General features: G+C 61.8%; 51 protein-coding genes (2 of these 51 cut by a window edge). 45 read left to right on the top strand and 6 right to left on the bottom strand.

Features of this window, described 5'->3' with window-relative positions; genetic code table 11:
- Positions 1-92, top strand: the 3' end of a protein-coding gene (locus FG13_RS10855; RefSeq protein ID WP_035820776.1) for a M14 family metallopeptidase. Its footprint begins 1,030 nt before the window's first position; the window shows 92 of its 1,122 coding nt (coding positions 1,031-1,122); the start codon falls outside the window, past its left edge; the stop codon is at positions 90-92.
- Between the two features lie 12 nt (positions 93-104).
- Positions 105-569 (top strand): CYTH domain-containing protein, encoded by a 465-nt coding sequence (locus FG13_RS10850; protein WP_035827883.1) that lies wholly within the window; start codon positions 105-107, stop codon positions 567-569.
- A gap of 165 nt (positions 570-734) precedes the next feature.
- On the opposite strand, the gene FG13_RS10845 is transcribed toward FG13_RS10850, so the two are convergent.
- The 5 genes from FG13_RS10845 to FG13_RS10825 all read right to left on the bottom strand — a co-directional run bounded on the left by FG13_RS10845 (position 735) and on the right by FG13_RS10825 (position 7,691).
- Positions 735-1,988 (bottom strand): DUF2863 family protein, encoded by a 1,254-nt coding sequence (locus tag FG13_RS10845; protein WP_035820774.1) that lies wholly within the window; start codon positions 1,986-1,988, stop codon positions 735-737.
- 213 nt (positions 1,989-2,201) lie between these two features.
- Positions 2,202-4,922 (bottom strand): aconitate hydratase AcnA, encoded by a 2,721-nt coding sequence (gene acnA, locus FG13_RS10840; RefSeq protein ID WP_035820771.1) that lies wholly within the window; start codon positions 4,920-4,922, stop codon positions 2,202-2,204.
- Positions 4,923-5,010: 88 nt separating this feature from the next.
- Positions 5,011-5,565, bottom strand: coding sequence for a hypothetical protein (locus tag FG13_RS10835; protein WP_035820768.1), 555 nt, complete (start codon positions 5,563-5,565; stop codon positions 5,011-5,013).
- A 13-nt stretch (positions 5,566-5,578) separates the two neighbouring features.
- The gene (locus tag FG13_RS10830; protein WP_035820766.1) at positions 5,579-6,577 is read right to left on the bottom strand and encodes an HpcH/HpaI aldolase/citrate lyase family protein; all 999 of its coding nucleotides are present in this window, start codon (positions 6,575-6,577) and stop codon (positions 5,579-5,581) included.
- 124 nt (positions 6,578-6,701) lie between these two features.
- Positions 6,702-7,691 (bottom strand): malate dehydrogenase, encoded by a 990-nt coding sequence (locus tag FG13_RS10825; protein WP_034789110.1) that lies wholly within the window; start codon positions 7,689-7,691, stop codon positions 6,702-6,704.
- Positions 7,692-7,996: 305 nt separating this feature from the next.
- Here FG13_RS10825 and FG13_RS10820 point away from each other — a divergent pair, with 305 nt between their 5' ends.
- From FG13_RS10820 to FG13_RS10680, 29 genes are all read left to right on the top strand, one after another.
- Positions 7,997-8,890: a GntR family transcriptional regulator gene (locus FG13_RS10820; protein WP_035820763.1), complete on the top strand. Its 894-nt coding sequence runs from the start codon at positions 7,997-7,999 to the stop codon at positions 8,888-8,890.
- Between the two features lie 306 nt (positions 8,891-9,196).
- On the top strand, positions 9,197-9,619 hold the full coding sequence (gene sdhC, locus FG13_RS10815) for a succinate dehydrogenase, cytochrome b556 subunit (protein ID WP_034752080.1): 423 nt from the start codon (positions 9,197-9,199) through the stop codon (positions 9,617-9,619).
- 2 nt (positions 9,620-9,621) lie between these two features.
- Complete coding sequence (gene sdhD, locus FG13_RS10810; protein ID WP_034752078.1) at positions 9,622-9,987, top strand: succinate dehydrogenase, hydrophobic membrane anchor protein; 366 nt, start codon at positions 9,622-9,624, stop codon at positions 9,985-9,987.
- 2 nt (positions 9,988-9,989) lie between these two features.
- Positions 9,990-11,771: a succinate dehydrogenase flavoprotein subunit gene (gene sdhA, locus FG13_RS10805; protein ID WP_035820761.1), complete on the top strand. Its 1,782-nt coding sequence runs from the start codon at positions 9,990-9,992 to the stop codon at positions 11,769-11,771.
- A gap of 9 nt (positions 11,772-11,780) precedes the next feature.
- The gene (locus tag FG13_RS10800; RefSeq protein WP_034752075.1) at positions 11,781-12,491 is read left to right on the top strand and encodes a succinate dehydrogenase iron-sulfur subunit; all 711 of its coding nucleotides are present in this window, start codon (positions 11,781-11,783) and stop codon (positions 12,489-12,491) included.
- A gap of 117 nt (positions 12,492-12,608) precedes the next feature.
- The gene (locus tag FG13_RS10795; RefSeq protein WP_034752073.1) at positions 12,609-12,890 is read left to right on the top strand and encodes an FAD assembly factor SdhE; all 282 of its coding nucleotides are present in this window, start codon (positions 12,609-12,611) and stop codon (positions 12,888-12,890) included.
- 121 nt (positions 12,891-13,011) lie between these two features.
- Positions 13,012-14,313 carry a citrate synthase gene (gene gltA / locus FG13_RS10790; RefSeq protein ID WP_035820759.1) on the top strand — a complete coding sequence of 434 codons (1,302 nt, stop codon included), beginning with the start codon at positions 13,012-13,014 and terminating at the stop codon, positions 14,311-14,313.
- Between the two features lie 97 nt (positions 14,314-14,410).
- Positions 14,411-14,752, top strand: coding sequence for a winged helix-turn-helix transcriptional regulator (locus FG13_RS10785; protein WP_035820757.1), 342 nt, complete (start codon positions 14,411-14,413; stop codon positions 14,750-14,752).
- A 224-nt stretch (positions 14,753-14,976) separates the two neighbouring features.
- Positions 14,977-15,519 carry an NAD(P)H-dependent oxidoreductase gene (locus tag FG13_RS10780; RefSeq protein ID WP_035820755.1) on the top strand — a complete coding sequence of 181 codons (543 nt, stop codon included), beginning with the start codon at positions 14,977-14,979 and terminating at the stop codon, positions 15,517-15,519.
- Between the two features lie 201 nt (positions 15,520-15,720).
- The gene (locus FG13_RS10775; RefSeq protein WP_035820753.1) at positions 15,721-16,695 is read left to right on the top strand and encodes a LysR family transcriptional regulator; all 975 of its coding nucleotides are present in this window, start codon (positions 15,721-15,723) and stop codon (positions 16,693-16,695) included.
- A gap of 257 nt (positions 16,696-16,952) precedes the next feature.
- The gene (locus tag FG13_RS10770) at positions 16,953-19,805 is read left to right on the top strand and encodes a 2-oxoglutarate dehydrogenase E1 component (protein WP_034752063.1); all 2,853 of its coding nucleotides are present in this window, start codon (positions 16,953-16,955) and stop codon (positions 19,803-19,805) included.
- A 116-nt stretch (positions 19,806-19,921) separates the two neighbouring features.
- Positions 19,922-21,178, top strand: a complete 1,257-nt coding sequence (odhB, locus tag FG13_RS10765) for a 2-oxoglutarate dehydrogenase complex dihydrolipoyllysine-residue succinyltransferase (RefSeq protein ID WP_035820752.1) — start codon at positions 19,922-19,924, stop codon at positions 21,176-21,178.
- 94 nt (positions 21,179-21,272) lie between these two features.
- The gene (locus tag FG13_RS10760) at positions 21,273-21,644 is read left to right on the top strand and encodes a PspC domain-containing protein (RefSeq protein WP_035820750.1); all 372 of its coding nucleotides are present in this window, start codon (positions 21,273-21,275) and stop codon (positions 21,642-21,644) included.
- Positions 21,634-23,064 carry a dihydrolipoyl dehydrogenase gene (lpdA, locus tag FG13_RS10755; protein WP_035820749.1) on the top strand — a complete coding sequence of 477 codons (1,431 nt, stop codon included), beginning with the start codon at positions 21,634-21,636 and terminating at the stop codon, positions 23,062-23,064. The genes FG13_RS10760 and lpdA overlap by 11 nt, the downstream gene beginning before the upstream one ends.
- A gap of 70 nt (positions 23,065-23,134) precedes the next feature.
- Positions 23,135-24,232 carry a cell division protein ZapE gene (gene zapE / locus FG13_RS10750; protein ID WP_035820745.1) on the top strand — a complete coding sequence of 366 codons (1,098 nt, stop codon included), beginning with the start codon at positions 23,135-23,137 and terminating at the stop codon, positions 24,230-24,232.
- A 16-nt stretch (positions 24,233-24,248) separates the two neighbouring features.
- Complete coding sequence (locus tag FG13_RS10745) at positions 24,249-24,974, top strand: hypothetical protein (protein WP_035820743.1); 726 nt, start codon at positions 24,249-24,251, stop codon at positions 24,972-24,974.
- Between the two features lie 138 nt (positions 24,975-25,112).
- A complete protein-coding gene (locus tag FG13_RS10740; RefSeq protein ID WP_034752051.1) occupies positions 25,113-25,313 on the top strand; it encodes a YdcH family protein in 201 nt (66 codons plus the stop codon).
- A 43-nt stretch (positions 25,314-25,356) separates the two neighbouring features.
- Positions 25,357-27,411 carry an ATP-dependent DNA helicase gene (locus FG13_RS10735; RefSeq protein WP_035820740.1) on the top strand — a complete coding sequence of 685 codons (2,055 nt, stop codon included), beginning with the start codon at positions 25,357-25,359 and terminating at the stop codon, positions 27,409-27,411.
- A gap of 270 nt (positions 27,412-27,681) precedes the next feature.
- Positions 27,682-28,287: a toll/interleukin-1 receptor domain-containing protein gene (locus FG13_RS10730; protein WP_035820738.1), complete on the top strand. Its 606-nt coding sequence runs from the start codon at positions 27,682-27,684 to the stop codon at positions 28,285-28,287.
- 19 nt (positions 28,288-28,306) lie between these two features.
- On the top strand, positions 28,307-30,760 hold the full coding sequence (locus FG13_RS10725) for a tetratricopeptide repeat protein (protein ID WP_081922527.1): 2,454 nt from the start codon (positions 28,307-28,309) through the stop codon (positions 30,758-30,760).
- 94 nt (positions 30,761-30,854) lie between these two features.
- Positions 30,855-31,592 (top strand): 5'/3'-nucleotidase SurE, encoded by a 738-nt coding sequence (surE, locus tag FG13_RS10720; RefSeq protein WP_034789072.1) that lies wholly within the window; start codon positions 30,855-30,857, stop codon positions 31,590-31,592.
- 9 nt (positions 31,593-31,601) lie between these two features.
- A complete protein-coding gene (locus tag FG13_RS10715; RefSeq protein ID WP_035820736.1) occupies positions 31,602-32,492 on the top strand; it encodes a protein-L-isoaspartate(D-aspartate) O-methyltransferase in 891 nt (296 codons plus the stop codon).
- Between the two features lie 42 nt (positions 32,493-32,534).
- The gene (locus tag FG13_RS10710) at positions 32,535-33,452 is read left to right on the top strand and encodes a peptidoglycan DD-metalloendopeptidase family protein (RefSeq protein ID WP_035820732.1); all 918 of its coding nucleotides are present in this window, start codon (positions 32,535-32,537) and stop codon (positions 33,450-33,452) included.
- 8 nt (positions 33,453-33,460) lie between these two features.
- A complete protein-coding gene (rpoS, locus tag FG13_RS10705; protein ID WP_035820730.1) occupies positions 33,461-34,492 on the top strand; it encodes an RNA polymerase sigma factor RpoS in 1,032 nt (343 codons plus the stop codon).
- A gap of 242 nt (positions 34,493-34,734) precedes the next feature.
- Positions 34,735-36,078 carry a 23S rRNA (uracil(1939)-C(5))-methyltransferase RlmD gene (rlmD, locus tag FG13_RS10700; protein WP_035820728.1) on the top strand — a complete coding sequence of 448 codons (1,344 nt, stop codon included), beginning with the start codon at positions 34,735-34,737 and terminating at the stop codon, positions 36,076-36,078.
- A gap of 396 nt (positions 36,079-36,474) precedes the next feature.
- Complete coding sequence (locus FG13_RS10695; RefSeq protein ID WP_268747013.1) at positions 36,475-38,400, top strand: glycosyl hydrolase family 18 protein; 1,926 nt, start codon at positions 36,475-36,477, stop codon at positions 38,398-38,400.
- 77 nt (positions 38,401-38,477) lie between these two features.
- The gene (locus FG13_RS10690) at positions 38,478-39,512 is read left to right on the top strand and encodes a cupin-like domain-containing protein (RefSeq protein ID WP_051958890.1); all 1,035 of its coding nucleotides are present in this window, start codon (positions 38,478-38,480) and stop codon (positions 39,510-39,512) included.
- 243 nt (positions 39,513-39,755) lie between these two features.
- Positions 39,756-40,916, top strand: a complete 1,161-nt coding sequence (gene cfa / locus FG13_RS10685; protein ID WP_035827873.1) for a cyclopropane fatty acyl phospholipid synthase — start codon at positions 39,756-39,758, stop codon at positions 40,914-40,916.
- 28 nt (positions 40,917-40,944) lie between these two features.
- The gene (locus FG13_RS10680; protein WP_035820725.1) at positions 40,945-41,790 is read left to right on the top strand and encodes a LysR family transcriptional regulator; all 846 of its coding nucleotides are present in this window, start codon (positions 40,945-40,947) and stop codon (positions 41,788-41,790) included.
- Between the two features lie 59 nt (positions 41,791-41,849).
- Here the strand turns inward: FG13_RS10680 and FG13_RS10675 are convergent, their stop codons facing one another.
- The gene (locus tag FG13_RS10675; protein ID WP_035820723.1) at positions 41,850-42,536 is read right to left on the bottom strand and encodes a Bax inhibitor-1/YccA family protein; all 687 of its coding nucleotides are present in this window, start codon (positions 42,534-42,536) and stop codon (positions 41,850-41,852) included.
- Positions 42,537-42,757: 221 nt separating this feature from the next.
- Here FG13_RS10675 and ndk point away from each other — a divergent pair, with 221 nt between their 5' ends.
- The 14 genes from ndk to FG13_RS10605 all read left to right on the top strand — a co-directional run.
- Positions 42,758-43,174: a nucleoside-diphosphate kinase gene (gene ndk / locus FG13_RS10670; protein ID WP_034752036.1), complete on the top strand. Its 417-nt coding sequence runs from the start codon at positions 42,758-42,760 to the stop codon at positions 43,172-43,174.
- Positions 43,175-43,299: 125 nt separating this feature from the next.
- On the top strand, positions 43,300-44,475 hold the full coding sequence (gene rlmN / locus FG13_RS10665; RefSeq protein ID WP_034752035.1) for a 23S rRNA (adenine(2503)-C(2))-methyltransferase RlmN: 1,176 nt from the start codon (positions 43,300-43,302) through the stop codon (positions 44,473-44,475).
- A gap of 11 nt (positions 44,476-44,486) precedes the next feature.
- Positions 44,487-45,263, top strand: coding sequence for a type IV pilus biogenesis/stability protein PilW (gene pilW, locus FG13_RS10660; RefSeq protein WP_051958888.1), 777 nt, complete (start codon positions 44,487-44,489; stop codon positions 45,261-45,263).
- A gap of 67 nt (positions 45,264-45,330) precedes the next feature.
- Entirely contained in the window at positions 45,331-46,266 is a 936-nt protein-coding gene (locus FG13_RS10655; RefSeq protein ID WP_327062293.1) for a helix-turn-helix domain-containing protein, read from the top strand.
- A 38-nt stretch (positions 46,267-46,304) separates the two neighbouring features.
- Entirely contained in the window at positions 46,305-47,573 is a 1,269-nt protein-coding gene (gene ispG, locus FG13_RS10650) for a flavodoxin-dependent (E)-4-hydroxy-3-methylbut-2-enyl-diphosphate synthase (RefSeq protein WP_035820717.1), read from the top strand.
- Between the two features lie 33 nt (positions 47,574-47,606).
- Positions 47,607-48,968, top strand: a complete 1,362-nt coding sequence (gene hisS / locus FG13_RS10645) for a histidine--tRNA ligase (RefSeq protein WP_035820715.1) — start codon at positions 47,607-47,609, stop codon at positions 48,966-48,968.
- 54 nt (positions 48,969-49,022) lie between these two features.
- Positions 49,023-49,691, top strand: coding sequence for a tetratricopeptide repeat protein (locus FG13_RS10640; protein ID WP_035820713.1), 669 nt, complete (start codon positions 49,023-49,025; stop codon positions 49,689-49,691).
- An 85-nt stretch (positions 49,692-49,776) separates the two neighbouring features.
- A complete protein-coding gene (gene bamB, locus FG13_RS10635; protein WP_035820711.1) occupies positions 49,777-50,922 on the top strand; it encodes an outer membrane protein assembly factor BamB in 1,146 nt (381 codons plus the stop codon).
- Between the two features lie 4 nt (positions 50,923-50,926).
- Positions 50,927-52,273, top strand: a complete 1,347-nt coding sequence (gene der / locus FG13_RS10630; RefSeq protein WP_034752028.1) for a ribosome biogenesis GTPase Der — start codon at positions 50,927-50,929, stop codon at positions 52,271-52,273.
- A 241-nt stretch (positions 52,274-52,514) separates the two neighbouring features.
- Positions 52,515-52,751, top strand: coding sequence for an RNA chaperone Hfq (hfq, locus tag FG13_RS10625; RefSeq protein ID WP_008450615.1), 237 nt, complete (start codon positions 52,515-52,517; stop codon positions 52,749-52,751).
- A 114-nt stretch (positions 52,752-52,865) separates the two neighbouring features.
- Positions 52,866-54,089 carry a GTPase HflX gene (hflX, locus tag FG13_RS10620; protein WP_035820708.1) on the top strand — a complete coding sequence of 408 codons (1,224 nt, stop codon included), beginning with the start codon at positions 52,866-52,868 and terminating at the stop codon, positions 54,087-54,089.
- Between the two features lie 2 nt (positions 54,090-54,091).
- Positions 54,092-55,387: an FtsH protease activity modulator HflK gene (hflK, locus tag FG13_RS10615; RefSeq protein WP_035820706.1), complete on the top strand. Its 1,296-nt coding sequence runs from the start codon at positions 54,092-54,094 to the stop codon at positions 55,385-55,387.
- Positions 55,387-56,274, top strand: coding sequence for a protease modulator HflC (hflC, locus tag FG13_RS10610; RefSeq protein WP_035820704.1), 888 nt, complete (start codon positions 55,387-55,389; stop codon positions 56,272-56,274). The genes hflK and hflC overlap by 1 nt, the downstream gene beginning before the upstream one ends.
- Before the next feature lie 267 nt (positions 56,275-56,541).
- Positions 56,542-57,671, top strand: partial view of an ATP phosphoribosyltransferase regulatory subunit gene (locus tag FG13_RS10605; RefSeq protein WP_035820702.1) — the 5' portion only. Its footprint extends 31 nt past the window's final position; only the first 1,130 of its 1,161 coding nucleotides appear in the window; the start codon lies at positions 56,542-56,544; the stop codon falls past the right edge of the window.

Raw genomic sequence — 57,671 nt, 5'->3', positions numbered from 1 at the left:
ACTTGCCGGATCCAGCCGTCGGCTGGAACGGCGCGCGCAGCGCGGCCCTGGGCGCGGCCATGCTGCAGCCTATCCTGCTGTCGCTGGATTGAACGGCGTTGTTCATGGGTATCGAGATCGAGCGTAAATTTTTGCTGGCCGGCGACGCCTGGCGCGGCCTGGGCCAGCCGGTCCTGCTGCGCCAGGGTTATCTGTCGTCCGCGCGCGAGCGCGTGGTGCGCGTGCGCATCGAGGGCGGGCAAGCGATGCTGACCATCAAGGGCGCGAACGTGGGTGCAACACGCGGCGAGTGGGAGTATCCGATTCCGCTGGCCGACGCGGCCGAACTGCTCGACGGCCTGTGCGAACAGCCGCTGATCGAAAAGTATCGCCACCGCATCGAACACGCGGGCATGGTGTGGGAAGTCGACGAGTTCCTGGGCGCCAATGCGGGCCTGGTGGTGGCCGAGATCGAACTGGCCTCGGAAGACCAGGCCTTCGAGAAACCGGAGTGGATCGGCGCGGAAGTGTCGGGCGATGTCCGCTATTACAACGCGAATCTGATTCGCCATCCGTTTTCACAGTGGTGATGGTGTTGTAAATGACGTTGCAATGAAAAAGGCGGAACCGAGGTTCCGCCTTTTTTATGCGCCAACGCTGTTGTCGGATTACGCCGTGCCGGCTAATCCGACCTACGGCTTATGACAGCAGCGTAGGTCGGGTTAGCGCGCAGCGCGTAATCCGACAAGCCTGCATTAATGGAAGTGTTCCGTACCTTGTGGCGTATCTTCGGGCATCTCCGCATGCGCCAGCTCGCCGACAGGATCGGCAAACAGGGGCGCGCCGCAATCGTCGCAGTATTCGCCGACAAAACGTTCCGCGTGGCGCTTGATCTGCGTCACGCCGGCCGCGTTCAGGTGCTCGATGATTTCATCGACGGGCGTCTTTTGCTTGTCCAGCGCGGCGATGCCGACCTGGATCAGGCCTTCGATCGGCGTGCCATCCTCGTCTTCCTGGCCGTACAAAGGCCAGACGATGCCGTAGATGACGTCCGGCGCCTGGCGCAGGGTGAAGGCGATGCGGTACTCGTCCACCTGGCCATCGGCTGCTTCCTCGCCGAAGCCGGCGATGACGGCGCGCAGTTCCGTCGGCTCGATGGCCAAGGTATGCGTCAGATAGTGCACGGCGGCGCGCACGGAGACGGGGCGTATCAGCTTGTCCGCTTCGCGGCAGGCCACGTAATACGCTTCCGGCAGCAGCAATTCCAGGCCGCAGCCGGGCAGCAGGCGGGCGAACGTCGGCGTCGCCTGCGTGCGCCATTGTTCCAGGGCGGCGCTGCGCTCGGCGATGAAGTCGAGCTGGCTCGAAGGCGTCTGCCAGCGGAACAGCGGCGCGCCCGCAGGGGCCACCACGGCCACCAGCAGGTAGCGCGTGTCGGCCAGGAAGGGCGCCGTTTCCGCTTCTTTGCCTGACGGCTTGACGGCCGTACCTTTCAGCGCGGCCAGGGCCAGCTTCTGCGTCTTGGCATAGGTCTCGACGTGGCTGCGCGGCAGCTGGTCGATCGAGTAGAGCGTTGGCGCCATGGCCATCTTCGTGCCATCGGCCAGCAGGTGGGCGGCGAAATGCGCCGACAGCACACCGTGTGCGTCGCCGGCCATGGGGCCGGAGGCGATGGAAAAGCGCGTCCACGCGAGGATGGGCACGGCGACGAGCAGGGCGTCGTAGCGCACGTCTTCATGCGTGACGACGGTCGATTCGCTGACGGCTTCAACGCAGTCCATCAGCACGTCATAGGCGTTCAAGTCATCCTTGAACAGGCTGCCCAGGGTGTTGTCGATGGTGTCCTGGTGGCCGGTTTTGAGTAATTTCTGGAGCTGCGTATCCAGGCTGTGTTCCCAGGACCGCTCTTCGAGACGGCTGGCTGCCTGTACGATCGCCTGGGCAAAGGTGACCAGGCGCTGGCTGTCGGCAGTCAGTTTATGGGATGAATCTTTGGAAGGACGACGCATAGCGGGATAAGAGTCTCGGAAAGTGAAAAAAATGGATCAGTCAAACAATGATAAACCCTTATAACCGTATTGTAGAGGATTCAGCCGCACGCAATACGTAAGCTGTCCTTAGATCATGCCAATAGTCGAAATTTCAAGTCGGAACGGGATGCAGGGACGAAAAAAAGCGCCGGTCGGAACCGGCGCTTTGATCTTGCCTCACAGCTGGGCTGATTACTCGGCCAGCAGTTGACGCAGCACGAATGGCAGGATACCGCCATGCTTGTAGTAATCGACTTCGATCGGCGTATCGATGCGCAGCAGGACTTTGACTTCCTGGCTGCTGCCGTCGGCGCGGTGGATCACCAGGGTAGCCAGTTGCTGTGGCTTGATTTCGCCTTCGAGGCCTTTCAGGTCGAAGGTTTCCTTGCCGGTGATGCCCAGGGTTTGCACGCTGTCGTCGCCGATGAATTGCAGCGGCAACACGCCCATGCCCACCAGATTCGAGCGGTGAATACGCTCGAACGAACGGGTGATCACGGCTTTCACGCCCAGCAGTTGCGTACCTTTTGCTGCCCAGTCGCGCGACGAGCCCGTACCGTACTCTTCGCCGCCGAAGACCATGGTTGGCGTGCCTTCAGCAACATATTTCATTGCTGCGTCGTAGATCGACATTTCTTCGCCGGAAGGCTGGTGGATCGTGATGCCGCCTTCGACCGCCGAACCGTCTGCCTTGGCAGGGATCATGCGGTTTTTGATACGCACGTTGGCGAACGTGCCGCGCATCATGATTTCATGGTTGCCGCGACGCGAGCCGTAGGAGTTGAAGTCCGCTTTCAGGACGCCGTTTTCCTTCAGCCATTTGCCTGCAGGACCGTTTTCCTGGATCGAGCCGGCTGGCGAGATGTGGTCGGTGGTGATGGAATCGCCGAACACGCCCAGTGCGCGCGCGCCTTCGATGCCGGTGGCCACTGCCGCTGGCGTCATCGAGAAGTTGTCGAAGAACGGTGGTTCCGCGATGTAGGTCGATTTTGGCCAGTTGTAGACTTGACCGGACACGGTCGTGACTTTTTCCCACAGCTTGCCTGGCGCGCCCTTGACGTCGGCGTAGTTGTCCTTGAACACCTTGGCGTTCATGGCGAACTTCATCATGGCCGACACTTCAGCCGAGGTTGGCCAGATGTCGCCCAGGTAGATGTCCTTGCCGCCCTTGCCCTTGCCGACTGGTTCCGTCATCAGGTCGCGCGTCATGTTGCCGGCGATGGCGTAAGCGACGACCAGCGGTGGCGAAGCGAGGAAGTTCGAGCGGATGTTCGGGTGAATACGCGCTTCGAAGTTACGGTTACCCGACAGCACGGCCGACGCGACGATGTCGTGCGTGGCAATGGCTGCGTTCAGCTCGGGCGTCAGGTCGCCCGCATTGCCGATACAGGTGGTGCAACCGTAGGCGGTCACGCCGAAGCCCAGTTTTTCCAGGTAAGGCAGCAGGCCGGCAGCGGTCAGGTACTCGGTCACGACGCGCGAGCCAGGGGCCAGCGAGGTCTTGATGTGCGGCGCGACTTTCAGGCCGGCTTCCACGGCTTTCTTGGCCAGCAGGCCGGCAGCCAGCATCACGCTCGGGTTCGAGGTGTTGGTGCACGAGGTGATCGCGGCGATCAGCACGTCGCCGTTCGACACTTTCACGTTGTTGGTGGTCTCGTACACGGCGTTCAGATCGGCCGGGTTCTTGTTGAAGCCGTTTTCCGACGTTGGCTTGGCGAACAGTTCGGCGAAGTTCGCTTTCACATTGCCGATTTCGATACGGTCTTGCGGGCGTTTCGGGCCGGCCAGCGACGGAGCGACCGATGCCAGGTCCAGTTCCACCACGCGGGTGTAGTCGATGTCGCCGGCTTTTGGCACGCCGAACAGGTTTTGCGCCTTGAAGTAGCCTTCGAACGCGGCGATTTCAGCCTTGCTGCGGCCGGTGCCCTTGAAGTAATCGATGGTCGCTTCGTCGACCGGGAAGAAGCCCATGGTCGCGCCGTATTCCGGTGCCATGTTGGCGATCGTCGCGCGGTCGGTCAGGGTCAGGGACTCGGTGCCTTCGCCGAAGAATTCGACGAACTTGCCGACGACTTTTTCTTTGCGCAGCAGTTCGGTGATGGTCAGTACCAGATCGGTGGCGGTGCAGCCTTCGCGCAATGCGCCCGACAGGTTGACGCCGATGACGTCTGGCGTCAGGAAGTAGACCGGTTGGCCCAGCATGCCGGCTTCCGCCTCGATGCCGCCCACGCCCCAGCCGACCACGCCGATGCCGTTGATCATGGTGGTGTGCGAGTCGGTGCCGACCAGGGTGTCAGGGTAGTACACGTCGCCGGCTTTCTTGCCTGCGTGGTGCACGCCGCGCGCCAGGTATTCCAGGTTGACCTGGTGGACGATGCCGAAGCCTGGTGGCACGACGCCGAAGGTGTCGAATGCCTGCATGCCCCATTTCATGAACTGGTAACGCTCGTTGTTACGCGAGAATTCCAGTTTCATGTTCAGGTCCAGCGCTTTCTTTTCGCGGTAGTGATCGATGGTCACCGAGTGGTCGACCACCAGGTCGACCGGTACCAGCGGTTCGATCTTCTTGGCGTTGATGCCCATCTTGGCGGCCACGTTGCGCATCGCTGCCAGGTCGGCCAGCAATGGTACGCCGGTGAAGTCCTGCAGCACGACGCGCGCCACTACGAACGGGATCTCGTCGGTGCGCTCGGCGGTCGGGCCCCAGCTCGCCAATTGCTTGACGTGTTCTTCGGTGACTTTTTTGCCGTCGCAGTTGCGCAATACCGATTCGAGCACGATACGAATCGACACTGGCAGGCGGGAGACATTGATGCCCAGGCTTTTTTCCAGCGCAGGCAGGGAGTACAGCTTGCCCTTCTTGCTATCCGAAATATTAAAGTCCTTGAGCGTGTTCAGAGTGTTGCGGGACATGACCTCTCCTTGTTGGGTATCGTCTATTTATTGATTATTCAAATTACAAAACATGACTGAGCCCCCGAAGAGGCCCTTGCTGCTCACATCAGCCGCCGGTCGCCGGCAGCACGCCCAGCGATGGCGCGGCTTCCACCACTGCCGCCGGCTTGGCTTGCTCCGCATCCTTGCATTCATTGGCCAGCTGGCGGCCCTGCTTGGAATCGAGCAGCATGCCTTTGGCCGGGATGCCGATCCACACGAGACCGTACAGACGGTTCTCGAAGCGGTTGGCGCCGGTGGTGGTGCCAACGCGGCTCAGGCGGTGCAGGCGCTTCTTCCAGCGCAGGGCGATGTGTTTGTCGTCGGTCGCATTGGTGTAGATGGTAATTTTATTACCAAGTTCACAATTGAAATCGGTGGAGGCCGAGCCTGCGGTGTCCGGTTCGTCGGATTCTTCCTTGTCGGCGACTGACATGGCGAGCGGATGGGCTTCCTTGGCGGCTGCCTTGGCCTTGGTGGTCTTGGCTTTTGGCTTGGCCTTGGCAGCCTTCACGGCCTTGGGATTTGCCTCTGCCGTGGCGGCGAAGCTGGCTGGCGCCAGCGTGAGGGTCATGGCGCCCAGCGCGACGCTGCAGGCAATGGCTAATTTGGAGAGGGACATCGTGTAATTCCTGTCAGTTTTCAGTGGTGCTGGAAGAGGGGGTGTTGAGTAATGCAGCGGCCGCCTCGGGCAGGCCGAGGCCCGCCAGTTTGGCGCGTTGCAAAACGGTCCAATAATATCGGTAGCTGGCGCGGTCGTGCAAGCGGCCATTTTGCGCAATCGGTCCCCAGTTGGCGCGCAGCGCTTCATTGAGGATGTTGCTGGCCTCGTTGACTTCGGACAGGCGCGGCGTGAAGGCCTTGATGATGGGCTTGATCTGGTCCGGGTGGATGCTCCACATGCGCGTGTAGCCGAACTCGGCCGTCGCGCGCTGGGCGTCATTCGCCACCACGGCCGAATCGCGCACGTCCGTCGTCACGTTATGCGACGGCACCTTGCCGTGCGCATGGCAGGCGGCCGCCACTTCCAGCTTGGCGCGCACCACCAGCGGGTGCGTGAACTGGCCCGGCGTGCGCATGGCGGCGGCGGGAATGGCGCCGTAGTGGGCTGAAACGAAATCCATGATGCCGAAGGACAGGCATTCGACCTGGGGCAGGGCGGCGATTGCATAGGCGTCGCGCAGCGCGCCATGCGTCTCGATCAGGATGTGCACGGGCAGGTTGTCGCGGCCGGCGCGGCGCGCGTGCAGGTTGATCAGGTCGATGGCCAGCATGGCATCCTGCACGCCGCCCACCTTGGGCACGGCGATGTAGGCCAGGCGGGATGCGGCGGTGCAGATGATTTCCACGTCGCGCGCGAAAAACGGGCTGTCGACGTCGTGCACGCGCACGCCGATGCGGTTGAACTGGTTCTCGTCGCTGGCCAGCAGGCCGGCGATCATCAGGGCGTGGGCTTCTTCATTGCCGGCGCTGGCGCCGTCTTCGCAGTCGAACGTGATGTCGAACAGGGGGCCAAGCTCTTGTTGCAAAGCAATCGATTTACGCATCAGCTTTTCGGAGCCGGCGTAGTGGTCGCAAGCGGCGAGCAACAGCGGCTGGCGTTTGCCTTGGAATAAAACCTCGGAAGGGTGCATGCTTAAGGCATTTCTGCAGGTAAAAACTACTTGATAAACAGTCGGGCCGCGCAGGCCGCACCGCGACATGCGCGGGGCGGCCTTCTTTGGCGGGCGGCGCATTGCCGCGCCGCCAAAACTGGACTTAGGCCAGCAGGTGTTTCACGCCTTCGCGTTCTTCGGTCAGTTCTTTCAGGGTCAGGTTGATGCGCTCTTGCGAGAATGCATCGATTTCCAGACCTTGAACGATGGTGTACTCACCGTTGTCGGTGGTGACCGGGAAGCCGAACACGGTGCCTTCAGGAATGCCATACGAGCCATCCGAAGGAACGCCCATGGTGGTCCACTTGCCAGCCGTGCCCAGCATCCAGTCATGGATGTGGTCGATGGCGGCGTTCGCTGCCGACGCTGCCGACGACAGGCCGCGCGCTTCGATGATGGCCGCGCCGCGCTTGCCGACGGTTGGCAGGAAGGTGTTGGCGTTCCATTCCTGGTCGTTGATCAGGTCTTTCACAGCCTTGCCGTTGACGGTGGCGAAGCGGTAGTCGGCGTACATCGTTGGCGAGTGGTTGCCCCACACGGTCAGCTTCTCGATATCCTTGACGGCGGTGCCGGTCTTGGCAGCGACTTGCGACAGCGCGCGGTTGTGGTCCAGGCGCAGCATGGCGGTGAAGTTTTTCGCTGGCAGCGATGGCGCCGATTTCATGGCGATGTAGGCGTTGGTGTTGGCAGGGTTGCCGACCACCAGGACTTTGACATTGCGCGAAGCGACGGCGTCGAGCGCCTTGCCTTGCACCGTGAAGATCTGGGCGTTCGCTTCCAGCAGGTCCTTGCGTTCCATGCCTGGGCCGCGTGGACGCGCGCCAACCAGGACGGCCACGTCGACATCCTTGAATGCGGTCAGCGGATCGGAGTGGGCGGTCATTTCCGTCAGCAGCGGGAAGGCGCAGTCGTCGATTTCCATCATCACGCCCTTGAGCGCCTTCTGGGCTTTTTCGTCCGGGATTTCAAGCAGTTGCAAGATGACAGGCTGGTCTTTGCCGAGCATGTCGCCATTGGCGATGCGGAACAACAGGGCGTAGCCGATCTGGCCGGCGGCGCCGGTCACTGCAACACGCATTGGGGTTTTAGCCATGATGAATCTCCAAAAATGGGAAAGAAAACGGGCTTGAAGCTGGGCTTACGCTTATCCGGAAAAACTATAATGATACCAAAACCGGCCCGCGCCACCGAAATGCTGGTGTACGCTGCCGTCACGCTTGTGCTGCACGAGGCCAGAGTGGCTGGCCAACAACATAAAACGCTGGCTCACAAGTTTTATCGAGGGCAGTTTAGGCCTCCGATCCCTATCTGTCAATCATATCTTATGTCTTATATAAGACAGATAACTACGAGTCTTTTACTGGACGCGGGCAGTGATTTGTGTTGAAATGTCGGACTATGAATTCCGCCTCGTCCAATCTGACCAACAATGCCACTGCTGCAAGCGGGGCGGTCAGTCCGACCGCAGGCACCCCGGCCACGCCCGTTGCCGCAGCGGCCAGTCCCGCCGCCACCCCTGTTGCCAGCGTCAATACCACTGCCTCCACCGCCGTGGCCGCGCCTGCCGCAACTGCCTCGCCCACCTTCAGTCCCCTGTACCAGCAGATCAAGGCGCTCATCACGCAGAGCCTGCAATCGGGCGAATGGAAACCGGGCGAGCTGATTCCCAGCGAAGTCGAACTGGCAGGGCGCTTCAAGGTCAGCCAGGGCACGGTGCGCAAGGCCATCGATGAGCTGGCCGCCGAGAATCTCGTCATGCGCCGCCAGGGCAAGGGCACCTTCGTTTCCACCCACCATGAGGCGCGCGCGCATTTCCGCTTCCTGCGCCTGGTGCCGGACGAAGGCGTGCCGCATTATCCTGAAAGCAAGTTTATCGAAGTCAAGCGCGTGCGCGCGCCAGCCGATGTGGCGCGCCTGATGGACCTGAAGTCCGGCGACGCCGTCATCTTCATCAAGCGCGTGCAGTATTTTGACGGCGTGCCGACCATCGTCGAGGAACTGTGGCTGCCCGGCCTGATCTTCAAGGGCCTGACGGCCGAGCGCCTGGTGGAGTACAAGGGCCCCATGTACGGCCTGTTCGAAACGGAATTTGGCACGCGCATGATACGCGCGTCCGAGCAGATCCGCGCCGTGTGCGCCGACGCGGGCGCCGCGCAATTGTTAAATATCGACCTCGGCACGCCCTTGCTCAGTTCCGAGCGCGTGTCGTTTACCTACGGCGACAAGCCGGTTGAACTGCGCCGGGGCCTGTACCTGACCAGTCGCCATCATTATCAGAATGAACTCAGCTGAAGCGGCGGGGCACCCTTGGGTGCCCGAACAAGCAGCAAGGCTGAAGTGCATCGCTTGCAAGATGCCTGCCGCAAGGCGGGCAACGGAGACAACGGAAAGCGCAGCGACAGCATGGCCCGCCCCGGCGGGCCGTGTTTTGCCGGCGATTCTGTAATTAAATTACGTGAACTACGGAAAGTAGCGCGGTATTTTGTAGTAAAAAACCATTTTGGTTATATGTAACAATAGATATTGGTATGGGTTGCGAAAATCGGCGAAAATCGCGGCTTCAATATTTAGTTGAAATTCAAAGGGGAGGTTTTTGTTATGTCTGAAGCCGTAAGAGAAGTACCAAAAAAAGAACGGCCGCAATTCCGTAACATTCATGTTACCGAATTGTCGAACTACCGCATGGCTGTCGGCGCCATCGTCTCGATCCTGCATCGCATCAGCGGTTTCATCATTTTCGCCTTGCTGCCATGCATACTGTACATGCTGGAACTGAGCCTGCGTTCCGAAATGTCCTACGCCTACTTCCAGGGCATCGCCTCGCACTGGTTCGTCAAGCTGATCACCCTGGGCCTGGTCTGGGCCTTCCTGCACCACTTCTGCGCCGGTATCCGTCACTTGTTCATGGACGTGCACGTTGCCATCGAAAAAGATTCGGCACGCAAGACCGCCTCGTCCGTGCTGGTCGTGAGCCTGGTGTTAACGGCTCTGGTCGCTTTGAAACTGTTTGGAGTATTTTAAACATGGCAGACAATAATATCGGACCGAAACGCCTCGTCGTCGGTGCCCATTACGGCTTGCGCGATTGGCTGGCGCAACGCGTTACCGCCATCGTCATGGTGGCCTATGTGGCCATCCTGCTTATTTCTTTCCTGACCGGCAGCAACTTCAGCTATGAAGGCTGGGCTGGTCTGTTCGCACAGCAGTGGTTTAAATTGTTCAGCCTGGTGACCTTCGTCGCCCTGTTCTACCACGCATGGGTCGGCGTACGCGACATCTGGATGGACTACGTGAAAAGCGCTGGCCTCCGTCTGACCCTGCAAATTGCCACCATGCTGTGGTTGATCGCTTGTGCCGGCTGGACGGTACAGATACTCTGGAGTGTGTAATCGTGGCAGCATATAAATCTGCAATCCCTACCCGCCGCTTTGATGCGGTCATCGTTGGCGCCGGCGGTTCCGGCATGCGTGCGTCGTTGCAGCTGGCTGAAGCCGGCCTGAACGTCGCTGTTCTGTCGAAAGTTTTCCCGACCCGCTCGCACACCGTGGCGGCGCAGGGCGGTATCGGCGCGTCGCTCGGCAACATGGCCGAAGACAACTGGTTCTGGCACATGTTCGACACCGTCAAGGGCGGCGACTATCTGGGCGACCAGGATGCCATCGAATTCATGTGCCGCGAAGCACCGAAGGTCGTGTACGAACTGGAACACTTCGGCATGCCATTCGACCGCAACCCTGACGGCACCATCTATCAGCGTCCATTCGGCGGCCACACGGCCCACTTCGGCGAAAAGCCGGTGCAGCGCGCTTGCGCGGCAGCCGACCGTACCGGTCATGCCCTGTTGCACACCCTGTACCAGCGCAACGTGCGTGCGCGTACGCACTTCTTCGTCGAATGGATGGCACTCGACCTGATCCGTGACGCCGAAGGCGACGTGATCGGTGTGGTCGCGCTGGAAATGGAAACCGGCGAATGCATGATCCTGGAAGCAAAAACGACGGTCATGGCAACGGGCGGCGCAGGCCGTATCTTCGCCGCATCGACGAATGCCTTCATCAACACGGGCGACGGCATGGGCATGGCGGCACGCGCCGGCTTGCCGCTGCAAGACATGGAATTCTGGCAGTTCCACCCGACCGGCGTGGCCGGCGCGGGCGTATTGATCACCGAAGGCGTGCGCGGCGAAGGCGGCATCCTGATCAATAGCGAAGGCGAACGCTTCATGGAGCGCTATGCGCCGACCCTGAAGGATCTGGCGCCGCGCGACTTCGTCTCGCGTTCGATGGACCAGGAAATCAAGGAAGGCCGCGGCTGCGGTCCTAACAAGGATCACGTGATGCTGGACCTGCGCCATATCGGCGCCGACACCATCGCCAAGCGCCTGCCGTCGATCCTGGAAATCGGCCACAAGTTCGCCAACGTCGACGCCACCAAGGAACCGATTCCTGTCGTGCCGACGATTCACTACCAGATGGGCGGCATCCCGACGAACATCCACGGCCAGGTCGTCACCCCGACCGGTCCGGATAATTCGGCCAAGGTTGTCAACGGCCTGTACGCGATCGGCGAATGCGCCTGCGTGTCCGTGCACGGCGCCAACCGCCTGGGCACGAACTCGCTGCTCGACCTGGTGGTCTTCGGCCGCGCGGCCGGTAATCACATCGTCAACAGCGGCCTGAAAGCCAAGGAAAACAAGCCTTTGCCAGCCGACGCCGCCGAATTTGCCATGGGCCGCCTGGCGCGCCTGGAAAACTCGACCGGCACGGAAACCGTGCAGGGCGTGGCGAACGACATCCGCGCAACGATGCAGAAGTACTGCGGCGTGTTCCGTACCGACGAGATGCTGAACAAGGGCGTCGAAGAAATCATGAAGCTCGACGAGCGCCGCAAGCACGTCTCCTTCAAGGATAAATCGATGGTCTTCAACACGGCCCGCGTGGAAGCGCTGGAGCTGGACAACCTGATCGAAACGGCGAAAGCGACCATCGTTTCGGCGGCAGCGCGCAAGGAATCGCGCGGCGCCCACGCCCAGGATGACCATCCGCAACGTGACGACGACAACTGGATGAAGCACACTCTGTGGTATTCGGAAGGCAACCGACTGGAATACAAGCCAGTCGTGACCAAGCCGCTGACGGTTGATACCTTCAAACCGAAACCACGTACTTTCTAAGGCTATACCATGGCACGCACTCTTAAATTCAAAATCTACCGCTACGATCCTGACCAGGATGCCAAGCCGTACATGCAAGACCTGACGGTCGAACTGAAAGACACCGACAAGATGCTGCTCGACGCACTGCAGCGCATCAAGGCGGACGTCGATGACTCGCTGGCCCTGCGCCGCTCGTGCCGCGAAGGCGTGTGCGGTTCGGACGCGATGAACATCAACGGCAAGAACGGCCTGGCATGCACCACCAACCTGAACGAACTGTCGGAGCCTATCGTGCTGCGTCCGTTGCCAGGCTTGCCGGTCATCCGCGACCTGATCGTCGACATGACGCAATTTTTCAAGCAGTACGATTCGATCAAGCCTTTCCTGATCAACGATTCGATCCCGCCTGAAAAAGAGCGTCTGCAATCGCCGGAACAGCGCGAAGAACTCGATGGCCTGTACGAGTGCATCCTGTGCGCATGCTGCTCCACGTCGTGCCCGTCGTTCTGGTGGAATCCGGACAAATTCGTCGGCCCGGCTGGCCTGCTGCAAGCCTACCGCTTCATCGCCGATTCGCGCGACGAAGCCACCGGCGCGCGTCTGGACAACCTGGAAGACCCGTACCGCCTGTTCCGCTGCCATTCGATCATGAACTGCGTCGACGTCTGCCCGAAAGGGTTGAACCCGAACAAGGCGATCGGCAAGATCAAGGAATTGATGGTCCGCCGCGCGATCTGATCCCCCTGATCGCATCCGCCGGGCGCCGTTTGCGGGAAGAGGGTATCCTCTCTTGCCTGCAGGCGGCGCCTGCAAAGCAGCACCGTGCCGCAAGGCACACGTAAAGTGGTAAACCAAATGACAGAATCAATTTTGTCCTCGCATCAGGCCGACCCGGCCAACCGCGCCCGCCTGCGCTGGCGTTCACGCCGTGGCCTGCTGGAAAACGACATTATCCTGACCCGTTTTCTCGATGCGTATGAAACCGAATTGACCGATGAAGAAGTTGACGCGCTGACGCGTTTGCTGGATTTATCGGACAATGCGTTAATGGATCTGGTACTGGCTCGTAAAGAGCCGGAAGGCGAAGTCGATCTGCCGCATGTGCGCGCACTGCTGCAACGACTGCGCATTGCCTAGACGCCTGGGCGATATATTGCAAACGGTGCGAGTGGCGCGCTGTAGCACTGCCGAATGCGGTGCGAATTGCAGCCAGAATTTTTGATTTTAATTTCGACTCACTCCCGAGAAGGAAGAGCCCATGAATATCTCTGACACAAAAGCTACCCTGTCGTTCTCCGATGGCAGCCCATCGCTTGAATTTCCAATCTACAAAGGCACGGTTGGCCCGGACGTCATCGACATCCGCAAACTGTACGCCGGTAGCGGCAAGTTCACCTACGACCCAGGCTTTATGTCGACGGCCGCCTGTAACTCGTCGATCACCTACATCGACGGCGACAAGGGCGAGCTGCTGTACCGTGGTTACCCGATCGAACAGTTGGCCGTCAACGCCGACTTCATGGAATCGTGCTACCTGCTGCTGAACGGCGAACTGCCGAACGCGGCCCAGAAAGCCAAGTTCGTCGACACCGTCACCAAGCACACGATGGTGCACGAACAGATGCAATTCTTCTTCCGTGGCTTCCGCCGCGACGCGCATCCGATGTCGGTCCTGGTGGGCACCGTCGGCGCGCTGGCATCGTTCTACCATGATTCGCTGGACATCAACGACCCGCGTCACCGCGAAGTGTCGGCCATCCGCCTGATCGCCAAGATGCCAACCCTGGTCGCCATGACCTACAAGTACTCGGTCGGCCAGCCGTTCGTGTACCCACGCAACGACCTGTCGTACAGCGCCAACTTCATGCACATGATGTTCGCCAATCCGTGCGAAGAGTACAAGGTCAATGACGTGCTGGTGCGCGCCCTGGACCGCATCCTGATCCTGCACGCGGACCACGAGCAAAACGCATCGACCTCGACCGTCCGTCTGGCCGGTTCGTCGGGCGCCAACCCGTTCGCCTGTATCGCTGCCGGTATCGCCTGCCTGTGGGGCCCTGCCCACGGCGGCGCCAACGAAGCGGCACTCAACATGCTGAAAGAAATCGGCACCGTCGAGAACATCCCTGCCTTCATCGAGCAAGTCAAGGACAAGAACTCCGGCGTCAAGCTGATGGGCTTTGGCCACCGCGTGTACAAGAACTTCGATCCACGCGCCAAGCTGATGCGTGAAACCTGCTACGAAGTGCTGCAAGAACTGGGTCTGCAAGACGACCCGCTGTTCAAGCTGGCGATGGAACTGGAAAAGATTGCACTGAACGACGAATACTTCGTGTCGCGCAAACTGTACCCGAACGTCGACTTCTACTCGGGCATCGTGCAATCGGCGCTGGGCATCCCCGTGTCGCTGTTCACCGGTATCTTCGCTATGGCCCGTACGATCGGCTGGATCGCCCAGTGGAACGAAATGATCGCCGACCCAGAGCAAAAAATCGGCCGTCCGCGCCAGTTGTTCGTCGGTTCGACCACGCGTGAAGTACTGCCACTGGACAAGCGTTAATCCAGAGCGGTATCGAGCAAACAAAAACGGGCTTCGGCCCGTTTTTTTATGCCGGGCTGTTATGCTCAACCCCTGGATCCACAGGAAATACAACGCGATGAATGAAGACACCTGCGCCCCCGGCGGCGTGGCCCTCGGCGATACGGCATTTGGCTACACCTTGTCGCTGATCGGCGGCAAGTACAAGATGCTGATCCTGTATGCGCTGGCGGAAAACACGGTGCTGCGGCATAACGAACTCAAGCGCCATCTCGGCGGCATCGCTTTCAAGACCCTCAGCGTCGTGCTGAAGGAGCTGGAGGCCGATGCGCTGATCGTGCGCAAGGAATACCCGCAAGTGCCGCCCAAGGTGGAATATTCGCTCTCCAGCAAGGGCGCCTCGCTGATCCCCGTGCTGCATACCTTGTGCGAATGGGGTGAGCGGCACCAGCCAGTTTGACTCGGATGCGCATGCCCAAGGGGCTTTGCATGGCAAGGTAGCTTACTTTTCTTCCTGTATGGTTAGTTAATGTGCGTACTTGTGAAAAGTACTCGCGATGGTTATGCTGTTTTTGCCTCTGCAGGCGCGCCGCCACGTGCTGCGCGCCACGGGGCAGGGTACCGGCTTGCCTGCTTTTCTGTGAACGCGGGGCCGGTGCGTCCATTCATTTTCAGGAAAGCAGCATGATGAAAACTCTCGTTATCGTCTTCCATCCCTCCATCGGCACGTCGGTCGCCAACAAGCGCTGGCTGCAGGAGTTGGCGCAGTATCCCGACCGCTACACCATCCACGACGTGCACCAGGCTTACCCTGATGGAAATATCGACGTGGCGCGCGAGCAGGCGCTGGTGGAGGCGCACGCCAACGTGGTCTTGCAGTTCCCCGTGTACTGGTTCAACTGCCCGCCCTTGCTCAAGCAGTGGCTCGATCAGGTGCTGGCGTATGGCTGGGCCTACGGTACGGGCGGCGATGCCTTCAAGGGGAGAAAAGTGGCGCTGGCCGTCACGGCCGGCATCCGCGAGGACGATTTCACGCCGGCAGGCAAGTGGCACGTCACTCTGGCGCAGCTGCTGGCGCCGTTCGATGTGACCCTCGCGTACATCGGCGCCGACAACCGCCGCTTCTTTGCCTTCTATGGCGCGGAAGACGGGCCGAAGGAAACGGGCTATGCCGAGCGGCTGGCGCGCAGCGCGCAAGCGTATGAGTGCTTCCTGGCCGCCTTGTAAGGGCGCTGGTCCAGCTTCAGTTCAATGCCGCTGGCCGGTCGTGGCGATGGTGTGCGCTAACTGCGCTGCATCGGCAAGGTTTCCCGGGTACGGGAGGGGCGGGCGGCGCGTGCAAACATATTATTCTTTCGACCAGGCGCGACAAATAGGGTAGATTGCAATACTTAGTTGCATGGATCGGACGAATCAAGGGAGTACCGCATGGACCGTATCACCGCCGCACAAGTATTCGTCGCCATCGCCGAGCGTGGCAGCATGGTGGCCGCCAGCGAGGCGCTCGACATGTCGCGCGCCATGGTGACGCGCTATCTGGCCGAGATGGAAGCGTGGGCGGGGGCGCGCCTGTTGCATCGCACCACCCGCCGTCTGAGTCTGACGGATGCGGGCGAGACCACCTTGGCGCGCTGCCGGCAGATGCTGGAAGTGGCCGGCGCCATGGCCGTCACTTCGCCCGAGGGCCTCGACACGCCGCACGGTTTGCTGCGCATCACCTGCTCGCAATCCTTGGCGCAGACGGCGCTCGCTGGCGCAGTAACCGCTTACCTGCGGCGCTACCCGCGCGCCGCCGTCGACCTGCAGATGGAGAACCGCGCCGTCAACCTGGTGGAGCAGCGCATCGACCTGGCGATCCGCATCACCAACGCGCTCGAGCCGAATCTGATCGCGCGCCAGCTGGCCAGCTGCGCCTCGGTGGTGTGCGCCGCACCATCGTACCTCGCGGCGCACGGCACGCCGCGCCGGGCGCAAGACCTGGCCCTGCACAACTGCCTGACGTACACGTATTTCGGCAAGAGCCTGTGGCAATTTACGCATGACGGGGAAGCGCTCACTGTCCCCGTCAGCGGCCGCCTGTCGGCGAATGAGTCGCTGGTCCTGCTGGTGGCCACGGTGGCGGGGGCGGGCATCGCCATGCAGCCGCGCTTTTCGGCCGCGCCGCTGATCGCCAGCGGGCAGCTGGTGGAGCTGCTGCCCGCGTACCAGCCGCAGGACATGGGCATCTATGGCGTCTATACGTCGCGCCAGCACATGTCGCCCCTGTTGCGCACCATGCTCGACTTCCTGGTGGAGTGGTTTGCCGGCGATGCCGATTGGCTGGCGGCCATCGCGGCGGCACCGTTGCCGGGCAGACCAGTTGGGCGCAAGCGGCACGCCGGCAGGGTCGCCGATGTGTTGTAAGCATAACAGTGACAGGCTTGCAAGCCCGGGAAAATCAACAACACAGCTTACATTTGCTTGCCAAATAAAATTCAACTAGTCGTTGTTGCGTTACAATACCGCGTGCTATTCTAAATGACGGTATGCAGAATGCTGGTGCAATATAAAAGCCCTTCCCCACAACTTGATGTGCAATCCGCTAACCGGTCAGGCCGTGTCGCGGAAGGTTAGATTAACCCGCTAATTCCTCGCGAAGCGCGAAGAAAGGTGAGCAATATATGCAGCAATTAACGACCAACTCCTACCTGTTCGGTGGGAATGCTCCGTACGTGGAAGACCTGTACGAGGCGTATCTGAACAACCCAGGCTCGGTACCCGATAACTGGCGTTCCTACTTCGACGCAATGCAGCACGTGCCTGCCGTCGATGGCACCAACAAGCCTGACGTGGCGCATGCCTCCGTCGTCGCCTCGTTCGCCGAGCGCGCAAAAGCTGGTCCGATCCGCACAGTAACCGCTTCCTTCGATGCTGAAATGGGCCGCAAGCGCGTCGCCGCCACGCAGCTGATCGCCGCTTACCGTTACCTCGGTTCGCACTGGGCCAACCTGGATCCGCTGCAACGCCAGGAACGTCCGATGATCCCGGAACTGGAGCCGAGCTTCTACGGTTTCACCGACGCGGACATGGACACCGTGTTCAACATCAGCAATACCTATTTTGGCCCCGAGACCGCCACCCTGCGCGATCTGCTCAACTATCTGCGCGATACCTACACGCGTTCGATCGGCGCCGAATTCATGTACATCTCCGACCCGGCCGAAAAGCGCTGGCTGCAAGAGAAACTGGAATCGATCCGCTCCACCCCGAATTTCACCCCAGAGAAAAAAATCCACATCCTCGACCGCCTGACCGCGGCTGAAGGCCTGGAACGCTATCTGCACACACGCTACGTGGGCCAGAAGCGCTTCTCCCTGGAAGGCGGCGAAACCTTCATCGCCTCGATGGATGAAACCATCCAGCGCGCCGGCGAAAAAGGCGTGCAGGAAATCGTCATCGGCATGGCCCACCGCGGCCGCCTGAACGTGCTGGTGAACACCCTGGGCAAAGCGCCGCAGGAACTGTTCGAAGAATTCGAAGGCAAGCATGGCGACGACCTGCCTGCCGGCGACGTGAAATACCATCAAGGCTTCTCGTCGGACATCTCCACCGCAGGCGGCCCGGTCCACCTGTCGCTGGCGTTCAACCCGTCGCACCTGGAAATCGTCAACCCTGTGGTCGAAGGTTCCGTCAAGGCCCGCATGGATCGCCGCGGCGACGCGCAGGGCGCGCAAGTGCTGCCTATCCTGGTGCACGGCGATGCCGCTTTCGCCGGCCAGGGCGTGGTCATGGAAACGCTGAATCTGGCGCAAACCCGTGGCTACCATACCGGCGGCACGGTGCATATCGTGATCAACAACCAGATCGGTTTCACCACCTCGGATCCGCGCGATGCCCGCTCGACCCTGTACTGCTCGGACGTCGTCAAGATGATCGAAGCACCGGTCCTGCACATCAACGCCGATGATCCGGAAGCCGTGGTGCTGGCGACGCAGATCGCGCTCGACTACCGCATGGAATTCAAGAAGGACATCGTCCTCGACATCATCTGCTACCGCAAGCTTGGCCACAACGAGCAAGATACGCCGGCACTGACGCAGCCACTGATGTACAAGAAGATCGGCCAGCATCCAGGCACCCGCAAGCTGTATGCGGACAAGCTGGTAGCGCAAGGCGTGATCCCTGCCGATGGCGGCGACAAGATGGTGGCCGCCTTCCGCGACGCCATGGACGCCGGCAAGCACACCGTCGATCCGGTCATCTCGAACTTCAAGAACAAGTACGCCGTCGACTGGCTGCCGTTCCTGAACAAGAAATGGACCGATTCGGCCGACACCGCCGTGCCGATGACGGAACTGAAACGCCTGGCCACCCGCATCACCACCGTGCCGGAAGACTTCAAGGTCCACTCGCTGGTTGAAAAAGTACTGGGCGACCGTGGCACCATGGGCCGTGGCGAAATGAACCTGGACTGGGGCATGGGCGAACACCTGGCCTACGCATCGCTGGTATCGTCCGGCTACGCCATCCGCCTGACGGGCCAGGATGCCGGCCGCGGCACCTTCGTGCACCGCCACGCAGTGCTGCATGACCAGAACCGCGAGCGTTGGGATGCAGGTACCTACATTCCGCTGCAAAACGTGTCGGACAACCAGGCGCCGTTCACCGTCATCGACTCGGTGCTGTCCGAAGAAGCCGTACTGGCCTTCGAATACGGCTACTCGACCGCTGAACCGAACACCCTGACGATCTGGGAAGCCCAGTTCGGCGACTTCGCCAACGGCGCGCAAGTGGTGATCGACCAATTCATCAGCTCCGGCGAAGTGAAGTGGGGCCGCGCTTCGGGCCTGGTCATGATGCTGCCGCACGGTTACGAAGGCCAGGGTCCTGAGCACTCGTCCGCGCGTCCAGAGCGTTTCCTGCAGCTGTGCGCAGACAACAACATGCAAGTGGTGCAGCCGACGACGGCTTCGCAGATCTTCCATTTGCTGCGCCGCCAGATGGTGCGCCAGTTCCGCAAGCCGCTGGTCATCCTGACGCCGAAGTCGCTGTTGCGCAACAAGGATGCCGGTTCGCCGCTGACCGACCTGGCCAAGGGTGGTTTCCAGACCGTCATCGGCGAAGTCGACGACAAAATCGACGCCAAGAAAGTCAAGCGCGTGGTCGCCTGCTCGGGCAAGGTCTACTACGACCTGGTCAACGCACGCAAGACCCGTGGCCAGACCGACACGGCCATCGTGCGCCTGGAACAGCTGTATCCGTTCCCGCACAAGTCGTTCGCCGCTGAACTGAAGAAGTTCCCGAACCTGGTCGAAGTCGTCTGGGCGCAGGACGAGCCGCAAAACCAGGGCGCCTGGTTCCAGATCCAGCACAACATCTTCGAAGGCCTGGAATCGGGTCAGCGTCTGGCTTACGCCGGCCGTCCCGCTTCGGCGTCGCCTGCTGTCGGTTACTATGACAAGCACTACGCCCAGCAAAAAGATCTGCTGGAAACGGCATTCTCGAAGCTGAAGGGTTTTATCCTGACCAAGTAAGTGGCAGGATAAGGGCGCCGTGCACATGCATGGCGCCTGCTTGCATACATCATGACGGAGCGCCGCCCTTGCTACGCAGGGGCGGCGCCGCAATAACAAAATAAACGGAGTTTTACATGGCACAAATCGAAGTCAAAGTTCCCCAGTTGTCGGAATCGGTTGCAGAAGCGACCTTGCTGGCATGGCACAAGAAAGTCGGCGAAGCAGTTGCGCGCGACGAAAACATGATCGATATCGAAACCGACAAAGTCGTGCTGGAACTGCCGGCGCCTGCCGCTGGCGTGATCGTGCAAATCATCAAGGCTGACGGCGCCACCGTCGTTGCCGGCGAAGTCATCGCCATCATCGACACCGACGGCTCGGCCAAGGTCAGCCCGATGGAAGTGTCGGCCGTGCCTGCACCAGCCCTGGCTGCCGCTGCGCAAGACGCATCGACCGCTTCGGCGCCAGCCGCCGCGACCAAAGGTGATGTCGCCATGCCTTCCGCTGCCAAGATCCTGTCCGAAAAAGGCCTGTCCGCTGGCGACGTCGCCGGTTCCGGCAAAGACGGCCGCGTGACCAAGGGCGACGCCCTGGCCGCTTCCGCCAAGCCAGCTGTCGCGCCACTGGCGCCAGCCGCTGCCAAGCCAGCGCTGCAACAAGTTGCCACGCCGTCGGCCGCCAGCCTGGGCGACCGCCCTGAAGAGCGCGTGCCGATGAGCCGCCTGCGCGCACGTATCGCCGAGCGCCTGCTGCAATCGCAATCGACGAACGCCATCCTGACCACGTTCAATGAAGTGAACATGCAGCCGGTCATCGACCTGCGCAACAAGTACAAGGACAAGTTCGAGAAAGAGCACGGCGTCAAGCTGGGCTTCATGTCCTTCTTCGTCAAGGCCGCCGTCGCCGCCCTGAAAAAGTACCCGATCATCAATGCCTCCGTTGATGGCAACGACATCGTTTACCACGGCTACTTCGACATCGGTATCGCTGTCGGTTCGCCACGCGGCCTGGTCGTGCCTATCATCCGCAACGCGGACCAGCTGTCGATCGCCGACATCGAGAAAAAAATCGGTGAATTCGGCGCGAAAGCCAAGGAAGGCAAACTGACCCTGGACGACCTGACGGGCGGCACGTTCTCGATCTCGAACGGCGGCACCTTCGGCTCCATGCTGTCGACCCCGATCATCAACCCGCCACAATCGGCCATCCTGGGCGTGCATGCGACCAAGGACCGCGCTGTCGTTGAAAACGGCCAGATCGTGGTGCGTCCGATGAACTACCTGGCCATGTCCTACGACCACCGCATCATCGACGGCCGCGAAGCCGTCCTGGGCCTGGTGGCGATGAAAGAAGCGCTGGAAGATCCTGCACGCCTGCTGCTGGACCTGTAAGCACCGTAGTCCCCCGGCGTCGCCGCCGGGGCAATGTAGCTGATACCCCTTGCCAGAAGACGCAGCTGGCTGATCTCAATAAAAGAGGATTCCCATGAACGTCTCTGAAGAAATCAAGCGTCTGCACGAGTTGCACCTGGCGGGCGCCCTGAGCGACGCGGAATTCGCGCAAGCGAAAGCCAAGCTCCTGAGCAATATCAACCTGGACAAATCTGAGAGTCCCTCCGACTCCGGCCCGTCGAACGACCTGGTGCAGGAATTCAACCGCCTGCGCCGTTCGCGCAACGACCGCTGGCTTGGCGGCGTGTGCGGCGGCCTGGGACGCGCTTCCGGCATGGAAGCGTGGATCTGGCGCCTCGTCTTCGTCCTGTTTACATTGACCTTCGGCTTCGGCGTGGTGATTTACCTTCTATTGTGGATTTTCGTACCAGACGAAGAGATTGGAATAACAAAACATGAGTACTAAACAATTTGACGTAGTTGTCATCGGTGCGGGCCCTGGCGGCTACATCGCCGCCATCCGCGCAGCGCAGCTGGGCTTTTCCGTCGCTTGCGTCGACGAGTGGTCGAACGCCAAGGGCGGCGCCGCTCCTGGCGGTACCTGCACCAACGTCGGCTGCATCCCGTCGAAAGCGCTGCTGCAATCGTCCGAGCATTTCGAACACGCGGGCCACAGCTTCGCCGAGCACGGCATCGATGTCGCCGGCCTGAAGCTGAACCTGGGCCAGATGCTCAAGCGCAAAGACACCGTCGTCAAGCAAAACAACGACGGCATCCTGTACCTGTTCAAGAAGAACAAGATCGCCTTCTTCCACGGCCGCGCCGCTTTTGCCGCCGCCGCCGCTGGCGCGTATGAGATCAGCGTGACGGGTGAAGCCAACGAAACCCTGAGCGCCAAGCACGTGGTCATCGCCACGGGTTCGAACGCACGCGAACTGCCGGGCGCACCATTCGACGAGAAACTGATCCTGTCGAACACGGGCGCACTGGCCATCGACGCCGTACCAGCCAAGCTGGGCGTCATCGGTGCCGGCGTGATCGGCCTGGAAATGGGCAGCGTCTGGCGCCGCCTCGGTTCCGACGTCACCGTGCTCGAAGGCCTGCCGGTCTTCCTGGGCGCTGTCGACGAGCAGATCGCCAAGGAAGCGTCGAAGCTGTTCACCAAGCAAGGCTTGAAGATCAACCTCGGTTGCAAGATCGGCGCGATCACGCCAGGCAAGAAAGACGTCACCGTGGAATTCGTTGACGCCAAGGGCGAAGCGCAAAAAGCCGTGTTCGACAAGCTGATCATCTCGATCGGCCGCACGCCGAACACGAACGGCCTGGGCGCCGATAAAGTCGGCCTGCAGCTGGACGAACGCGGCTTCATCGCCGTCGACGGCGACTGCAAGACCAACCTGCCGAACGTGTGGGCGGTGGGCGACGTCGTGCGCGGCCCGATGCTGGCGCACAAGGCCGAAGAAGAAGGCGTTGCCGTGGCCGAGCGTATCGCCGGCCAGCATGGCCACACCAACTTCAACACGATTCCTTGGGTGATCTATACTTCGCCGGAAATCGCGTGGGTCGGCAAGACCGAGCAAACCCTGAAGGCCGAAGGCATCGCCTACAAGGCCGGCACCTTCCCGTTCATGGCCAACGGCCGTGCGCGCGCGCTGGGCGACACTTCGGGCATGGTGAAATTCCTGGCCGATGCGACCACCGATGAAATCCTCGGCGTGCACATCGTCGGCCCGATGGCCTCCGAACTGATTTCCGAAGCCGTCGTGGCGATGGAATTCAAGGCCTCGGCCGAAGACATCGCGCGCATCTGCCACGCTCACCCATCCCTGTCGGAAGCGACCAAGGAAGCGGCACTGGCGGTTGACAAGCGCACGTTGAACTTTTAATTGTAGTTAGTCCAGCAGGGGCGCTCGCGGATTTTTTCCGCCGGCGCCCTTGTGCGTTAAAGCGAATCCCATGAACGTAGAAGAGTTTTACCAGCACGCGTTGCAGAAGCGTGATTTCAAGGCCGATGCCGCCCAGCGGCGCGCGGTCGACCGCCTGCAGCTGTGCTATGACGAGTGGGTGGCCTACAAGGGCCAGCGCTCGAGCACCTTCAAGCGCCTGCTGAACCGTCCCGCCGTGCCGAAAGGCGTGTACATGTGGGGTGGGGTGGGGCGCGGCAAATCGTTCCTGATGGACAGTTTTTACTCGGTCGTGCCTCTGGTGCGCAAGACGCGCTTGCACTTCCACGAATTCATGCGCGGCGTGCACCAGCAGCTCGATGAATTGAAAGGCGTGGCCGACCCGCTCGACGAGGTCGCCAAGCGCATCGCCAAGAAATACCGCCTGATCTGTTTCGATGAATTCCATGTCTCGGACATCGCCGATGCGATGATCCTGTACAACCTGCTGTCGGCCCTGTTCGCCAACGGCGTGTCCTTCATCATGACCTCGAATTACGATCCGGACTTGCTGTATCCGGACGGCCTGCACCGCGACCGCATGCTGCCGACCATCGCGCTGCTCAAGGACAAGCTCGACGTGATGAACGTCGACGCCGGCGTCGATTACCGCGGCCGCGCGCTGGAACAGGTGGAAAGTTATTACACGCCGCTGGGCGCCGATACCGACAAGGCCCTGCGCGACGCCTACACGCGCATCGCCGAAACGGCCGACGAAGATGCGCGCATCCGCATCGAGAGCCGCGAAATCCATTGCCTGCGCCGCGCCGGCGGCATCATCTGGTTCGACTTCGCCACCCTGTGCGGCGGTCCCCGCTCGCAAAATGATTACCTGGAAATCGCCAGCCGCTTCCATACGGTGATATTGTCCGGCATACCGGCCATGTCGGCGGCGCAGTCGTCCGAGGCGCGCCGCTTCACCTGGCTGATCGACGTGTTTTACGACCAGAAGGTCAAGCTGATCATGTCGGCCGAAGTGGCGCCTGATGAGCTGTACACGAACGGCATGCTGGCCAACGAGTTTCACCGCACCGTTTCGCGTATCATCGAGATGCAATCGCGCGAATACATGGAAAAAGAACAGCGCGGCGCGGCCGACGCGATCGTTTGAGGCAGGGATAAGGAACATGATGGCAAATACACTATACAAGCTGGGTGCGGCGCTGGGCCTGGTCCTGGCGTTGTCCGCCTGCGCGCACCAGGGTGCTCCGGCATTGGATGAAGTCGGCGCGCCGCAGGTGCCCGCCACCTTGTCGGTGGACGAGGCGGACGCCAAGCTGAAGCAGGTCGCCAGCGAGCGCGCGGCGGCGGAAAACGAGTTTGCCGTGCGCGAACTGGAGTGCTACGACAAGTTTTTCGTGAATAACTGCCTGGACACGGCCAAGGAAAAGCGCCGTCTGATCCTCGTGCGCCTGCGCGCCGTCGAAGCGGAAGCGAATTACTTCAAGCGCGCCGAATCCGTGCGCCTGCGCGATATCGATCTGGCCCGCACACAGGAAAGCGCGCGCCTCGACGCGGAGCAGCGCGCCGCGGCCGTGCCCAAGCCCGTGAAAGTGGTCACGCCCGAGCCGGCGCCGCCCAAGCCGCAAGGCAAGAGCGTTGCCGAGCGCGAAGCCGAGCATGCGGCGAAGGTGGCGAAACAGGCCGCCGCCGACGCTGCCGATGCGCCGCACCGCGCGGCCCGTGAAGCGCAATATGCGAAAAAACAGGCTGACGCCGTGGCGCGCCAGAAGCGGGTGGCGCAACGCCTGGCCGAGCGCCAGGCCGAAGCGCAGGCCAAGGCTGCCAAGGCGGCCGCCGCTGCCAGCACGCCGGCCGTTGCTGCGCCTGTGCCTGTGCCGCCGGCCAAATAAGCCTTCCCGCGCAGGGGCATGCCGGAAATGGCGTGCCCTAAGGCGCGCGGCAGGTTAAACTACGCACGATGGCTGCCTGCGTACGCTGCGCGCGCCGGTTTCCCAACACTGTCACCAACACTGCCTGGAACGCAACACATGAGCGATGCACAGCAAATAGAGCGGCGCCTGATTGAACTCAACGTGGAACACCGCGACCTCGATGCCGTCATCGAGTTGCTGATACTCGATGGCCACCATGACGAGTTGCAGCTGCGCCGCCTGAAAAAGCGCAAATTGCAATTGAAGGATCACATCACCTTGCTGAAAATGCAGTTGGTGCCCGACGTTCCCGCCTGAGGGGCGCCAGTAGCGTCCAGTCCAGCCTTCACCTAAGTATATTTTGACCGATCACAATTTATTGCCAGTAAACCCAGATGGCCAGCCTGCTGCCTTGCCAGCCGATGTGCCAGCCGAACCGCAGGCGGCGCCCGGCAAGCACGATGCCGACATCGAGCGCCTGTTTGGCGCCGGTGGCCCGCTCGGTCCGGCCGTGGGCAGCTACAAGCCGCGCCGTTCGCAAACGGAAATGGCGAAAGCCATCGCCAGCGCCATCGACAGCCAGACGACCCTGATCGCCGAGGCGGGCACGGGCACCGGTAAAACCTTCGCCTACCTGGTGCCGGCCCTGATGTGGGGCGGCAAGACCATTGTTTCCACCGGGACGAAGAACTTGCAGGATCAATTGTTCCTGCGCGACATTCCCACCGTGCGCGCCGCGCTGCAGGCGCCCGTTTCCGTTGCCCTGCTGAAAGGCCGCTCGAACTACGTCTGTCACTATCACCTGGAACGCACGCTGCAAAACGGCCGCATGACGTCGCGCGACGACGTGGGCCATCTGCGTGAAATCTCGCGTTTCATCAAGATGACCAGCTCCGGCGACAAGGCCGAGCTGGCCAAGGTGCCGGAAAACGCCATGATCTGGAACCTGGTGACGTCCACGCGCGACACCTGCATGGGCGCCGAATGCCAGTATTACCAGGATTGTTTTGTGATGAAGGCCCGCAAGGAAGCCCAGCAGGCCGACGTGGTGGTGGTCAACCATCACTTGTTCTTTGCCGACGTGGCCCTGAAAGACACGGGCGTGGCGGAATTGCTGCCTTCGGCCAACACGATCATCTTCGATGAGGCGCACCAGTTGCCCGATACGGCCACCTTGTTCTTTGGTAACACGGTGTCGACCTCGCAAATCCTGGAACTGTGCCGCGACGTGCTGGCCGAGGGCCTCGCGCACGCGCGCGGCATCGACTGGGCCAAAACCGTCACGGTGGTGGAAAAGGCGGCGCGCGACCTGCGCTTGACCTTCCCGCAGGATATCGTGCGCCTGTCGCTGCCGCAAATCGCCCCGTCGAGCGACTTTTTCCCCGCGCTCGACACCCTCAAGGATGAGCTTGACGGCATGGTGGCCGTGCTGGAAACCCAGGCGGAACGGGCGGAAACGCTGGAACAGTGCAGAGTGCGCGGCGTCGAGCTGGCGCAGCAGCTGAGCGGCTGGAAGTTCGATCCGAAGGCCAAAGTGACGGCTGGCGAGGAAGCCGTGTTCTGGGTGGAAGCGTTTTCCAGCTCTCTGCAATTGCATAAAACGCCATTGTCGATCGCGCCGATCTTCAACAACCAGCGCGAAGGCACGCCGCGCAGCTGGATTTTCACGTCCGCCACCCTGGCCGTGAAAAACGATTTCAAGCATTTCTCGGAACAGATGGGCTTGACGGGCGAACCGTCGCATACGTGGCCAAGCCCGTTCGACTATGGCCAGCAAGGCTTGCTGTTCGTGCCGCAAAACCTGCCGCAGCCGAACTCGCTGGGCTACACGGACGCCGTCATCGATTGCGCCCTGCCCATTATCGAGGCGGCCGGCGGGCGCACTTTCTTCCTGTGCACCACCTTGCGCGCCGTCAAACGCGCGGCCGAGCGCCTGGCCGATGAATTCAAGCAGCGCGGCCTGAACTTCCCCCTGTTCGTGCAGGGAGAAAAGGGCCGCACGGAATTGCTCGATCAGTTCCGCGCGGCCGGCAATGGCGTGCTGATCGGTAGCCAGAGCTTCTGGGAAGGCGTCGACGTGCGCGGCGATGCGCTGTCGCTCGTCATCATCGACAAGCTGCCGTTCGCGCCGCCCGACGATCCCGTGCTGGCCGCGCGCATCGAAGTGATGGAAAAGCAGGGCAAGAACGGTTTCATGCACCACTCGCTGCCGGAAGCCATCATCAACCTGAAGCAGGGCGCGGGCCGGCTGATCCGCGACGAGGGCGACCGGGGCGTATTGATGATCTGCGATCCGCGCCTGATCTCCAAGCCGTATGGCAAGCGCATCTGGCAAAGCCTGCCGCCGTTCAAGCGCACGCGCGATACAAACGAAGTGGTCGAGTTCTTCCGCAACCTGCCCGCCAAGGGCGCTTAAGTCCCGCTTGCCGGCGCCATTCGCGCGCCGGCATATTTCCCTTTGTTATCAAGCGAGTAGCGTTGTTCACGCGGCGCTCGCTTGCGCGCCTGGCATGCCAGAAATCGGCTTGATCGCGCCAGTTTCTGGCTTTCTTGCGAATGTCCAGGACGCCAGACACATCTTTGCGCCAGCGCAAACAGGCCGTTGCTCAGCGGTCTACAGTGACTTCATGCCTTGTGGGATCAAGGCGCGGCGATGGCAGGGCCGCACGGGGAACAGGGGGATGCCATGGAGATCCGCTACGGCTGTTTCTTGAGCTACGCGCACGGCCAATATGCGTTCATGAACAAGTTCAAGAATGACCTCATCGAGGCGCTGGCTTGCTATCTGGAGCCGCACCTCGACCGCGAGGAAGTCCTGTTCATCGACAGCGAACAACTGGGCGGCGGCGACGATATCGACCTGCGCGTGGCGCGCGCCATGTGCCAGAGCGTCTGCATGATCGTGCTGTACACGCCCAAATATGAAGCGCACGGCTACACGCGGCGCGAATTTGCCGCCATGCAGCTGATCGAGCAGGAGCGGCGCGCCTGGTACGACTTGCCCAGCCATCTGATCATCCCCATCATCATGACGCGCCATCCGGACGGCTTGCCGCCGCAAATCACGGAATCGGGCCTGTACGTCGATTTTTCCGGCTACACCCTGGCCAGCGGCGACCTGAAGTCGAACCCGCAATACCTGCCCGACATCGAACGCATCGTGCAGCGCATTGCCACGCATTACCACTTGCTCAAGCGGTCAACACCGCCCGGCCACGATTGCAGCCGTTTCGTGTTGCCCGCTATTCCACCGGAATGGCGCGCCATTCCGCCTCCCCATTTTCCGCGTTAATCACGTAAAAGGTCCTGTCATGGAATGCCAACGCCTCTCCCTGCCGCCTTTGAGCGCCCCTGGCGAAGTCGTCACTTTCTATTCCTACAAGGGCGGTACCGGCCGCACCATGGCCCTGTCGAACATCGCCGTCTTGCTGGCGCGCCGTGAAAACGCCAGCGTGCCCGTGCTGATGCTGGACTGGGACATGGAAGCGCCGGGCCTGCACCATTATTTCGAACAGCATGAGGAGCGACCGGGCGTGCTGGAATTCTTTGAAGCGTGCCGCCAGCAGCTCGAACGCCTCAGCCTGGAGACGGGTGGCAAGCGCGGCTCGGGCGCCGACGATGCCGCCCTGGCCCAGCGCGTGCTCGACGCCATCGACTGGCAGCAGTACGTGGTGCGCGTCGACCAGGGCAGTCCGCTGTACCTGATGCGCGCGGGGCGCTTCGACGCCAGCTACAGCGAGCGCCTGGCGCAGATGCGCTGGGATCAGCTGTTCGACAGCTGCCCGGCCCTGTTTCGCTGCTTCGCCGATACCCTGGCCCAGCATTTCCGCTATGTGCTCGTCGATTCGCGCACGGGCCGCACGGACAGCGCCGGCATCTGCACCACCTTGCTGCCAAAAAAACTGGTGGTGGTCTTCACGCCGAACCGGCAAAGCCTGGAAGGCGTCGACGCGCTCGTCACGCGGGCCATCGAGTACCGCCGCAGCCATGAGGACGAACAGCGTCCGCTGCTCGTGTATCCCTTGCCCTCACGCATAGAAATGGGCGATGGGGCGCAGCGCGCCGAGTGGCGCCGCGGCGACGCGCACAAGGGCATCGCCGGCTTCCAGCCCATGTTCGAGCGCCTGCTGCGCACTTCCTACGGCTTGCCGCAGATCGCCCTCGACAGCTATTTCGACGAAGTCCAGCTGCAGCAGACGAAAACCTTTGCGTATGGCGAGCAATTGGCCGTACGCATCGACCAGGGCGGCGACCGCTTTTCCCTCACGCGCACCTTCGAAGCCTTTTTGCAGTGGCTGACGGGCGGCTACTTTCCCTGGCAATCGAGCCGTGAAATCGCCTTGCTGGGGGCCATCAGCGAGGCGCGCCAGGCCTTGCAGGCTGAGCCTGGCCGCGCCGTGGCCCTGCCGCTGGCGCGCGACCTGGCCCGCCTGGGCGAGCTGTACCGCAAGGATGGGCGCAGCGCGCTGGCGCTCGACGCCTTCCGCCAGAGCGTCGAGATCCGCGTGCGCCTGCTGGGCGAGGAGCATCCCGACAGCCTGGCGTGCAAGAGCGGCATGGCGCGGCTGCTGCGCCAGCTGGGCAAGCTCGATGAAGCCCGCTTCCTGGAAGAGGACGTGCTCGACGTGCGCGAGCGCGTGCTGGGCAGCGAGCATCCCGACACCCTGGCCGCCCGCGCCTGCCTGGCGAAAACCCTGTTGCTGCAGGGGGAACTGGCGGCGGCCCTGTTGCTGCAGGATGCGGTGCTGGCAAGCTATGCGCGCCAGCTGGGCGGCGAGCATCCGCTGACCCTGGAAGCGATGGATGGCCGCGCCGCCACCTTGTTGCGCATCGGCCGGCTGGCGCAGGCGCAGCAAGTGCTGGTCACGGTGGTGGCGGCGCGCGAGCGCCTGTTCGGAGCCGAGCATGGCGATACCTTGCGCAGCAAGCTGGCCCTGGCGCAGGCGCTGGGGCGCGAAGGCGACCTGGAAGGCGCGCGGCGCCTGTTCGTCGCCGTGCTGCAGGCGCAGGAGCGGCGCCTGGGCAGCGACCATGCGGCCACCCTGGCCACGCGCGACTTGCTGGCCGACATCGTGGCCGGGCAGGGCGACTGGGCCGGCGCGCGCCAGTTGCATGAAGACCAGGTGGCGGCGCGCGAGCGCACGCATGGGCTCGATCATCCGGAAACCCTGATGAGCCAGCGCAAGCTGGCCGAGGCCCTGCTACGGCGCGGTGAACTCGACGCGGCGCGCAGCGTGCAGGAGCAGGTGCTGGAAGTGCATGCGCGCCTGCTGGGCGAAGACCACCTCGATACCTTGCAGAGCAAGACGCAATTGGCCGGCACCTTGCAGCAGCAGGGCGACAGCGAGGCGGCGCGCCTGCTGGAAGACGCCGTGCTCAGCGGCAGTGACCGGCTCCTGAACGCGCCCGTCACGGGGCATGCGGACAGCGTGCTGGACGGTGCGCGGCATTTGCAGGAAACCATCCTGGCCGGCCGCGCCAACGGGCACGAAGGGGCCGAGCCGGACACCCTGGCCAGCATGATCTCGATGTTGCAAGGCATGATCGAGCGCGAACAGTATGCGCAGGCGGGCGAACTGGCTGAACATTTGAAGTCATGCCTGCTGCGTCCGGGCGTGCCGGGCAAGCTGCGCCGGCGCGGCATGGCGCAGCTGAAGAGAATGTACAAATTGCAAGGCGACCTGAATGCCTTGCTGGCCTTGCAGGAAGATGAAGTGCAGGCGCTGGAGGGCGCCTTGTCGGAAGCGCGCATCGAGCAGCGCTGATGCCGCGCCCCATGTCCACGCGGCGGCACAAATAATGCGGTCTATCGGCGTGCGGCATGCGCAGTGTTGGCATTGCTTCGGGTAAAATCCCGTTATGAGAATTCTTATCAGTAACGACGACGGTTACCTGGCGCCTGGCCTGGCGGCCCTGGCCGACGCGCTCGCCCCCATTGCCGACATCGTCGTGGTGGCGCCCGACAGCAACCGTTCGGGCGCGTCCAATTCGCTGTCCCTGGACCGGCCCTTGTCCGTGCACAAGGCCGCCAACGGCTTTTATTTTGTCAACGGCACGCCCACCGACTGCGTGCACGTGGCGCTGACGGGCATGCTCATCGAGCGCCCCGACCTGGTGGTGTCCGGCATCAACAACGGCCCCAACATGGGCGACGACACGCTGTATTCGGGCACCGTCGCGGCCGCCACGGAAGGCTATCTGTTCGGCATTCCCGCCATCGCCTTTTCCCAGTCGCAGTTTGGCTGGGCCAACCTGGACGCGGCCGCCCGCGTGGCTAGGGAAATCGTCGAGCGCCAGTTTGACGCCCTGCAGAAACCGTATCTGCTGAACGTGAACATTCCCGCCATTCCTTACGAGCAAATGCAGGGCGTGGTGGCCACGCGCCTGGGCAAGCGTCATTCGGCCGAGCCCGTGATCCGCGCGCTCGATCCGCGTGGCCGTGAAATCTTCTGGATCGGCCCGGCCGGCGCGGCCAAGGAAGGCGGGCCGGGCACGGACTTCCATGCTGTTGAACATGGACAAGTATCGATCACGCCGCTGCAGATCGACCTGACCCATACCACCCAACTCGATGCACTGGCGAAAGGCCTGGCATGACCGCTCACTATGACTGACAAGCCGCGCACCTTCCCCCTGACCCTCGATTCGCTGGCCGGCAAGCCCGCCAGGCCGGGCGGGGGGCAGTCGCTGGCCCAGTCCCGGATCGCCACGCCGCAGACAGCCACGCAGAATGCGGCGCAAAACGCGGCGCGCGGCGTGGCGCAGCCGTATGGCGCGCATGCGGCCATCGCGCCGTCGCGCGCCCAGGCCATCGCCAATGAGCGGGCGCAGCCGGCGGTGGTGTCGCCGCCGCGGCAAAATCCGCTCGTCTCGGAAGCCGTGCGCCGCGCCATGGTGGCCCGCGTGGCGAAACAGGGCGTCAAGGACCAGGTGGTGCTCGACGCCATGCAGGCCGTGCCGCGCCACATGTTCATGGACGAGGCGCTGGCCTCGCAGGCGTATATCGACGCCTCGCTCCCCATCGGCCACCACCAGACCATCTCGCAGCCGTACATCGTGGCGCGCATGATCGAAATGATGCGCCAGGGCGGCAGCCTGCAGCGCGTGCTGGAAATCGGCACGGGCTGCGGCTACCAGGCGGCGGTGCTGTCGCTGGTGGCGAAAGAGGTGTATTCGATCGAGCGCATCCGGCCTCTGCACGAGCTGGCGAAGGCCAATCTGCGCCCGCTGCGCGTGTCGAATCTGCGCTTGCAGTACGGAGATGGTATGCTTGGCCTGCCGCAGGCGGCGCCCTTCGACGGGATCATCCTTGCCGCAGCCGGCCTGGAAGTCCCGCAAGCCCTGTTGGAACAGCTGGCGCCCGGCGGGCGTCTGGTTGCGCCGGTGGGGGCTAAATTGCAACACTTACAACTCATTACCCGGGTGGGGAAAATGGAATGGACCAGCCAGACCCTGGAAGACTGCCATTTCGTGCCTTTGCGCCCGGGCACCATATGATCCCCGGATCAGCTAGCAAGCAGGACATACAATTACATGCGAATGATTAAGAAAAGTAACATACTTCTATGTAGCATCACCTTGGCCGCGCTGTTGAGCGGTTGCGGCACGACCGGCGTCCAGGCACCCGTCGTGGAGCGCCACCCATCGAGCAGCAGCGCCGCCGCCAGCGATCCGCGCGACCGCGACCCGGCCTATTACACGGTCAAGCGCGGCGACACCCTGCTGCGCATCGCCCTCGAGCATGGCCAGAATTACCGCGACCTGGTGGTCTGGAATGACTTGAGCAACCCGAACGACATCAAGGTCGACCAGGTGCTGCGCGTGCTGCCGCCGACTGGCGACACGGGCGGCGCACAAACGTCGGCCATCGTCATGCCGCCGGTGACGGAAGTCAAGCCGGCCGCGCCTGTCGTGCCGAAGAAATCGGGTCCGCGCGGCGAGAAGCGCGCGTATTCCGACGCCACCTTGGCCGAGCTGCGCGCCGATGGCGGCAACGGCGACGTCAAGCCTGCGCCAGCACCGGCAGCAACTGTTGCTGCCGCACCGGCCGCCGCCGCGGCAGCCCCTGCGGCCTCGGCGCCTGGCGACGAGAAGATCAGCTGGATGTGGCCTTCCGAAGGCAAGGTCATCGGCACTTTCGACGAAGGCAAGAACAAGGGCGTCGATATCGCCGGCAAGGCGGGCCAGCAGGTGGTGGCCGCCGGCGCGGGAAAAGTCATGTATGCCGGGAGCGGAATCCGTGGTTATGGTAATCTTGTCATCGTGAAGCACAGTAATAGTTTATTGTCGGCCTATGCGCATAACCGCAGCATCCTGGTGAAGGAAGGGCAGAACGTCAACAAAGGCCAGGCCATCGCCGAAATGGGCGATTCCGATGCCGACCGCGTGAAGCTGCACTTTGAAATCCGCCAGCAGGGCAAGCCTGTCGACCCTTCGAAATTCCTGCCTAACCGTTAGGTAAAGCAATGACACACGCGCCGCACGACCAGCTGGACGATGACCCGGAACTGCCGGAAGACGGGGCAGACGAAGTCGTGACGGACGATGCCGGCGAACTCGACGGCATTGACGCCGTCGACGCGGGCGAGGGCGGCGAAGTGGCCAGCGTCAGCGTGCTGGTCGAAAGTGTCGATGAACTGAAAAAAGTGCTGGCGGCCGAGCTGTCGACCGATACCACGCAGCACTATCTGAACCAGATCGGCACGCGGCCATTGCTGACGGCGCCGCAAGAGGTGCATTACGCCACCCTGGCCAAGCAGGGCAATTTCGAAGCCCGGCAAACCATGATCGAGCACAACCTGCGCCTCGTCGTGTCGATCGCCAAGCATTACATCAACCGCGGCGTGGTCTTGCTCGACATGATCGAGGAGGGCAACATCGGCCTGATGCGCGCCATCGACAAGTTCGAGCCCGAACGCGGTTTCCGCTTTTCCACCTACGCCACCTGGTGGATACGCCAGAGCATCGAGCGCGCCATCATGAACCAGGCGCGCACGGTGCGCCTGCCCGTGCACATGGTGCGCGAACTGAACCAGATCCTGCGCGGAAAATACCACCTGGAAGCCCAGCACCACGATGGCAAGGATGCCACCGCGGAAGACATCGCCCACCTGGTGGGCCGTCCCGTGGAAGAGGTGCAGGATATCCTGGCCCTGTCCGAGCACGCCACCTCGCTCGACGCGCCGCTCGACAACGACCCGCAGTCGTCGCTGATGGACATGCTGCCCGGCGCCAGCGAAGACAGCCCCGACGCGCGCGCGGAACACCATGAAATGACGGTGCTGGTGCGCGACTGGCTGACCAAGCTGCCCGACAAGCAGCGCGTGGTGATCATGCGCCGTTTCGGCCTCGATAACGACGACCCGGCCACCCTGGAAACCCTGGCCGAGGAAATGGGCGTGACGCGCGAGAGAGTTCGCCAGATCCAGCAGGAAGCCCTGATTAAACTCAAACGCGCCATGGCGGCGCGCGGCGTCGTGCGCGACTCCCTTTTGTAGCGTGCCCGATAAAACGCACATGGCGGCGTTGCAATGCCTCGCCGTACTAGCGTACTGTCTTCGGCAATGCGCCTTGCCCTGCACATTTTCTCAGGCACGCTGAATCGGCGCAGCTGCGCTGCGGACTTAAGCTAGCCCGCATCTGCTATCATACGCCCCGCTCGCGGCGCCTGACCTTTCCCCCATTCTTTCAAGTTCCAGCGCGGCCCTGCGTCCTGGCCCACTCTTACCTATTGATCGCTATGCAAGAAAATATCATCGAAATCAAATCGCTCGACATGGACGCCCGTGGCGTTGGCCATATTGAAAACGAAGACGGTTCGCCGGGCAAGGTCGTGTTTGTCGAAGGCGCATTGCCGGGCGAGCGCGTCAGCTTTGTGACGTTCAAGAAAAAGAAGAACTGGGAAATGGCCCGCATGACGGCGCTGCACCGCGAATCGTCCATGCGCGTGACGCCCAAGTGCAAGCATTTCGACAATTGCGGCGGCTGCTCGATGCAGCACCTGGAACCGTCGGCGCAGGTGGCGATCAAGCAGCGCGTACTGGAAGATAACTTGTGGCATATCGGCAAGGTGCGTCCGCAAAGCATCATGCGCCCCATGTATGGACCGACGTGGGGCTACCGCTACCGCGCGCGCCTGTCCGTGCGCCACGTCAAGAAGAAAGACGCCGTGCTGGTGGGTTTCCATGAAAAGAAATCGGCTTTCGTTGCCGACATGGATAGCTGCGAAATCCTGCCGCCGCACATCTCCGCCATGCTGCTGCCGCTGCGTGGCTTGATCGCTTCGCTGTCGATCTTCGACCAGATGCCGCAGATCGAGCTGGCCGTCGGCGAAGACGTCACCGCCATGGTCTTGCGCATCATGGCGCCGTTGACGGCGGACGATGAAACGAAATTGAAGGCCTTTGCCGACGAATACGGCGTGCAATGGTGGCTGCAGGTGAAAGGTCCGGAAACGGCCGTGCCGTTCTATCCGCTCGACAAGCAATTGCATTACCTGCTGCCGGAATTCGGCGTCAAGATGCCGTTCAAGCCCGTCGATTTTACGCAGGTGAACCACCACATCAACCGCGTGCTGGTATCAAAAGCCCTGCGTTTGCTGGAAGTGCAGCCGACGGACCGCGTGGCCGACCTGTTCTGCGGCCTGGGCAATTTCACCTTGCCGTTGGCCACGCAGGGCAGCGAAGTGGTCGGTATCGAAGGCAGCACCACCCTGACGGAGCGGGCGCTGGAAAACGCGCTGGCCAATGGCCTGGCGGACAAAACCTCGTTCTCGACGCGCAACCTGTTTGAAGTGACGACGGACGACCTGATCGCGCTGGGCAAGTTTGACCGCATCCTCGTCGACCCGCCGCGCGATGGCGCCATGGCCCTGTGCCAGGCGCTGGTCGGCCTGTCGCAAGTGCGTCCTGACCTGCTGCCGAAGCGCATCGTGTACGTCTCGTGCAGCCCGTCGACGCTGGCGCGCGACGCCGGCATCCTGGCGCTGGAAGCAGGCTATGTGCTGAGCAAGGCGGGCGTGGTGAACATGTTCCCGCACACGTCGCATGTGGAATCGATGGCGGTCTTTGATCTGCCGCAATAAGTCTGCCTGACACGGCGGGTGGCCAGGCAGGCACCCGCCGTTGCCGCATTCAGCGGCGCAGCAAGCTGTCGCAATACCACTTACAGCGTGTTATAAAACTGGTCTGTCTTTTCCTGCTCCAGCGTCTTTTTTCATCCTCCCTCTGCCGTTTTTTCATTGTCCAGTAGGACAACACGCCGTTTGCACCTTCCGCTACGCTTTCTGCACGAAGTGGTATTGGCCACTTTGAGGCCACTTCAAAACCACTTGACCGCCTATTTTTTCAGCAGCATGCTGTTCTTGCAACTGCAAAAAACAAAATCACAGGTAGCTTTTTATTGAAGCAGAGTGGTATTTCCGCAAACCTGAACAGGAGACAACGTGGAAAATTTAATACTCAAAAAAACGATCAGGAATATGATGGTATGTCTGGCCAGCGGTGGCGTGCTGGCGGCATGCGGCGGTGGCGGCGGTGACGCCGGTGCGCCGGCTGGCTCGCAATTGCTGGCGGCCAGCACGGTCGTCGCCTGCGTGCCTTGGCAAGAGGGCGGCACGTATAACGCGGGCACGGTGGTCACTTACCTGGGCGCCAACTACACGGCCCTGGTGACGCAGACGGATCACGTGGGCTCGGGCTGGAACCCCGTTTCCACGCCGAGCCTGTGGAGCGCCGGCGGCACTTGCGACGGCGGCACCACGCCAACCCCGACGCCAACTCCTACCCCGACGCCGACGCCGACTCCTGCGCCAACACCGAATCCGACGCCTACCCCGACGCCCACGCCAACCGGCGGCACCTGCGCACTGGCGTGGGTGGCCGGCACGGCTTACAGCGCGGGCGCCACCGTCAGCTATGCGGGCACGAATTACCGCGCCAACTACTGGACGCAGGGCGACAACCCGTCGACCAGCAGCGGCGCCGCCGGCACGGGCAAGCCATGGACCAGCCAGGAGATCTGCAGCACCACGCCGACGCCGACGCCAACCCCGACGCCTACTCCAACGCCGACGCCTACTCCGACGCCAACACCAACGCCTACTCCGACACCAACGCCGACGCCAACGCCAACGCCAACGGGCCGCGAAGTCGGTTCCTATTTCGCGCAGTGGGGTGTGTATGGCCGCGACTATGAAGTGGCGAACGTGCACACGAGCGGCGTGGCCGACAAGCTGACCTTCATCAACTACGCTTTCGGTAATATCTATCCGAAAAATGGCGGCTATGAATGCGCCATGATCACCAAGACGGAGCCGGGCGCGACGAATCCGAATTCGCCGGACGCGGGCACGGGTGGCGATGCCGAGGCCGATTACATCCGCACGCCGAAGCGTACCGTCGATGGCCAGGCGATTCCATGGGATGCGCCATTGTCGGGCAACTTCCTGCAGCTGAGAAAACTCAAGGCGGCGCACCCGAACCTGAAACTGTTCATCTCGCTGGGCGGTTGGAGCTGGTCGAAGAACTTCTCCGTCGGTTCGGCCACCGATGCGCTGCGCAAGCAGATGGTGCGTTCCTGCATCGACATCTACATCAAGGGCAACTTGCCGGTGCAGGGCGGTCGCGGTGGCGTGGGCGCGGCGGCCAATATCTTTGACGGCATCGACATCGACTGGGAATATCCGGTCGGCGGCGGCCAGCCGTACAACACGGTCAGCCCCAACGACAAGCGTAACTTCACCTTGCTGATGGCGGAATTCCGCAGCCAGCTCGATGCGCTCGGCGCCGCCAACGGCAAGCGCTACCTGTTGACGGCCGCTGTCGGTGCCGGCAAGGACAAGATCGACAACACGGAACCGGCCCTGTACTCGCAGTACATGGATTGGATCAATCTGATGACCTACGACTTCCACGGCGGCTGGGAAAACAGCACCAACTTTAACGCCCAGCTGTTTGCCGACCCTGCCGATCCGTCGACGGGCATGGCGCGTGAATACGTGGGCGACAAGGCGGTGCAGTACATGATTGCCGCCGGCGTGCCGCGCGACAAGCTGCTGCTGGGCATACCGTTCTATGGCCGCGGCTGGACGGGCGTGGCGCCAGGGCCGAACGGCGATGGCCTGTACCAGGCAGCCACGGGTACGGCGCCGGGCACCTACGAGTCGGGCATCGAGGACTATAAAATCCTCGTCGCCAAGGCTGGCACGCGCTACTACCATCCCGTGACCAAGCAGCTGTACCTGTACACGGGGGCGGGCGGCCAGTGGTGGAGCTACGATGACCCGACCGTCATCGGCACCAAGGTGAAATATGTGAAGGACCAGGGCTTGCGCGGCGCGTTCTCGTGGGAACTCGATGGCGACGCGAATGGCGTGCTGGCGACCGAGGTGTGGAAAGTGCGGTAACACTGGAGTAGAGTAAGACGCGGCCGGGCGGCATTGCTGCCCGGCCGCTTGTTCACATAAAAAACAGGAGGCGGGCGATGGCGGCGGTATCGACATTCGGAGTAAAACATCCGGAACAGGAGCTGAGCCGCGAATGGCGCAGCTGGATCGCGGAAAACCTCATGCTGGGCAGCCACCCGTCGGCGCTGATGCCGGTGCTGCAACACGCGGGCATCGCGGAGCCCCTGGCGCGCCGCGAAATCGAGCTGGCGCTGCAAAGCCCCTACCTGGCCGGCGCCGTGCGCCTGTCGAACCGCCTGGCCAAGCGCGACTGGGTGATCGACATCCAGCGCAAGCTCAATCAGCTGCGTTCGCCCGAGATTCCCCGCCGCGACAAATTGACGGCGCAGGCATTCCTCGACGAGTACTACTCCACCAACCAGCCCGTCATCATCACGGGCATGATGGACGACTGGCCCGCCATCGAAAAATGGAGCCCGGCCTATTTCCGCGCGCAATACGCGCAGCGCGAAGTGGAAGTGCAGTTCGGCCGCGAAGCGGACGCGCAGTACGAAATGAACAGCGTGGCCCACAAGCGCAAGATGGCCTTTGGCGAGTACGCCAGCCTGGTCGAGGGCAGCGGCGCGACCAACGATTTCTACATGACGGCGAATAACAATTCGCAGAACCGGCAGGCGCTGCGTGAGCTGTGGGACGATATCGGCCAGCTGCCCGAATACCTGGAGCAGAGTGGCGGCCCCACGGGTTTTTTATGGTTTGGCCCGGCCGGCACCGTGACGCCGTTCCACCACGACCTGACGAACAACTTCATGGCGCAGGTCCAAGGGCGCAAGCGGCTGCGCATCATGGCCGCCTGCGAGGTGGCGCGCGTGTATAACCAGCGCCACTGTTTTACCCCCGTCGACGGGCGCGACATCGACTTGCGGCGCTATCCGCTGATGGCCGACGTGCAAGTGCGCGAATGTGTGCTGGCGCCGGGCGAGATCCTGTTTCTGCCCGTCGGCTGCTGGCATTTCGTCGAAGCGCTCGACGTCTCGATGACGGTGGCGTTTACCAACTTCAAATGGGATAACGATTTTTACAGCAAGTATCCATCGAATCACGACTTTTGATTGTAGTGCTAACCCGCCCCGAACAGCCGCCGTACAGGCGGCTTTTTTCATGCTACGGCGCGCTTCTTGTATAAGATATTTCCATAAAATAATTGATTAAAATCATTTTTCAGCAATTATTTTGATATGAATGGCCACGATGTTTCATTATCCAGATGGCGATGGCGGGCGGATAATTTGATGGCTGGCGCGGCGCCAGCACCGACAACCATCTGGAGGCGGCAGGGCATGAACACGCAGCAAATGACACAGTTACAGCAATCACCAGCAGCTAGTACGGAACTTCAGCTCGACACGCGGCTGACGCGCGAAGCGGCCGGATTGCTGGCCAGGGCCGGCATCCATTTGAATGGCCGCGCCGCCTGGGACATGCAGCTGCGCAAACGGGGTGTGCCCGAACGTGCCTTCGCCAGCGGCAACCTGGGGCTCGGCGAAGCCTACATGGACGGCGACTGGGATGCGCAGCAGCTCGACGAATTCTTTTGCCATCTGCTGCGCGCCAGGGTGGCCGACGACGTGCGCCCCATGCGCCTGGCCTTCCACGCCCTGACCGCGCGCCTGTTCAATCTGCAGACGGAGCGCCGCGCCTGGATGGTGGGCAAGGAGCACTACGACCTGGGCAACGCCTTCTATGCGGCCATGCTCGATCCGCGCATGACGTATACCTGCGGCTACTGGAAGGATGCCGGCAACCTGGCCGAGGCACAGGAAGCCAAGCTCGATCTGATCTGCCGCAAGCTCAGGCTGGAGCCGGGCATGCGCGTGCTCGACATCGGCTGCGGCTGGGGCAGCTTCATGCGCTATGCGGCCGAAAAATACCAGGTGCAGTGCGTGGGCGTGACGATCTCGCAAGAGCAGGCAGCGTATGCGCGCGGCATGCCGGGCGGCGAGCAGCTGGACTTCCGCCTGCAGGATTATCGCGACACCGATGAAAAATTCGACCGCATCGTCAGCATCGGCATGTTCGAGCATGTGGGGCACAAGAACCACCGAACCTTCATGGAAGTGGCGCACCGCTGCCTGGAAGACGACGGCCTGTTCCTGCTGCACACGATAGGCAAAAACAAGCGCCATTCCGCGTGCGATCCGTGGATTGACAAATACATCTTCCCGAATGGCGACTTGCCGTCGATCGGTCAGATCGGCGACGCCATGGACGATCTGTTCGTCGCCGAAGACTTGCATAACTTCGGCGCCGACTACGACAAGACCCTGATGGCCTGGCATGCGAACTTTGAGCAGGCGTGGCCGCGTTTTGCTGGCCAGCTGGGCGAGCGCTTCCACCGCATGTGGTCATACTATCTGCTGTCCTGCGCCGGCGCCTTCCGCGCGCGCGACTTGCAGCTGTGGCAATGGGTCTTGTCGAAGCGGGGGGTATTGGGTGGTTATGAACGCATTAGTTGAGATGTGCGGCAACTGATATGATGGATTGATGGATATCAATCAAGCGCGTACCTTCCTCGAAGTGGCGTCCTGCGGCAGCTTCATCATGGCCGCCGAACGCATGCACGTGACGCAGACGGCCGTCAGCGCACGCATCCGCACCCTGGAGCAGCAGCTGGGGCGCCAGCTGTTCGTGCGCAACAAGGCGGGCGCACGGCTGACGTCGGCCGGCGAGCGCTTCATGCGCCATGCGGCCACCATGGTGCAGGTGTGGGAGCGGGCGCGCCACCAGGTGGCCTTGCCGCCGGGGCGCGACGACGCCATCAGCATCGGCTGCGAACTGAGTCTGTGGCAGCCGCTGCTGGGCGACTGGCTGATCCGCATGGCGCGCGATTGCCCCGAGATTGCCCTGCGCGCGGAAGTCGACAGTTCCGCGCGTCTGCTCGACGCCGTGCATGACGGCTCGCTCGACCTGGCCGTGCTGTACAACCCGCCGCAGCGTCCGGGCCTGGCCAGCGAATTGCTGGCCGAGGAAAAGCTCGTGATGGTGACCACGCGCGATGACGGGCAGATGCATGCCGATGCCTATGTGTACTTGGATTGGGGGCCGGCGTTTGCCGCGAACCACCAGGCAGCGTATCCGGAACTGAGCAGTCCGCCCGTGTCGATCTCGCTGGGGCCGCTGGCCCTCGTCTACCTGTTGGAGGTGGGTGGCGCCAGCTATTTCCGCATCGGCTCGGCCCAGCCGTATCTCGATGCGGGCTTGCTGCACCGCGTGCGCGACGCGCCCGAATTCTCGCATTCCGCCTACGCCGTCTACGCGGCCCAACGCGGCAACCCGACCCTGGACCGCGCCCGCGCCTGCCTGCTGGAAGTGGCGGAGAGAATCAAGTAGATGCGACAGACGTAAAAAAGCCGACCCGAGGGTCGGCTTTTGTTTTCATACCCTAGCGCTTAGTCGCGGCTGCCGCCGGCGAAGCCGAGCAGGGACAACAGGCTGGTGAAGATGTTGTACACGTCCAGGTAGATGCGCAGGGTGGCCGAGATGTAGTTGGTCTCGCCGCCGTTGATGATTTGCTGCACGTCATACAGGATGTAGGCCGAGAAGATGGCGATGGCGACCATGGAGATCACGATCGACAGTGCCGACAGGCCCAGGAAAATATTCGCCACCGATGCCAGGATCAGCACGATCACGCCGGCGAACAGCCATTTGCCCATGGCCGAGAAGTCGCGCTTCGAGACCGTGGCGATGGTGGCCATCACGGCCAGGATGGTGGCCGTGCCGCCGAATGCCGTCATGATCAGCATGCCGCCGTTCGAGTAGCCGAGCGTGCGCGTCAGGATAGGCGTGAGCATCAGACCCATGAAGAAGGTAAAGCCCAGCAGGACGGCGACGCCGAGGCCCGAGTTCTTGGTTTTTTCAATCGCGTACATGAAGCCGAAGGCGACGACCATGAAGATGATGAAACCCATGCCGCCGGTCAGCATCGGCAAATGCATTTGCACGCCGATGAAGGCGCCCAGCACGGTCGGGATCATGGACAGCGCCAGCAGCCAGTAAGTGTTGCGCAAGACCTGATGGCGGACTTGCTGCATGCCCCCCGACAGGTCAAAGGTGCGTTGCATGTTCTGATTCATAGTGCCTCCGTGTTGTCAATTCAAATTACTGCTTTACCCAAGGATAGCATGAGGGCCGGAATTTGCCAAAAAAGCAGCTTAAGATTTCATTAAACGGGGGTGGGGCGGCAAGATGCCCCCTGCCTCTCTGGGTGATATGGGGTGGAGTATGGTAAAATCAAAGGTTGATTGAGTTCTCAATTTACCGTTTTAAACCTTACTTTTTATTGGAGTTTTCACACATGGCAATCGAACGCACCCTGTCGATCATCAAACCAGACGCAGTTGCAAAAAACGTAATCGGTCAAATCTACTCGCGTTTTGAAAACGCTGGCCTGAAAATCGTTGCAGCACGCATGACCCAACTGTCGCGCGAACAAGCTGAAGGCTTCTACGCAGCGCACAAAGAACGCGGCTTCTTCAAAGATCTGGTCGACTTCATGGTTTCCGGTCCAGTCATGATTCAAGCCCTGGAAGGCGAAAACGCCGTTCTGGCCCACCGTGACCTGATGGGCGCGACCGATCCGAAGAAAGCAGAAAAAGGCACGATCCGCGCCGATTTCGCCGATTCGATCGACGCAAACGCCGTACACGGTTCCGACGCTGTCGAAGCTGCTAAAGTGGAAATCGCTTACTTCTTCCCAGAACTGAAGGCTTAATTGCCTTAGATAACGTTATTTCCTGGCGTTATCTGTGAAATAACTTATCACCCCCTGTTCCCGCTGCGCTGTGGAGTTTTCGCTCCGGATGCGCGCGGGGACGGATTTTTAGAATAGACAAGATCATGAATACGACGACCCTCACCAACTTGCTGGACCTCGATCCCGCGCAACTCATCGCCTATTGCGCCGAGTTGGGAGAGAAACCGTTTCGTGCGAAACAATTGCAACGCTGGATACACCAGTTCGGCGCCTCCGACTTCGACGCCATGACGGACCTGGCCAAGTCGCTGCGCGACAAGCTGGCCACGCGCGCCGAAGTGCGCGCCCCGGCCATCATCAGCGACCATACGTCGACGGATGGCACGCGCAAGTGGCTGGTCGACGTGGGTAATGGCAATGCCGTGGAAACCGTGTTCATTCCGGAAGAAAACCGCGGCACCCTGTGCATCTCGACCCAGGCCGGCTGCGCCGTGAACTGCCGTTTTTGCTCGACGGGCAAGCAAGGCTTCAACCGCAACCTCAGTGTCGGCGAAATCATCGGCCAGCTGTGGATGGCGGAATTCGAATTGCGCCGTACCAAGGGCATCGAGCCTGGCCCGAAAGGCGAGCGCCAGATCACCAACGTGGTGATGATGGGCATGGGCGAGCCCCTGCTGAACTTTGAGCCGACCGTCACGGCCCTGAAATTGATGCTCGACGACAACGCCTACGGCTTGTCGCGCCGCCGCGTGACCCTGTCGACCTCGGGCGTGGTGCCGATGATGGACAAGCTGTCGCAGGAAGTGCCGGTGGCCCTGGCCGTCTCGCTGCACGCTTCGAACGACGCCTTGCGCGACGGTTTGATTCCACTGAACAAGAAATACCCGCTGAAGGAATTGATGGCGGCCTGCAAGCGCTACCTGGAATTCGCTCCGCGCGATTTCATCACGTTTGAATACTGCATGCTCGACGGCGTCAACGACAGCGACGAGCACGCGCGCGAACTGCTGGCGCTGGTGCAAGACCGCGAGTTTGGCGTGAACTGCAAGTTCAACCTGATTCCGTTCAATCCTTTCCCCGAGTCGGGCCTGTTCCGCTCGAAAAACCCGCGCATCAAGGCCTTTGCCCAAGTCCTCATGGATGGCGGCATCATCACCACCGTGCGCAAGACGCGCGGCGACGATATCGATGCGGCCTGCGGCCAGCTGGCCGGCGAAGTCAAGGATCGCACCCGGGTGCAGGAGCGCATGGAAAAAATGACTGAGTATCAACAGAAATTTGGCGCCAATTTCGGCAAGATCGTGGAGATCCGCTCCTGATGCGGGGACGCATGGCTTATCCTGGCGTACTTGCCGCGGCTGTTGTCAGCCTGGGCGTGCTGCTGGCCGGCTGTGCTTCCACCGCGGACAAGGAGCAAGCCGCATCGGTCGAGCAGCGCGCCGCCTTGCGCTTGCAGCTGGCCAGCGCCTATTATATGCAAGACCAGTTTGCGGTGGCGTTGACAGAAGCGGATCAGGCGGTGCAGCTACTGCCGGGCAACGCCCAGGTGCGCGGCATGCGCGCCCTGATTTTTGCTGCCCTGCGTCAACCTGCCGCTGCTGAAAAAGATTTTCTTTACGCATTGCGCCTTGCGCCCCACAATCCCGAGTTGAGCAATAATTATGGCCTGTTTCTGTGCCAGACCGGGCGCGCGGCGCAGTCGCTGGCGTATTTTGATGCCGCATTGCAAGATTCCGCCTATGGCACGCCTGAACTGGCGCTGCATAATGCGGCCGCGTGCAGCCTGGTCATGAAAGATTACCCGCGCGCCGCCGGCTACTGGCTCAAGGCGGAGCGCATCGCACCTGGCGCGGCAATCACATATGCCGGTCTGGTGCGCGTGTATTACCAACAGCAAGACTACCGGCAAGCGGCTCATTATCTTGAGCGGCTCGGTAAAGCGGCGACAATGGAGAGCCAGACGGCCGATGTGCTGTGGCTCGGGATCAAGGTGCAGCATAAGCTCGGGGATGCGGGTGCGGAAGCTGGCCTGGGGGCGCATTTGCGCACCCACCATTCCGGCTCCCCCGAATATGCTGCTTATCAAAATGGGGCGTTTGATGAGTGAGACAGGGATACCAATGAATTCAGAGTGGGCAGAAACGCCTCAGCAGCAGCCCCAGGGCAATCTTGCGTTGGCAGGCGCACAGTTGAAGGCGCAGCGCGAAGCGCTGGGCTGGCCGGTGGAACAGGTGGCCGACCAGCTCAAGCTGGCGCCGCGCCAGGTGATCGCGCTGGAAGAGGGCGACATGGCGGCTTTGCCGAACGTGGCCGTGGTGCGCGGTTTCGTGCGCGCCTACGCCAAGGTGGTGCGTCTCGACGCGGCGCCGCTGGTGGCCATGATCGAAGTCCATCCGGCGCCGGCGCAAGACCCGGCCGCGCCCGTGCGGCGCGAGATTTCCGCCACGTTTTCCGAGTCGCGCTTCCCGTCGATGACGCAGCGCTCGTCGAACCAGACTCCGCTCTGGATCGCCGGGGCCGTGGCCGTCGTCGTGGCGGCCGCCTTTGGCGCCTATAAACTCGGTTATGTGCCGGCCAGCCTGCTGTCCTCGCAAGCCGGGAAAGAAACGGCGCATGCGGAAGTGGGCCCCGTGGAAACGACCCTGATCAAGCCAGGCCAGGACTTGACGCCGGTGCAGTCGCCGTCCGTGCCCCTGATTTCCGTGCCGCCGCCGCCAGGCAACGATACGCAGACGGGTGCACCCGCCGCCAACGTCGCTTCGGCGCCGGCCGCTGCCGTGGTGCCGCCAGCGGCCGTGCCAGCCCCGGCGACAGCGGCGACGGCTGCCGTCACGCCGCCGGCGGCTACCGCTACTGCTACCCCTGCCGTGGGTGCCAATGCGCTGGTGCTGAAGGTGGAGCAGGATTCCTGGGTGGAAATCCGCCGCCCTGGCAGCGCGCCGCTGATTTCGCGCATGGTCAAGGCGGGCAGCACGGAAACGTTCGATATCACGGGCCCGGCGACCCTGGTGGTGGGTAAGCCAGGTGTGGTGCAGGCAACCTTGCGCGGCGCCAAGCTGGAGCTGCCGACCGTTGCCGGCGGCACAATTTCCCGCGTCAGCATCAAATAATTGCAGTAACCGTTCAAGCAAACTCAGAAGATAATATTATGGCTACCTCGAAAACAGCGATCGGCTCCGGTCCATCCGGCCGGCGCGACAGCCGCAAGGTGCTGATCGCGCACGGCCAGCGCCAGATCTGGGTGGGCGGCGACGCCCCCGTGGTGGTGCAGTCGATGACGAACACGGATACGGCCGACGCCATTGGCACGGCGATCCAGATCAAGGAACTGGCGCGTGCCGGTTCGGAACTGGTGCGCCTGACGGTGGACCGTCCGGAAGCGGCCGCGGCCGTCCCGTACATCCGCGAGCAGCTCGACAAGATGGACATCGACGTGCCGCTGGTGGGCGATTTTCACTATAACGGCCATACCCTGCTCAACGACTACCCCGATTGCGCGCGCGCGCTGTCAAAGTACCGCATCAATCCCGGCAACGTGGGCAAGGGCGCCAAGCGCGACACGCAATTTGCGCAAATGATCGAAGCGGCTTGCCGCTACGACAAGCCGGTGCGCATCGGCGTGAACTGGGGCAGCCTGGACCAGGCCTTGCTGGCGCGCATCATGGATGAAAACGCGGGTCGCGCCGAACCGTGGCCGGCGCAAGCCGTCATGTACGAAGCGCTGGTGACGTCGGCGATTGAAAACGCCGTGCGCGCCGAAGAGCTGGGCCTGGCGCGCGACAAGATCATCCTGTCGTGCAAGGTTTCTGGCGTGCAGGATCTGATCGCCGTGTACCGCGAACTGGCGCAGCGTTGCGACTATCCGCTGCACCTGGGCCTGACGGAAGCGGGCATGGGCAGCAAGGGCATCGTGGCGTCCACCGCGGCGCTGTCCGTGCTGCTGCAAGAGGGTATCGGCGACACCATCCGCATTTCGCTCACGCCCGAACCGGGCGGCGACCGCACGCGCGAAGTGATCGTCGGCCAGGAAATCCTGCAAACCATGGGCTTGCGCAAGTTCGCGCCCATGGTCATCGCTTGCCCAGGTTGCGGCCGCACGACGTCGACCACCTTCCAGGAGCTGGCCGACAACATCCAGACGTATCTGCGCGAGCAGATGCCGGAATGGAAGAAATCGTATCCGGGCGTGGAAGCGATGAACGTGGCCGTCATGGGCTGCATCGTCAACGGTCCCGGCGAATCGAAGCATGCGAACATCGGCATCAGCCTGCCCGGCACGGGCGAGTCGCCTGCCGCGCCCGTGTTTGTCGACGGCGAAAAAGTCGTCACCCTGCGCGGCGAACGCATCGTCGAGGAATTCCAAGACATCGTCTTGAAGTATGTACAGAGTCACTATGGAAACACGGCTGCCGTCTGAGCCTGATCCGATAAAAAAGTAAAGAAGAACACTATGTCCGAAAATAAAAAGCTCGACAAGATCACCGCCGTCAAAGGCATGAACGATATCCTGCCGGCCGACGCTCCGCTGTGGGAATTGTTTGAAAACACGGCGCAATCCGTGCTGCAAAGCTATGGCTTCCAGCAGATCCGCACGCCGATCGTGGAAGAAACGAAATTGTTCGCGCGCGCCATCGGCGCCGTGACCGATATCGTGGAAAAGGAAATGTATTCGTTCACCGATTCGATGAACGGCGACAACCTGACCCTGCGTCCTGAAGGCACGGCCGGCGTGGTGCGCGCCGTGGTCGAGCACAACCTCGTGTACGAAGGCCCGAAACGCCTGTGGTACAAAGGCCAGATGTTCCGCCACGAGCGCCCGCAAAAAGGCCGCTACCGCCAGTTCCACCAGTTCGGTGCGGAAGCCATCGGCTTCACGGGCCCGGATATCGACGCCGAGCTGATCATGATGACCCGCCGCCTGTGGGATGATCTGGGCCTGGAAGGCATCCGCCTGGAACTGAACTCGATCGGCGACGCGGCCGAGCGCCTGCGCCACCGCGCCGACCTGATCGCCTACCTGGAAAGCCACAGCGAGCTGCTTGACGAAGAAGCCAAGCGCCGCCTGCACAGCAATCCGCTGCGCATTCTCGACACCAAGAACCCTGCCATGCAGGATCTGGTCAATGGCGCGCCGAAGCTGCTGGACTACCTGGGCGAGGAATCGCTGGCCCACTTCCACGGCGTGCAGAAGATTCTGAACCACAACAATATTCCATTCGTCATCAATCCACGCCTGGTGCGCGGCCTCGATTACTACAACCGCACGGTGTTCGAGTGGGTCAGCGACAAGCTGGGCGCGCAAGGCACGGTCTGCGCCGGTGGCCGCTATGACGGCATGGTGGAAATGTTCGGCGGCAAATCGACGCCCGCCGTCGGTTTCGGCATGGGCGTCGAACGCCTGGTGCTGCTGATGAAGGATGCGGCCGAGCCGGAACAGCCAGCCCAGTGCGACGTGTATCTGGTGCATCAGGGCGAGCAGGCAGGCTTGCAAGCGTTCGTGCTGGCGGAGCGGATTCGCGATGCGGGCCTGGACGTTGTGCTACATTGCGCAGCGAGCAACGGTGGCGGCAGCTTCAAGACGCAAATGAAAAAGGCCGACGCCAGCGGTGCGGCGTTTGCCGTGATCATGGGCGACGATGAAATCGCCAACAATGTCGCGACGGTGAAAGCCATGCGCGAAGCCGATGCCGGCGCGCAGCAGAACACGGTGCCGTTCGACGACGTCGTCGACTACGTGGTGGATCAGATCATCGGCGACCACGATTGCGGCCATGACCACGGTCCTGGCGGCCACGTGCATCACCACCACTGATTTGCAGCAAGACCGTTCTACCCTCGATCAACTACTCATTAAAACTGACGACCCATGGCATACGATCACGAAGAACAAGAACAACTGGCAACCCTCAAGGCCTGGTGGCAGCGCAATGGCAATCTGACCTCCTGGGTCCTGATCGTGGCGCTGGCAGGCTACAGCGGCTGGGCTGGCTGGCAGTACTACCAGCGCACGCAGGCTGCGCAAGCGGGCCAGCTGTACGACGAACTGCAAAACGCCATCGCCGCCAAGGACACGGCCAAGGTGATGCGCGCGGCCGGCGACATGCAGTCGCGTTTCGGCGGCACGGCATATGCGCAGATGAGCGCCCTGTCCGCTGCCAAGGTGGCGTTCGACGCGAATGACCTGAAAACGGCCAAGACCCAGCTGCAATGGGTGGCCGAGCATGGCACGGAAGAGTACAAGGCCATCGCCAAGCTGCGCCTGGCAGGCGTGCTGCTGGATGAAAAAGCCTACGATGAAGCGCTGAAAGTGCTGGCGACGGCTTCCGTGGCGCAATTTGCCGGCGCCGTGGCCGACCGCAAGGGCGACATCCTGGTGGCGCAAAACAAGCTGGCCGATGCGCGCACGGCTTACCTGGCCGCGATAGCCGCGACGGACAAGAACAATCCAGGCCGTCAGCTGATCCAGGTCAAGCTGGAAGCGATCGGCGGTACGGTACCGGAAGACAAGGCCAAGGCTGACAAGGCTGCCGCCTGACAGGAACACTGATGGTTGTGCAGCGCGGCGTTGTGCGTCGCCTGCCTTGCCCTTACAAGTACAAGAAAAAGGTTGGATAACACTTATGCGTGTCACTGAAAAGCTGGTAGCTGCAAGTCTGTTGGCCCTGATGGCCGGTTGCTCGTCCTGGAACCCGTTCGCCTCGAAAGATCCGAAAGTCGAACCGGCCAAGCTGGTCGAGTTAAAATCGAGCATCGCCGTGCGCGACGCGTGGAAGTATTCGATCGGCAAGGCAGGCGTGTACGCGTTTACGCCTGCGCTGGCCGGCAGCAGCCTGTACGTGGTCAATGCCGATGGCGCGCTGGCGCGCCTGGATGCGGCCAGCGGCCGTGAGACGTGGCGCATCAAGGCCGGCAGCGACATCACGTCGAGCGCCGGCAGCGATGGCACGGTCGTCGCAGTGGGCGCCGCCAAGGGCGCCGTGCTGGCATTCGACGCCGATGGCAAGCAACTGTGGAAGGCGCAGGCGTCCAGCGAAGTATTGACGGCGCCTGTCGTGGGGCAGGGCGTGGTCGCCGTGCGCAGCGTCGACAACCGCATCGTCGGCTTCGACGCCAAGACGGGCGAACGCAAGTGGACGGTACAGCGCGCCACGCCGGCATTGACCCTGCGCAATGCGCCGGGCATGGTGCTGGGCGGCGCCAACATCTATGTGGCCCAGCCGGGTGGCAAGCTGCTGGCACTGACAGCGGCCACCGGTGTGGTACGCTGGGAGATCGTCGTCAGCGAACCGCGCGGCGCCACCGAACTGGAGCGCGTCTCCGACATCGCCGGCGCACCGGTGGTGTTCGAAGGCGAAGTATGCGCCGTGACGTACCAGGGCAAGGCAGGCTGCTTCGATGCCGCCACGGGCGTGCCGCGCTGGACCAAGCCGATCTCGTCCGATGTGGGCGTGGCCGTCGACCAGCGTTTCGTGTTTGTTGCCGACGCTCAGGGCGCTGTCGTGGCGTTCAGCCGCGAAGGCGGCCAGAGCGCCTGGAAGAATGAGGCGCTGGCGCGCCGCCGCCTGTCGACGCCGGCCTCTTATGGCCGCAGCGTCGCCGTCGGCGACTATCAAGGTTACATCCACTTCCTGTCACGGGAAGATGGCGCATTAATAGGTCGTGTCAGCACCGACGGTAGCCCGATTGTTTCGGCTCCCGTTGTTGCCGGTTCGAATTTGATTTTTCAAACCCAATCAGGGACAGTGACCGCTCTCGCGGTCGAGTAATACAATGAAGCCGGTAATTGCACTAGTAGGTCGACCCAATGTTGGGAAATCGACTTTATTCAATCGTCTGACCCGCTCGCGCGATGCGCTGGTGGCGGATTTGCCTGGGTTGACGCGCGATCGTCACTATGGCGAAGGCCGTGTCGGCGAACGTCCCTTCCTGGTCATCGATACGGGTGGTTTCGAACCCGTCGCCAAGGAAGGCATCATGCACCAGATGGCACTGCAGACCAAGCAGGCCGTGGCCGAGGCCGACGTGGTGGTATTCATCGTGGACGGCCGTCAAGGCCTGACCCCGCATGACAAGACCATCGTCGACTTCCTGCGCAAGAGCGGTCGCCCGGTCTTGCTGGTGGTCAACAAAAGCGAAGGCATGCGCTACACGGCCGTCGTGTCCGAATTCTATGAATTGGGCATGGGCGATCCGTATGCGATCTCGTCGGCGCACGGTGACGGCGTCAACGACCTCGTCGAAGTGATGCTGGACCTGGCGTTCGCGCAGCGTCCGGACGAGCCTGAAGAGCTGGAAAAGACCGACCGCGGCATCAAGATCGCCCTCGTCGGCCGTCCGAACGTGGGCAAGTCGACCTTGATCAACACCTTGCTGGGCGAAGAGCGCGTGATCGCCTTCGACATGCCGGGCACGACGCGCGACTCGATCGAAATCCCGTTCGAACGCGATGGCCAGCAATACACCCTGATCGACACGGCCGGTATCCGCCGCCGCGGCAAGGTGTTTGAAGCGATCGAGAAATTCTCGGTGGTGAAAACGCTGCAGTCGATTTCCGAAGCCAACGTGGTCGTGCTGATGCTCGACGCGCAGCAGGATATCTCGGAGCAGGACGCGCACATCGCCGGCTTTATCCTGGAATCGGGCCGCGCGCTGGTCGTGGCCGTGAACAAATGGGATGGCTTGCAATCGCATGAGCGCGATGAAATCAAGATCGATATCGACCGCAAGCTCGATTTCCTGTCGTTCGCGCAGATGCATTTCATTTCGGCGCTGAAGGGCACCAACATCGGTCCATTGATGAAGTCGCTCAACGCCGCGTATGCAGCCGCCATGTGCGACCTGTCGACGCCGAAGCTGACGCGCGCCCTGATCGAGGCCGTGGAGAAGCAGGAGCCGCGCCGCAAGGGTTCGATCCGTCCGAAGCTGCGTTACGCCCACCAGGGCGGCATGAACCCGCCTGTGATCGTTATTCACGGCAATGCGCTCGACGCCGTCGGCGACCCGTACAAACGCTATCTGGAAAAACATTTCCGCGATACGTTTGCCCTGGTCGGCACGCCGCTGCGCATCGAACTGCGCACGGGTAAAAATCCGTTTGCACGCACGCCAAGCAAGTAATGTTTTACATGCTGAATTAAGTGCAGATTAAGGCGCCGCGGAGATAATGCGGCGCCGGCCACCATTTAATGGCTGTTTGCACGGAAATAATAAAGTGTTAATGCGCCATGCGCGACAGCGATCGCGAAAACAGGTTACAGTAGCTATGACGCATCTTTCTTTCTTTGAAAGGTGTGAGAGCACTTGAAATCAAGCGAGTCGCCTCCAATTCTTACACAACAACATAAACAACGGAGCTGTTATGAGCAACAAAGGGCAACTGTTACAAGACCCATTCCTCAATGCATTACGCAAAGAGCATGTTCCTGTCTCGATCTACCTGGTCAATGGCATTAAATTGCAGGGCCATATCGAATCGTTCGATCAATATGTCGTATTGCTGCGCAATACGGTGACACAGATGGTGTACAAGCATGCCATCTCGACAGTGGTGCCGGCCCGTGCCGTCAATCTCAATATTGAATCTGAAGCGGAGTAAAGCGTTGAGCTTGACGGCCCAGCGCCTTTCACCCTCCATCGCCCCCGTCCGCGCCAGCGGCGCTGATGCGTTTGCATCGGCGTCGGCGTCCGCCACAACTCATCAGTTGCCATCATGCGCGCGGCACTAGTCGGGGTTGACTTCGGTCACAGCGACTTCGCCGCCAGCATGGAGGAACTCATGCTGTTGTCGCGTTCGGCTGGCGCCGACCCGATTTCCACCATCACGGCCAAGCGTTCCAGTCCCGATTCCGCGTATTTCGTCGGCAGCGGCAAGGCCGATGAAATTGGCGACGTCGTCGTCAACGATGGCCTGGAAATCGTCATCTTCAACCATGCCCTGTCGCCCGCACAGCAGCGCAATCTGGAAAAGCGCCTGAATGTGCGCGTGCTCGACCGTACCAGCCTGATCCTCGACATCTTTGCGCAGCGCGCCAAGAGCCACGAGGGCAAGCTGCAAGTCGAGCTGGCGCAGCTGCAGCATCTGGCCACGCGCCTGATCCGCGGCTGGACCCACCTTGAGCGGCAAAAGGGCGGTATCGGCTTGCGCGGTCCCGGCGAAACGCAGCTCGAGACCGACCGCCGGCTGATCGGCGACCGCGTCAAGGCCTTGCGCGCCCGCCTGGAAAAGCTGCACAAGCAGCGCGAAACGCAGCGCCGCGCGCGCGGCCGCAATCACACATTTTCCGTGTCCCTGGTCGGCTATACCAATGCCGGCAAGTCGACCCTGTTCAATGCCGTGACCAAGGCCGGCGTGTATGTCGCCGACCAGTTGTTCGCCACCCTCGACACCACCTCGCGCCGGGTTTACCTGGGCCAGGAAGTGGGCAATGTGGTGATCTCCGACACGGTCGGCTTCGTGCGCGAATTGCCGCATCAGCTGGTGGCGGCCTTCCGCGCCACGCTCGAAGAAACCATCCATGCCGATTTGCTGCTGCACGTCGTCGACGCCGCGTCGCCGGTGCGCATGGAGCAGATCGAACAGGTCAACCTGGTCTTGAAAGAGATCGGCGCCGATCATATTCCGCAAATCCTCGTGTGGAACAAGATCGATGCGGCCGGGCTGGAGCCTTCGGTGGAACGCGATGAATATGCTACGATCAGTCGCGTGTTCGTCAGTGCGCAGAAGGGCAGCGGGCTCGACCTGCTGCGCGATGCGATCGTCGAGATGGCCAGGAAGGCGCCTCGTTCGGCCCACCTCTATCAGAACGACGCAGCACCGCAGGAAGATCAGTTTGACGGTCAGTACGACCAGCACGATGGCGCCGCCCCGGACCAGGACGAAGAGCCTGGCGAGGACGATAGGATTTCCACTCACTCCCAAGTCGGAACACGATAGTTATGCTTGTCTCCCTACTCAAAAAAACAGGCTTGAAGTTGTCCCTGAACGATCCCCGCTGGGGCAATCGCAAGGACGACGGCAAGAAAGCCCAAGAAGGCAAAAAGCCCGGCGAAGGTCCGCCGGACCTCGATCAGTTGTGGCGCGATTTCAATCAGCGCCTGAACGCCTTTTTCGGACAGAAGAACCGTCCCGACAACGGCGGCAATAACAACGGTGGTGGCGGTGGTCCGCGTCCCGACATGAAGGGCGCCGGCATCACCGCCGGCGTGGTCGGCGTGATCGCCGTCTTCATCTGGCTCGCCAGCGGCGCCTTCATCGTGCAAGAGGGCCAGAGCGGCGTCGTGCTGACGTTTGGCCAATACACGCGCACGGCGCCGGCCGGTCTCAACTGGCGCTGGCCGTATCCGTTCCAGACCGATGAAACCGTCAACGTGTCGCAGGTGCGCACGGTGGAAGTTGGCTATCGCACGTCGCTGCGCAACAAGCAGGCCAGCGAGTCGCTGATGCTGACGGACGATGAAAACATCATCGACATCCAGTTCGCGGTGCAGTACACCTTGAAAGATCCGGTGGAATGGCTGTTCAGCCTGCGCGACCAGGAAGACACCTTGCGCCAGGTCGCCGAAACGGCGATCCGCGAAGTGGTCGGCCGCAGCAAGATGGATTTCGTGCTGTATGAAGGCCGCGAAAAAGTGGCCTTCGACACGCAAAAATTGATGCAGCAGATTCTTGAAGATTACAAGTCTGGCGTGTTGATCAACAACGTGACGATGCAGGCCGTGCAGCCGCCGGAGCAGGTGCAAGCCGCCTTCGACGATGCCGTCAAGGCAGGCCAGGACCGTGAGCGCCAGAAGAATGAAGGTCAGGCCTACGCCAATGACGTCATTCCGAAAGCACGCGGCGCGGCATTCCGCCTGGTGCAGGAAGCCGAGGCCTACCGGGCCATGGTGACCGAGAACTCCGAAGGTAATGCGTCGCGCTTCAAGCAGGTGCTGGTCGAGTACCAGAAGGCGCCGGCCGTCACGCGCGACCGCATGTACCTGGAAACGATGCAGCAAGTGTTCAGCAGTGCCAGCAAGGTCATGGTTGACGCCAAGACGGGCAGCAATCTGCTGTATCTGCCGCTCGACAAGTTGATCGCCCAGCAGGCGGCGTCGGACGCCTCGGCCGCGGCAGCGCGCGCCACAGCGGCCGCACCCGCAGCCAATACCGTAATGCCACAGGAAGCCATGCAGACAGTAGAAGTCAATTCGCGTCGCGACAGCCGCTCTTCGCGTGAACGGGAGAGCCGCTAATGAACCGTATCGTCGCCGCCCTGATCGCGGGCTTTATCGCGATCATGCTCCTTTCCTCGACCGTGTTCGTCGTCGATCAGCGTAAATACGCCATCGTCTTCGCCCTCGGTGAAGTCAAGGACGAGATCAGCGAACCAGGCTTGTACTTCAAGCTGCCGCCGCCATTCCAGAACGTCATCTACCTGGACAAGCGCATCCTGACGCTCGACACGCCGGAGCCGGAGCGTTTCATCACGGCCGAGAAGAAGAATATTCTCGTCGACGCGTATGTGAAGTGGCGCATCGTCAATCCGAAGACCTATTTCCGCAGCTTTGGCGGTGATGAAAGCCGCGCCCGCAACCGCATGTCGCAAATCGTCAAGGCCGCGCTGAATGATGAAATCACCAAGCGCACGGTGCGCGAAGTGATCTCGGGCGAGCGCGGCAAGGTGATGCAGGCGATCAAGGCCAAGGTGGCCGCCGAGGCCGAGGCCATCGGCGTGGGCATCGTCGACGTGCGCCTGAAACGCGTCGACTACGTCGAGCAGATCAACAACTCCGTGTACGAGCGCATGAAGTCCGAGCGCGTGCGCGTGGCCAACGAGCTGCGTTCGACCGGTTCGGCCGACTCCGAGAAAATCCGCGCCGACGCCGACAAGCAGCGCACGGTGATCCTGGCCGAAGCGTACCGCGAAGCCGAGAAGATCCGCGGCGAGGGCGACGCCAAGGCATCGCAAGTGTATGCGGAAGCGTTTGGCCGGAATCCGGAGTTCTACAAGTTTTACCGTAGCCTGGAAGCCTACCGCGCCACGTTCAAGGACAAGGGCGACGTGATGGTGGTCGATCCAAGTTCGGAATTCTTCAAGTACTTCAAGGGTAACGGCACGGCCGCTCCGTCCAAGAAGTAAAACAGCATCGACACTGCCCCCGGCCGCAAGACCGGGTGGCGGCAGCGGGGCCGGCATCGATGCCGGCCCCGTTTTTTTGTGCCCGCCAGGCTGTTGCGGGAAGGCGTAAAATGCGGTGTTTTTAGGGCTGTGCGGCAGCGTTTCGGACAACTTATCCCTAAAGGCCCGTGTTTTCGCGTAAAATATCAGGTTCGGCCTCTTGCCTGGCGCGCCCGCTGCTGCCTCGCATGATGCATTTTTCAACTTTCTTCCGTATCTCGCTCCCTCATGCCGAATTGGCTTTTGCCCGAAAATATTGCCGATGTTTTGCCGTCGGAAGCGCGCAAGATCGAAGAGCTGCGCCGCCTCATGCTGGATAATTTCCGTCTGTACGGATATGAACTGGTGATGCCGCCGCTGCTCGAGTATCTGGAATCGCTGATGACCGGCGCTGGCAAGGATACCGACCTGCGCACGTTCAAACTGGTCGACCAGCTGTCGGGCCGCATGCTCGGCCTGCGCGCCGACATGACGACGCAAGTGGCGCGCATCGACGCCCACCTGCTCAACCGTGCCACCGTCACCCGCCTGTGCTACGCCGGCAGCGTGCTGCATACCCGTCCGTCGGGTCTGCACGCCACCCGCGAGCCGCTGCAGATCGGCGCCGAAATCTATGGCCACGCCGGCCTGGAAGCCGATGCCGAGATCCAGGAACTAGCGCTCGCTTCGCTGGCACTGGCCGGTTTCGACAGCGTCCGCCTGGATTTGTCGCACGTCGGCCTGTTGCGCGCTATCATTGCGCAAGACGCCGCCGCCGTGCGCGACGAAGCTGCGCTGTACACCTTGCTGCGCGCGAAAGATGCGCCGGGCCTGCGCGCCCTGACCGCATCCTACGATGCTGTCACGCGCGATGCGCTGCTGGCCTTGCCGAACCTGTACGGCGACATCGACGTGCTGGCGCGTGCGCGCGAAGTGCTGCCGCCGCTGCCGGGCGTGCTGAAAGCGCTGGCCGAGCTGGCGGCGCTGGCAGGCTCCGCGCTGGGCCGCGCCGAAGTGGCGATCGACCTGGCCGACCTGCGCGGCTACCAATATGAAAGTGGCGCGATGTTTGCGCTGTATGTACCAGGCTTGCCGAACGCGGTTGCGCGCGGCGGCCGTTATGACCACGTCGGCGAAGCGTTCGGCCGGGCACGTCCCGCGACCGGCTTCTCGCTCGATTTGCGCGAACTGGCGCGCCTGTTGCCGACCGCGGAACGGAAGCATTCGATCCGCGCGCCGTGGGGCAGCGCGCCAGAATTGAAGGAAAAAATCGCCGAGTTGCGCAAGGCGGGCGAGGTCGTGATCCAGAGTATGCCGGGTCACAGTAATGAACAAGACGAGTTCGAGTGCGATCGCGTGCTGGTACTTGCCGATAATGG

The sequence above is a fragment of the Janthinobacterium sp. RA13 genome, from assembly GCF_000745325.1.
GTDB lineage: Bacteria > Pseudomonadota > Gammaproteobacteria > Burkholderiales > Burkholderiaceae_D > Janthinobacterium > Janthinobacterium rivuli.
The sequence above is the reverse complement of the archived record's forward strand: the minus strand, read 5'-3'. Positions and strand labels throughout refer to the sequence as shown.

Bases quoted from the DNA above. Each gene is read 5' to 3' on its own strand.
- FG13_RS10850 (WP_035827883.1), top strand. From the start codon at position 105: ATGGGTATCGAGATCGAGCGTAAATTTTTGCTGGCCGGCGACGCCTGG.
- FG13_RS10845 (WP_035820774.1), bottom strand. From the start codon at position 1,988: ATGCGTCGTCCTTCCAAAGATTCATCCCATAAACTGACTGCCGACAGC.
- acnA (WP_035820771.1), bottom strand. From the start codon at position 4,922: ATGTCCCGCAACACTCTGAACACGCTCAAGGACTTTAATATTTCGGAT.
- FG13_RS10835 (WP_035820768.1), bottom strand. From the start codon at position 5,565: ATGTCCCTCTCCAAATTAGCCATTGCCTGCAGCGTCGCGCTGGGCGCC.
- FG13_RS10830 (WP_035820766.1), bottom strand. From the start codon at position 6,577: ATGCACCCTTCCGAGGTTTTATTCCAAGGCAAACGCCAGCCGCTGTTG.
- FG13_RS10825 (WP_034789110.1), bottom strand. From the start codon at position 7,691: ATGGCTAAAACCCCAATGCGTGTTGCAGTGACCGGCGCCGCCGGCCAG.
- FG13_RS10820 (WP_035820763.1), top strand. From the start codon at position 7,997: ATGAATTCCGCCTCGTCCAATCTGACCAACAATGCCACTGCTGCAAGC.
- sdhC (WP_034752080.1), top strand. From the start codon at position 9,197: ATGTCTGAAGCCGTAAGAGAAGTACCAAAAAAAGAACGGCCGCAATTC.
- sdhD (WP_034752078.1), top strand. From the start codon at position 9,622: ATGGCAGACAATAATATCGGACCGAAACGCCTCGTCGTCGGTGCCCAT.
- FG13_RS10800 (WP_034752075.1), top strand. From the start codon at position 11,781: ATGGCACGCACTCTTAAATTCAAAATCTACCGCTACGATCCTGACCAG.
- FG13_RS10795 (WP_034752073.1), top strand. From the start codon at position 12,609: ATGACAGAATCAATTTTGTCCTCGCATCAGGCCGACCCGGCCAACCGC.
- gltA (WP_035820759.1), top strand. From the start codon at position 13,012: ATGAATATCTCTGACACAAAAGCTACCCTGTCGTTCTCCGATGGCAGC.
- FG13_RS10785 (WP_035820757.1), top strand. From the start codon at position 14,411: ATGAATGAAGACACCTGCGCCCCCGGCGGCGTGGCCCTCGGCGATACG.
- FG13_RS10780 (WP_035820755.1), top strand. From the start codon at position 14,977: ATGATGAAAACTCTCGTTATCGTCTTCCATCCCTCCATCGGCACGTCG.
- FG13_RS10775 (WP_035820753.1), top strand. From the start codon at position 15,721: ATGGACCGTATCACCGCCGCACAAGTATTCGTCGCCATCGCCGAGCGT.
- FG13_RS10770 (WP_034752063.1), top strand. From the start codon at position 16,953: ATGCAGCAATTAACGACCAACTCCTACCTGTTCGGTGGGAATGCTCCG.
- odhB (WP_035820752.1), top strand. From the start codon at position 19,922: ATGGCACAAATCGAAGTCAAAGTTCCCCAGTTGTCGGAATCGGTTGCA.
- FG13_RS10760 (WP_035820750.1), top strand. From the start codon at position 21,273: ATGAACGTCTCTGAAGAAATCAAGCGTCTGCACGAGTTGCACCTGGCG.
- lpdA (WP_035820749.1), top strand. From the start codon at position 21,634: ATGAGTACTAAACAATTTGACGTAGTTGTCATCGGTGCGGGCCCTGGC.
- zapE (WP_035820745.1), top strand. From the start codon at position 23,135: ATGAACGTAGAAGAGTTTTACCAGCACGCGTTGCAGAAGCGTGATTTC.
- FG13_RS10745 (WP_035820743.1), top strand. From the start codon at position 24,249: ATGATGGCAAATACACTATACAAGCTGGGTGCGGCGCTGGGCCTGGTC.
- FG13_RS10740 (WP_034752051.1), top strand. From the start codon at position 25,113: ATGAGCGATGCACAGCAAATAGAGCGGCGCCTGATTGAACTCAACGTG.
- FG13_RS10730 (WP_035820738.1), top strand. From the start codon at position 27,682: ATGGAGATCCGCTACGGCTGTTTCTTGAGCTACGCGCACGGCCAATAT.
- FG13_RS10725 (WP_081922527.1), top strand. From the start codon at position 28,307: ATGGAATGCCAACGCCTCTCCCTGCCGCCTTTGAGCGCCCCTGGCGAA.
- surE (WP_034789072.1), top strand. From the start codon at position 30,855: ATGAGAATTCTTATCAGTAACGACGACGGTTACCTGGCGCCTGGCCTG.
- FG13_RS10715 (WP_035820736.1), top strand. From the start codon at position 31,602: ATGACTGACAAGCCGCGCACCTTCCCCCTGACCCTCGATTCGCTGGCC.
- FG13_RS10710 (WP_035820732.1), top strand. From the start codon at position 32,535: ATGATTAAGAAAAGTAACATACTTCTATGTAGCATCACCTTGGCCGCG.
- rpoS (WP_035820730.1), top strand. From the start codon at position 33,461: ATGACACACGCGCCGCACGACCAGCTGGACGATGACCCGGAACTGCCG.
- rlmD (WP_035820728.1), top strand. From the start codon at position 34,735: ATGCAAGAAAATATCATCGAAATCAAATCGCTCGACATGGACGCCCGT.
- FG13_RS10695 (WP_268747013.1), top strand. From the start codon at position 36,475: ATGATGGTATGTCTGGCCAGCGGTGGCGTGCTGGCGGCATGCGGCGGT.
- FG13_RS10690 (WP_051958890.1), top strand. From the start codon at position 38,478: ATGGCGGCGGTATCGACATTCGGAGTAAAACATCCGGAACAGGAGCTG.
- cfa (WP_035827873.1), top strand. From the start codon at position 39,756: ATGACACAGTTACAGCAATCACCAGCAGCTAGTACGGAACTTCAGCTC.
- FG13_RS10680 (WP_035820725.1), top strand. From the start codon at position 40,945: ATGGATATCAATCAAGCGCGTACCTTCCTCGAAGTGGCGTCCTGCGGC.
- FG13_RS10675 (WP_035820723.1), bottom strand. From the start codon at position 42,536: ATGAATCAGAACATGCAACGCACCTTTGACCTGTCGGGGGGCATGCAG.
- ndk (WP_034752036.1), top strand. From the start codon at position 42,758: ATGGCAATCGAACGCACCCTGTCGATCATCAAACCAGACGCAGTTGCA.
- rlmN (WP_034752035.1), top strand. From the start codon at position 43,300: ATGAATACGACGACCCTCACCAACTTGCTGGACCTCGATCCCGCGCAA.
- pilW (WP_051958888.1), top strand. From the start codon at position 44,487: ATGGCTTATCCTGGCGTACTTGCCGCGGCTGTTGTCAGCCTGGGCGTG.
- ispG (WP_035820717.1), top strand. From the start codon at position 46,305: ATGGCTACCTCGAAAACAGCGATCGGCTCCGGTCCATCCGGCCGGCGC.
- hisS (WP_035820715.1), top strand. From the start codon at position 47,607: ATGTCCGAAAATAAAAAGCTCGACAAGATCACCGCCGTCAAAGGCATG.
- FG13_RS10640 (WP_035820713.1), top strand. From the start codon at position 49,023: ATGGCATACGATCACGAAGAACAAGAACAACTGGCAACCCTCAAGGCC.
- bamB (WP_035820711.1), top strand. From the start codon at position 49,777: ATGCGTGTCACTGAAAAGCTGGTAGCTGCAAGTCTGTTGGCCCTGATG.
- der (WP_034752028.1), top strand. From the start codon at position 50,927: ATGAAGCCGGTAATTGCACTAGTAGGTCGACCCAATGTTGGGAAATCG.
- hfq (WP_008450615.1), top strand. From the start codon at position 52,515: ATGAGCAACAAAGGGCAACTGTTACAAGACCCATTCCTCAATGCATTA.
- hflX (WP_035820708.1), top strand. From the start codon at position 52,866: ATGCGCGCGGCACTAGTCGGGGTTGACTTCGGTCACAGCGACTTCGCC.
- hflK (WP_035820706.1), top strand. From the start codon at position 54,092: ATGCTTGTCTCCCTACTCAAAAAAACAGGCTTGAAGTTGTCCCTGAAC.
- hflC (WP_035820704.1), top strand. From the start codon at position 55,387: ATGAACCGTATCGTCGCCGCCCTGATCGCGGGCTTTATCGCGATCATG.